Raw genomic sequence first — 57,671 nt, 5'->3', positions numbered from 1 at the left:
GAGGGTTTAATTGTGCTTTCAGTAGTTTTAATTCGGCTTCCTTTTCTTGTTGTCTTCGTAAAAAACTATCTCTTGCAAATTTTAAAGATGAAGCAAAAACTAAAACCAAAACCATTATTCCAAAGAAATTAATAAACATTCCAATTTTAAAATCTTGATGTGTAGCCTCTTTAATTAATAAGACAGATATAATGGTGAAAAACACTGTGTTTAAAATAAAAAACAAGAAAAAAAGATGTTTTTTTTCTCTAAAATAAGGCAGAACCAATAAGTTATTTATATAAACAGAAGGTGCTATTAATAGTATAGTAAATATTGCAGAAATTATTACATTCTCTGTATTTATTGAAGTTAACAGAATGATAAAAAAGAAAAACCAAATAAAGAGGTTTTGCACAATTTTATTATCTATCCAAGAATCTAATTTTGACATTTATGTTATTTAATGAACTACTCAAAAATAGTACTTCATCTCTAAATTTCTCTTTTTTAATGACAAAAGTTAACTAACAGTATCTATACTGCTCCTTTTTAATGATAACCGTAGTTTTCTTGTCTTATCATATCAGATATACCGTTTGTCACTATTTATTTTTAATGGCAGTTTATTAGATGAATTTTGATGTATAAATTAAAATATATACATATGAAAACTTTACAAAAACTAACATTATTAATATTTATACTTATCCAAGTCATTGGAAATAGCCAAACAAAAGACATTAATATTTTTGCAGAAAAATATAATTCTATATTAAAAAAGCAAAACAAGGGAATTGCAATTTTAGTTAGAAAAAATAATAAAACAGAACATATAAGTCTTGGCAACTTTAACTTAACAGAACATAGCGTTTTTAATATAGGTAGTGCTACCAAAACCTTTACTGCTATTCTTATTTTACAAGAAATGGAGAAAGGAAATATTAAACTTACAGATAGTATTGGCAAATACCTTTCACCTATAAAAAATGTAGACCCTTCTTTAACTATTAAAAGTCTATTAACACACGAGAGCGGATTGGATGAAGTTATAGGAGAAAACATAGAAAAAATTTTCTATGCTAAAAAAGATTCACTTTATAACATAAATTTATTAAATGAGGTAGAAAAAAGTAACCCCAAACTTAAAGGTAAATTTAATTATTGCAATACTAATTATTTTCTTCTTGGAAAAATCATAGAAAAGGTAACAGATCAAAACTATTTTGATTTGCTAAGAGAACGCATTTTTATACCTATTAATATGAAAGAAACCTACCCGTATGTTCACAAAAACATTAACAATTTAGCAACTCCTTTCTATAAAAATAAAGACGTTACATCCTACATCGATTATAGATATTTTGCAAATATTGCATATGCAGCAGGTAGTATTGCTTCTACATTATCTGATATGGAAATATTTTATACCTCTCTCTTTGAAACCGAGAAACTATTACAAAAAGAAACATTAAAACTAATGTTAGAGTCTGGTAATAAAACTTACGGTTACGGCATATTTAAATTCAATTTTAATAATAAAAACTATTACGGTCACGGAGGAAATAATATAGGATACGCTTTTAGAAATGAATACAACCCAACAACTAAAAATTTGTATTTAATATTTTCTAACTCAAAAAGCATTACTTCTAAGAAAGCAATTACTAGCGATTTATTGGCTTATGTAAATGACAATTCAATATCTAACTTTAAAAAAATAGACTTAAAAAAATTTAAAAAATACACAGGAACTTATTTACTTAAAGAAGCTAATTTAACTTTAAAAATAATACAAGAAAATAATAAAATGTATCTAGTAGTTGATGCTCAAAAGGTTAAGAGTGAACTAATTCAAAAAAATGATAAAGCTCTTTATGATACTACTGTAGGGGTTATTTTAACTCAAATAGAAGGAGATAGTAATAGTCTAGAGTTTAATCAAAATGGGTTTAAAACTGTAATTAGTAAAATAAACTCTAAAAATTAATACTATGACACTAGAAATACAAAATGTATCTAAAAAATACAATAAAAACCAATATGGTGTAAAGGATTTTTCTATTAGTATAGAAAAAGGAATATTAGGCTTATTAGGTCCAAATGGGGCAGGAAAATCTACTTTATTAAAAATGATAGCTACAGTTAATAAACCAACTAAAGGCTGCATTATATTAAACAAAAACAATATTATTAAAGATGCTAATTATATGCGAAAACAATTGGGTTTTTTACCTCAGGATTTTGGTGTATACCCAAATTTAAATGCATACGAATTTTTAGAGTACATAGCAGCTATGAAAGGAGTTGGTGGAAATAATCTAAAATCTAGAATATCAAAATTACTAGAAGGTTTAAACTTAATTGATGCTGCTAAAAAACCAATAGGCAGCTATTCAGGAGGAATGAAACAAAGAGTTGGTATTGCACAGGCTTTACTTAACAATCCTAAAATTGTAATTTTTGATGAACCTACGGTTGGTTTAGACCCAGAAGAACGTGTACGCTTTAGAAATTTAATATCTGACTTAGCAAACGATTGTATAGTTATTTTATCTTCTCATATTGTTTCTGACATTGATACTATTGCAGATAAGGTTGCAATTATGAAAAAAGGCACTCTACTTTCTTACGGAACTCAAGAAAATATATTACAACACGTAACAAATAAAGTATTTGAGACAACTATTGATAAAGAGAGTTTAACAGCTTTTAAAGCTGATAAAATTATAGTTAGTGCATCAAGAAAAAATAACCAATTATTAGTACGCTATATAACAAATACACCTATTGAAAATTCTATAAAAAAAACAGCAAATTTAGAAGATGCTTATCTCTACTTAACCAAAACAAAATAAGGCTATGAATTCATTTTTTAGTATTGTAAAATTAGATTATATACAACGTACAAGAAGTTATGCTTTTTTAATAACTCTTTGTGCTAGTTTAGCAATTGCGTATACTTTTGTACCAGAGCCTAATGCTAACTATTCTACAATTAGAATAGCAGATTATATTGGCGTTTATAATTCTGCTTGGTTTGGCTATGTTACCGCTATAATGACAAGTATTTTTTTATCATTAATAGGTTTTTATCTTGTTAATAGTGCTATAAAAACGGATATAAATACTAAAGTTGGACAAATTATAGCTACTACAAGAATTAAAAATTTTAGTTATTTACTTAGTAAAGTATTAAGTAACTTTTTAGTTCTTTTAACTATAGCTCTTGTAGTTTTTATAATGAGCATCATACTTTTCTTTTTATATAATGATAATTATTCTTTTAACCTTTTACAGTTTATAAAACCATACGCTCTTATTACGGCTCCTGCATTATTTTGCATTGCTGTTATTGCTGTTGTTTTTGAATTAGTATTAAGTAAATATTCTGTTTTACAAAATGTCTTATTCTTTATTATTTATTCTACTCTAATTTTGTTTTCTCCTAAAACAGAAAACAGTTACACATTAGACATTTTAGGAAGCAATGTTGTAATACATCAATTAGAGAAACAAGTTAAAACCATTACAAAATCTACAACAGATACAAATTTAGCAATAGGATATATAGTAGGAAATACAAGTAACTTAAACAAATTTGAATTTAACGGTATAGATTTCCCTACTTCTTTTGTTGTAAGTCGTTTTCTATTGGTGGTTTTAGGTCTTATTATAATACTTGTTTTGTCCAAATTTTTTCATCGATTTAATATAACTAAGTATTCTACATCTAAGGAACAAGAAAAGAGCATAAATAAGCCTAATACAACACACCAAATTAATTTAAAAGAACTATCTAATGCGCAAATAAATTATAGTATTTATCCATTATTAAAAGCAGAAATGCTACTTATACTTCGTAAAGGAAAAAAGTGGTTATGGATTATTAACATATTGGGAATGTTACTTTTACTATTTCTTCCAATAGCTGTTTCTTTCAAATTTATTTTACCTATTTTATGGTTTTTACAAGTACACAGGATTTCAGATTTATCGGTAAAAGAAACAACATATAATGTAGACTATTTTTCTTACTCTGCTTACAAGCCTATTTCTAGAGTTCTGTTTTCTCAACTATTAGCGGGTGTTTGCTTATTCATTTTTTTAGCTTTACCATTAATATTACGTTTGGCCATTAACTTAAATTTTTCATCTGTAGTTTCTATATTGTTGGGAAGTATATTTATAGTATTATTAGTAGTTACGCTTGGTATATTATCTAAAGGAAAAAAACTTTTTGAGGTCTTGTTTTTTATGATAACCTACGCAAACATTAACAATATTAATTATGCAGATTATTTTGGAGCCTTAGGAAGTACTAATTTGTTTAACTGTAAGATGATGTTGTTATTAGTGAGTTTAAGTACATTCTGTATTATAGCAAGAAAAAGAGAACTTAAAAAATAACAGAAAATTATGATTTTATCTCGTTGTTATACTTTAGTTTTACGCACTTAATTATCAAGAATCTCAAAAAAGAGATAGCAACCTGCATTAACAAGCAAGGTGCTAAAAAAGGATAAGCCAATACTTTGGAAAAAATGTTAATTCAGATCCACTTATTTGTCCTTTTCTTTTTGGTTCTGCAAAACTAAAAAAATGACATCTATTAAAAACAACAAGCCTAGGTTTATTGCTTTACTCCCATTATTTGTATTTGTATTTACATTTTTAGGTGTAGGTATTTATCAAAATGATTTTTATGCTTTACCTGCACCTATAGCAGTTATAGCCGGTATTATTGTAGCTTTTTTAATTTTTAAACAAAGCATAAAATCTAAAATAGAAACACTTTTAGCTGGTTGCGGAGATAGTAAAATACTAACAATGTGTTTAATATATTTGTTAGCTGGTGCTTTTGCTACAATTACAAAAGAAACTGGTAGTGTAGATGCTATTGTAAACCTTGGTTTAGATTTTATAGCCATACAATATATCTACTTTGGAGTATTTATAATTGCTGCATTTTTATCTATATCTACAGGCACATCTGTTGGTGCAATAGTTGCACTAACTCCTATTGTTATTGGCTTTGCAGATAAAGGAGGTGTGTCATTAGCTATACTTTGCGGCGCTCTATTAGGTGGTTCTATGTTTGGAGATAACCTTTCGGTAATATCAGATACTACAATTGCAGCAACACAATCCTTAGGCGTAAAAATGAGTGATAAATTTAAGCAAAACATAAAAATTGCTTTACCAGCAGCACTCTTTACAATTGCTATTTTAATAGTTAAAGGCGCTGCTTTAGAGTCTAACAATTTAGAAGATGTTACATACAATTATTCATTACTAAAAATAGTTCCTTACATATTAGTAATTGCGCTATCTGTAATTGGCGTAAACGTATTTGTTACACTATTGTTAGGTGTATTAATAGCTGCCGCAATTGGTATTTTTTATGGTGATTTTACACTTATTGAATCTACCAAAATTGCTTACAATGGATTTACAAGTATGACAGAGATTTTTCTACTATCATTACTATCTGGTGGATTAGCTGCATTAGTAGCTAAAAATGGCGGTATAGATTATATTTTAAATAAGATTAAAACCCTTATAAAGAGTAAAAAATCTGCTCAATTTGGTATTGCAACCTTAGTTAGTACAGTAAATATGGCTATAGCAAACAATACAGTTTCTATTATTATTTCTGGTTCTATTGCAAAAACCATTAATGATGAGTATAAATTAGATAATAAAAATACAGCTTCAATTTTAGATATTTTTGCCTGTATTACACAAGGTTTACTACCTTATGGAGCACAAGTATTAATGATTTTGAGTTTTTCTGATGGAAACCTAACTTACACAGAACTTATTGGTAATACTTGGTATTTACTTTTGTTATTTATCTACACCATTATTTACATTAGCTTATATCCTTTTAAATTGAAGAAAACTAGTATAAATTAAGATATAGTTCTATTAAAATTTATCTAAAAAGTTATCTTCGCGGCTATGTGGATGTATTTAGGTCTTTTATCGGCTTTATTTTTAGGGTTACATAATTTATGTAAAAAGCACGCTGTACAAGGTAATGAAGTGTTTCCTGTACTTTTAGGGACTATAACAGCAGGTTTTTTGCTGTTATTACCTTTTTATTTAGGTTCTAAATTTTATCCTGAATACACTAAAGAAGTAGGTTTTTACATTACAGATATTCATTGGAAAAAACACGGTTATATTGTTGTAAAATCTATGCTAATGGCTGGCTCTTGGGTTTTAGCATACCAAGCGCTAAAGCATTTACCCATTACTATTGTAACACCCATACGCTCTGCAGGACCTTTTTTTACATTTATAGGTGCTATTTTTATTTACCAAGAACAACCTAATCACTGGCAATGGATAGGCTTTTTTTTAATTATATTTTCTGTTTTTTTATATTCTAGAATTGGAAAAAAAGAAGGTATCAATTTTAAAAATAACAAATGGATTTTTGCTATAATTGGTGCCACATTTTTAGGTTCGTCTAGCGGATTATATGATAAATTTTTAATACAAAACGTAAATTTAAATCCCCAAACATTACAATTTTGGTTTTGCTGGTATACAATTTTAATTTTATTGGTAATACTTGCTATAACTTGGTTTCCTAAGGCAGAAAAAAGAAATGCTTTTAAATGGAGATGGTCTATACCAGCTGTTGGTATTTTATTGCAAACAGCAGATTATTTTTACTTTAAAGCATTACAAGATCCTGATGCTTTAATTATGTTATTATCTGCAATAAAAAGAAGCCAAATATTAATTGCTGTTGTCTTAGGCGGAATTTTATTTAAAGAGAAAAATAAGCGTAAAAAACTAATTCCGCTTGCAGGTATACTTTTAGGCGTAGCATTAATACTCTACTCTAACTAGCTTATATAATATATTTTAAAAGCTCTCTTTTAAAGTTTTAATATCTTTTATTAATTGCTGTATAGCTGTTTTGTTTAATCCATTATAAATACCTCGTATACGTTGGTTTTTATCAATTAACACAAAATTTTCTGTATGTAAAAAATCGTTTTCAGTTTTTAATTCACCCAAATCTTCTTCAATAAAGTAGGCATTTCTACCTAAATCATAAATATTACTTCTATCTCCTGTAACCAAGTGCCACTTATTAGATACTATACCTCTATTCTCTGCATATTCTTTTAAAATAGCTACAGTGTCAATATCTGGTGTAACGCTATGTGATACTAATAAAACATCGTCATCATCTTTAAAAGTTTCTTGTAAAACACTCATATTTGAAGTCATTTTAGGACAAATACCAGAACAAGTAGTAAAGAAAAAATCTGCTATGTATATTTTATCTCTAAAAGTATTACGTGTTACTATGTTACCGTCCTGATTTAGTAAACTAAAATTAGGTATTGTATGTATTTCTTTAAGTTCTTTACTATCTTCTGCTAGCCATTTTGGAGTAAAACTAGATTCATTATAAAACGGCAAAGCACTTACGCTTTGGTTTTCTAGATTTTGCTTACAGCCAACAAAAAGAGTCGTAACTAAAAAGATAACAACCACATTACTTAATTTGTACAATCTCGTCTTCCAACTGAAAACAAAGGTTTGCTCTTTTAAGTCCAAAAATTCTTCCGTCTTTAGCTTCATAATTATTATAAATTTTTCCGTTTTTTCTCCAAGCTTTTTGTATGCCTTCTTCTCTACCGTTTACAATATTCATTTCTTTAAACTTTGCCCCTGTATTGTACCACTGTTGTTGCAACCCATTTACAACTCCTTCTTTAAAAACAGATTTAGACCTAAGTTTACCATTACGCCACCAAGAATTTACAACACCTTGTTTTTTTCCGTTTTTATAATATGCTTTATAACTAAGTAAACCTGTGTAAAACCACTTTTTATAGTCGCCCTCTTTTTTACCGTTTTTATAGCTAATACTTTCAGATTTTCCTCCGTGTTTATAAAAACTAACGGCCAAACCAGTAAAAGGCTTGCTTTTGTAATACACAAGCCCTTCATTACTTTTTACTTCTAATTTTTTCTTAGACACAGCAATACTAGGTGTGCAACTACTAACAAAAAAGAGTATTGCAACTAATACTAATTTATAAAATAGTATTTGGCGTTCCTTGGTAGTCTCCTGGAAATAAGATGTAAAATTGATTAAGATATAATTCATTTTGTATATGATAATGGTATTCTTCCTCTGTTGTATGTTGTGTGGTACTTATGTGTCCGCCAGAAGCATCTAAATCTGTAGGGTAATCACTTGTAGCATTACATTTTCTTCCATACAGAAAAAAACCATCTGCCATAATACCAATTAAATTTTGATCATCATTAGACCACGCTTTAGTTTCTAAATGATAATGATAACTTTGCGGACCTGTATGAGCTGCTGTAAAATCTAAAGATCCTATTGCATCATCTAAAGGCACATTTGGCCCCTCTTCATCATTATAAATCATTGCACCACTAATTGCAATGCCAATTGCTCCTAGTCCTGTAGATATACTTGTTGTTGCTTTAATGGGGTTTTGGGGAACAGTCAGCGAGTATGAACCATTAAAGTCATCTATATTTCCAGGAGCCATTTTATCATAACTTGTAACCGTAGGTTCTACAAATAAAGCGTGATTTGTATCTGCGGCTTCAGTTGTAAGTGTGTTTCCCATTGGGTCTACAGCACTACGTCCTGTAGTATTAGACCAATAAGGAGATGTATGGTTTGGCATTCCGTTAGTTTCTATTTCTACATCAGAGCCGTTTAACAAAATAGTTACATTATCTGTATCAAATTCAGCAAATGCTGTATGTAATTCTCCTGTTAACTCAGAGTCGTCTGTATCATTTTCAATAGAATTACTATCATTACTACAGGCTAAAAATGCTACTGTAGTAATGATAGCAAGTACTAATATGTTTATATGTATTAATTTAATCTTCTTCATATTTTTACATTAAATAATTCCTATTTAGATGGCCTTTCTCTTTTTTCTGGTTTAGGCATTTTTTCTATTTCTTTTTTAGTTAAAAAGCCATCTTCATTAGTGTCAATTTTTTTAAAATCTTTTAATAAAGGCCCTTTTACTTCTTTTTTTGAAAGTTTACCATCTTTATTAGCATCCATTTGCTTAAAAATTTCTTCAATTGTTGGTCTTTTTCGTTGCTCTCCTTTTGGTGGTTGGGCTTTTAAACCAATTGCAAAAAATGCTATTAACACCACTCCTAAAACTCCCTTTTTTACTCTTGTACACTTCATAATATTTGTTTTTAAAATTCAACTATTTAGATGTCAAAGATGTATATTAGTTTACTACAGATGTTTTGTTTTAAGTAAAATTACTGCGGTTTTAAGTAGAAGCAGGTACACATTCTGTGAAACCCTATTATGTGTAGATGAATGATGCTGTTTTAGACGTTGAATTGATTTTTTATTTTATTTATTTGCAATATGAATGCAACTATTAGATTTATTTTTCAGTCCATATTATGGCTAGTACTTTGGTTTATTTTATGGTCACAACAAGGCTATGACACTATTTTTTTAGAAAGAAATAGTTTTTCTGCTATAGGTCAAATAATTCTAATAGCACTACTTATATACTATACTGCACCAAAATTTTTGTTTACTAAAAAGCACTTTAAATTTGTTTGTATTTCTATTATAGCGCTTACTATATTTATTATAATACCATCTACTTTACTGCCACTAGACCAAGCGCAACATATCCCCAGAATGCCACAAATAAGGAATGTAAACAGACCATTACCTATGCCACCATCTAGGCATCTAACACAGGTATTATTACTTTTAATAGCATATATTTTAGCAACCGTAGTAGAATTTGTGGTTTATACTAAAAAGAAAGAAGAGGAAATAATTATTAGTAAAAATGAAAATTTAGAAACAGAATTAAAGCTGCTAAAATCACAGATAAATCCTCATTTTTTATTTAATGCATTAAATAATATTTACGCATTATCTGCTATTGATACTGCAAAAACCCAACAAAGTATAAGTTATTTATCTACAATGCTTAGGTATGTATTATATGAGTGCGAAAGACCTTTTGTTTTACTATCTAAAGAAGTAGAATATATAGAAAACTACATAAAGTTATTTACGCTAAAAAGCAGTAAAAAATATCCTATTACAATGACATTTAACACGCTAGACAATAACATACAAATAGCCCCTATGTTATTAATACCATTTGTAGAAAATGCAATAAAACATAGCAATATAGAGCAAAGAAAAGATACCTTTATAACTATAAATTTATCAGCAGATAAAGAAAACATAAACTTTAAAGTAGAAAATAGTATTGCAGATAAAGATATTTTAAAAGATGAAGTTGGTGGTATTGGCCTAGATAATGTTAAAAAACGATTAGAAATACTATATCCCAACAAACATACTTTATCTATTTCTAAAACCAGTGGTATTTTTAAAGTTGAATTAAACCTACAAAAAAATGTATAAGTGTATTGTTATAGATGATGAGGAGCTAGCAAGAGCTTTGTTAATTAGTTATATTGATAAATTAGACTACCTGGAACTTGTAGCTGATTTTGAAAATCCTGTTGAGGCTATAAGTACAATTAAGTCTGAAGCTATAGACCTACTCTTTTTAGATATACAAATGCCTAACTTAAAAGGAACAGATTTTGCCAAAATGATACCTTCATCAACCAAAATAATATTTACCACAGCTTACTCTGAGTATGCTTTACAAGGCTATGAACTTAATGCGTTAGACTACTTATTAAAACCTATAACTTTTGAGCGTTTTTTACAAGCCGTAAATAAGTTAGAAACCAAAAATACAATTGCTAAACCTGTAAACAATACCATAACTATTAAATCTGGTTACGACTTACACAAAATACAACTAAAAAATATTACGCATATAGAGAGTGATAGTGAGTACGTAAATTTTTATATGGTAGATGGCAAAAAAATAATGAGTCACCAAACATTAAAATCACTAGAAAAATCTTTAGACCCTAATTTATTTATGAGGGTACACAGGTCCTTTATCGTAAACAAAACCAAGGTTACAAGCTTAAAAGGCAGAGACTTACTGCTATCTACTTTAAACATACCTGTAAGTGATAGTTATTATGAAAAAGTGAAACAACAGTTATTTTAATTAAAAGTAAAAGCCTAGCTATACAAACATTAACTAGGCTTTAATTTACAAATTTAACAGTCTAATTAAAACTCTCTTTTTCCAAATTCACTATCAATAAATTTAGATTTATTTTTGTTTGCATTAAATGTATAAGACAGATTTAAAGAAACCATATCTACCTCATACTTATAATTTGTTGTTGTATAAAATTGGTCTGGTCTAGATGTAGTAATACGTTGCTCATTTGTATTTAAAAGTCCCATATCTATATTTTGCCATTGCAACGTTGCTGTTAATTTATTATCTAAAAACGATTTTCTAAAAGTCAAATTTGGCGAATAAAATCTGGAGTCCTCTCCCATTGCCGTGTTTCTCTCTGATAAATAATTAAACGAAAACTGTGCGCTAGCATTTTGCCAAAAATTATAAGTAGAGTTTAAGTTTATAGAGTAAATAGTTGCTTTACTATTTATACCGTATGTGCGTGCAATACCATCTCTGTGATTAAAGTTTAAAGCACCTTTAATATCATAACTATATACATTTGCACCTATAAAGTTAGACCAGTTTTTAGTAGGCTTAATAGTTGCACCTACCTCTAAACCATAAGAATTACTTTTACCTACATTAGAAAAAACACGATTAATAATGGTATCTATAACAGCACCATTTTCTTGATAAGCAAGCACATTAACACGGTTAATTACATTTTCTACGTGCCTGTAATATGCAGTAGCAAAAAAGGAGTTTCCACCTTTTAATTTTTGTATTATACCTACTTCTACCAAATCAATAAACTCTGGTTCTAGTTTATTATCACCCTGCTCAAATACTTCAGAGTGCTCACGCTCTGCAAAACTATTCATTTTTAAAGTAGTTGTACGCTCTACTCTTTTACTGTAAGCTGTTTTTAGTTTTGTTTTATCACTTAACTTATATTGTAATGATGCAGACGGAAAAAGCTTTACAAAATCATAGGTATAAGTATTAGGAGATATTTCACTCTTTAAAGATTCTGTATATTCCCTATCCATAGACTCCAACCGCACACCAGCAGCATAATCCCACTTGTTTTTTGCTCCTGTAAGTTGTGTGTATCCAGAGTTTATGGTTCTATCTAAAGACACATCACTAGAAAACTCTGGCACTAAAATACCATCTCTTTGATAAACAAATTCTCCTGTATGATCTAAATTACGAAACTGATAACCAAGCTCTAAAGTACCAAAAGAAAAAGGTTTAAACTTATAATCTAAATTTACACGTGTACCATACAACGGGTTATCATTTGTATTGTATTCTTGCTGATAAATAATAGTATTATCAGGATTTCCTAAATTATCGTTTACTGTTGGTCCGCCTAAAAATGTATATTCATATAAAAACGATGCAGATAAATTAGAGTCATCATCAAACTTATGCTCATAATCAAAACTACCCAAAGCAAAATCTCCTTTTCTAATTCTTAAGTTGTGATTGTAATATGTAAATGTATATAACCTATTATCACTATTTGATGGTGACACTGCATGATTGTCATAATAAACAATATCTGCTAGCCTATCTTTTGTATGTTTTCCTGCAAAAAAACCAACAGAATAACTATCTCTCTTATTAGGAGTATAATCTGCATTAAACCTACCATTATAACTAATTTCGTCAAAACTACGTTCACCATCAGAAGGTAAAAAAGTAGTTTTATTTTCGGCTTGGTTTACAATAAACATATCTCCTTCTCTTCTACCTGTTTTATCATTACGTTGGTAACTAGCTCCTAAAGAAAAGTTCCATTTATCCGTGCGTTTATTTAGCGTTGCATCTATACCGTAACGCTGTGCAGCTTCTTTTGTATCATATTCTTCTATAGACGGAAAACCGCCACGTACATTTACCTGTGTGTACGTACCGTTTGTAGCTCCTTTTTTAGTTATAATATTTAAAATTCCGCCTTTGCCCTCAGGGTCATACTTTGCAGATGGCGCTGTAATTAGTTCTACAGACTCTAAAGCATTAGCTGGTAATTGTGCTAAAATTGCACTAGCATCTCCTTGCGTTGGTTTACCGTTGACTAATACAGAGAAACCTTGGCTACCTCTAACACTTATTTCTCCCTGACCATCTACAGTAACAGATGGCAAATTTTTAACTACATCTACAGCAGAACCTCCTTCACTACTTTGATATTTTTTAGTATCAAAAACCTGACGATCTATTTTATGCACAACAGCAACCCGTTCTGCTTGTACAACTACTTCATTTAACTGGTTTCCTAAAGATAGTTGTATGGTTCCTAAATCTATACTAGCACCTTTTTTAGATACAATAACGTCTACTCTTTTTGTAGTATAACCTAAAAAAGAAGCTTCTAAAAAGTAGGCTCCTGCTTTTACATTAGGTATCACAAAGGAGCCATTTAATTCTGTTATAACACCAGTAACTAAACTAGAGTCTTTCTTTTTATAAAGTGCAGCTGTAGCATATTCTAAAGCTAAGCCATTGCCAACGTCTGTAATTTTACCTGTAATTTGTGCTGCTGCATTCTGTCCTAAAAAGTATAAGACAAAAAGAGATAATAGTATTTTAAGTTTCATATTTGTAGTAAATTTTAGTTGCTAATTTACTTGCATTAACAACGTAAGAATGGTGTATATAACTAAATAATGGTCTAATTTATAAGCTAAAAGATTTTTTGTACTGTAAAGGTGTTTGCAATACATATCGTTTAAAATATTTTGTAAAGTGCGATGTATCTTTAAACTCTAAATCATATGCAATTTCACTAACAGATTTGTTAGTATACAATAGCTGCCTTTTTACTTCTTTTATAATATGTTCTGCTATAACATCTGATGCTGTTTTACCAAAAACCTTATTACATAATGTATTTAAGTTTTGAGAAGTTACACCCAATTTATCTGCATAAAAAGTCACGTTATTTTTAAGGTTTAATGATAATAGTTCTAAAAAATTAGAAGTAACATTTGTAGTACCCAAAGTAGATTCTTCATTTAAAAAGCCAACCAACTTAGCTAGAATTGACTTTAAACCACCTTCAATAACCTCCTGATTAACAAATTCTTGTTTAATTTCTAAACTCATCGCTTTAAACAAGTATTCTAAAGAACTATTAACTTCTTTAATTCTAACCTTAGAACTATTTTTTAACTTGTGTAGTTGGGTATTTATAAACTTATCTAAGGTCTTCTTTAAAAAGTTTTCTTTAATAATTATGACATAACCTTTTGGTTCTGTATCTATTTCCCAATTGTGAACCTGGTTCTTTTTTACTAAAAAAAATACAGGAGGTTTAATCTCATAACTTTTAAAATCTATGTGATGATAGCCACATCCTTTGGTAAAGTAAACAATCTCTAAATACTTGTTGTGCTTGTGTGGTTTTGTATAACGTTTACGTGTATCAAATGGTTCTATTTTTATATCTAAACTAGAAGAAATTTTATTATATGTTTTAATAGAACTTTGCAAGTTAATTTAAATTTGGTTTTAGTAAATGTAAAAAATATAAGAGGTAATTGATAAAAGGAGTATCTATAAAATTTGTTAAAACCACGAAAAGGATTTCGCTAAATACTAACTTTATAATGTTTATACAACACTTAAAATAAAGCTAAAATTTAGCGTACTAAAAACAAAAAGGAGCCATATAGGCTCCTTTTTAAATTTGTATAATCACGTTTATTTTAATCCACGTGCTTTTAGCATTGGTTCAATTTTTGGGTCACTACCTCTCCAATTTTTATACATAGCTTCTAAATCTACTGTATTTCCTCTAGAGAGTACCATATCTCTAAAACGTTGGCCATTTTCACGAGTTAAACCTCCATTGTTTTCAAACCAGTTGTAAGCATCGTGGTGTAACATTTCTGTCCATAAATAAGAGTAGTATCCAGCAGCATAACCACTACCAAAAATATGTGCAAAATAAGTAGACCTGTAACGTGGTGGCACAGCACTAACAACATCTAACTTAGTTTTATGCAATGCATCTTTTTCAAAAGCATTGGCACTACTTACATTAGCATCTGCAGCAATTGTATGCCATTGCATATCTAAATTAGAAGCAGCTAAATTTTCTGTTAAACTATATCCTTGATTAAATGTACCTGCTTTTTTAATTTTATCTATTAAAGCTTGTGGTATCTGCTCTCCTGTTTTATAATGTAATGCGTAATTTTTTAATATTTCTGGATACAAGGCCCAATTTTCATTAAACTGAGAAGGAAACTCTACAAAGTCTCTTGCAACAGCAGTACCAGATAAAGAAGGATATTCTTGATTTGCAAAAAAGCCGTGTAATGCGTGTCCAAATTCATGAAACATTGTACTAACTTCATCATACGTAATTAAAGCAGCATCACCTTCTGCAGGTTTAGGGTAATTACACACATTGTAAATTACAGGTTTTTTGTTGTATAAGTGAGACTGAGTTACAAAATTACTCATCCAAGCACCACCTCTTTTACTTGGTCTAGCAAAATAATCTGCATAAAATAGACCTAATTTATCTCCATTTTCTTCAAACAACTCATACACCATAACATCTTTATGGTAGGTAGGAATGTCTTTTCGTTCTTTAAAAGTAATACCGTATAGTTTTTCAGCAGCATAAAAAACGCCCTTTTCTAAAACAGTTTTTATTTCAAAATATGGTTTAATAGCGTTTTCATCTAAGTCATATTTTTCTTTTTTAACCATTTCTGCATAGCGGTTCCAATCCCAAGCGGCTAAAGTAAAATCTTCTCCGTTTTTGGTAATCATTTTTTGTATTTCTTCTGCTTCATTTTTTGCTTTAGTAGTAGCCGCTGGTATTAAACCATTAAACATCTTAAATACATTCTCAGGTTTTTCTGCCATAGTACCTTGTAAACTCCATTCTGCATAATTAGTAAAACCTAATAACGCTCCTTTTTTAGCTCTTAAATTTGCAATTTGCAGAATTATATCTTTAGTATCATTTTTAGTACCGTCTGCTCTATTAAAAGCTGCTTTAAATATTTTTTCTCTGGCTGCTCTGCTTTCTAAGCTTTGTAATAATGGTTGCTGCGTTGTGTTAAGCAATGGAATTTTCCAACCTTCACCATCTTTATTTTCTAATGATTTTAATTGAGACTCTGTTAAACCAGCTAAATCTTCCTTATTTGTAAAAACTATAGCTCCGTTATTATTGGCAGACAACAAAGTTTTATTAAAACTATTAATAAGCGTTGCTAGCTTTGTGTTGTATTTTTTTAATGTTTCTTTATCTTCAAAACTTAGGTTTGCTCCTGCTTTTTCAAAAGCTTCAAAGTAAGTTTCTAATAACTTATAAGACTCTGGATCTAAAACTAAACTATCTCTTTTTACATACAATTCTTTTACGCGCTCAAACAAATTTTCATTTAAATAAATACCATCTTGTAGCTCAGAGAATTTAGGTGCCATTTCTTCTTGTACAGCTTGTAGCTCATCATTGGTATGTGCACCAGTTAATCCAGAAAAAATGTTTTGTACATTTTGCAATAGTGTACCACTCTTTTCTAATTCTAGTATTGTATTATCAAAAGTAGCTGGTTCTGTATTATTTGCAATTTTAGCTACAGCTTTATTCTGTGCAGCAATACCTTGTTGCAAAGCAGGTTTAAAATGTTCATTTTTAATTAATGTAAAGTCAGGCGCACCATAAGGTAGCTTACTTTCTACTAGTAAAGGGTTGTCTTTTGTACTCATAGCTTCTGGTTTAGTTGTTTCATCTTTAGTTTTACTGTCTTTACAAGAGGCAAACAAAATAATAACAAGGGCTACTGTGTATATATTTTTCATTAATATTAGTTTTTTTTAATTGGATATAAAGATACTTTTGTTACTAAGGTAACTCTCTTAAAATTGTCTTAATATTTATAGCATATACAGCAAGTTATCAAGTCTATCTCTCTTTTATTCTTATTATTTTTGTGTTTAAATTGATTTTTTATGTCTAGTTGTCATCATACTCACTACAAAATGTACAAACCTTACGGAGTACTTAGCCAGTTGTCTAGTAATGACAATAATCAAATTAAGAAAAAATTTTTATCTGAATTTTATAATTTCCCAAAAGGAATTATGCCTGTTGGTCGTTTGGATGAAAAATCTGAAGGATTACTACTTTTAACCACTAACGGCAAATTAAGTGATAAAATAAACAGATCTGGAATTGAAAAGGAATACTACGCGCAATTAGATGGTTTAATTACTGATGAAGCTATAACTAAGCTAGAAAAAGGTATAGAAATTGGACTAAACGGAACTACATACGTTACTAAAAGCAGTACTGTAAAACGCATTGAAGAACCATTACAGTTACCAAAACCAAATACTAAAATAAGATTAGGCAGACACAGGCCTAATAGCTGGGTTAGCATTTGTATAACCGAAGGTAAGTTTAGACAAGTGCGTAAAATGACTGCTGCCGTAGGCTTCCCTACCCTACGTTTGATACGTGTACGCATAGACAACATAATGCTAGATAACCTCACTGCAGGAGAAGTAACTCCTGTTTTATTATAACCTTATGATTTAACGAATTTGTTAATTTGATATTAAATAACGTTAAAAAAAAGAATGAACATTCATTTTTATATATCTTTGTACTTTCAAAACAAGGATATGAAATTAATTTGGAACATTTTAAAAGTGCTTCTTGCTATATTTATGATATATGCAGGACTGCAACATTTTATGAATCCGGAGTTTTTTAATCCCTATGTACCAGATGTATTGGTTTTTAAAACCTTTATAATTTATGCATCGGGAGTTTTAGAAGTTGGTTTAGGAATATTGTTACTAGTTCCAAAATTTGCTAGTAAAGCAGCTTTCTTCATATTTATATTAATGTTACTTTTTTTACCAATACATATTTGGGATGTGTTTTCAGAAACACCAGCAATTGGTAATCACCAAGCAGCATTAATAAGGTTACCAATACAATTAGTATTAATTGCATTGTCTTACAAATTATATAAAACTAACGCATAATGGCAAAATTACAGAAAAGCATAGACAAACGTAATGCCCTTGTTAAAGCAACTATAGAGTTGGTGAATAACAATGGTTTCCACGCTACTCCTATGTCTAAAATTGCTAAAATGGCAAATGTATCGCCCGCTACAATTTACTTGTATTTTGAAAACAAGCAAGATTTAGTAAATAAAACATACATAGAGGTTAAAGAAAAGTTTACAAGCTATGCTTTTGCTACCTATAAAAAAGAAATGTCTGTAGAAGAAGGTTTTAAACTCATATGGAACAGAATTGCAGAATTTAAATTTAATAATACAGAAGAAGCTTTGTTTTTAGCTCAGTGTGATAATACACCAATGGTAGATGAACCAAGCCGTGAGGAAGGAATTAAACATTTTCAGACATTATTAGATATATGGGAACGCGGAAGAAAAGAGAGTATACTTAAACAATCGTCTGATTATTTAATGTATGCATATACAATTATTCCTCTATCGTTTTTAATTATATCACAAAAAAGAGACACAATTAAATTAACCGAAGAACATATACAAGAAGCATATTTATCTGCTTGGAATAGTATAAAAGCAATATAAAACACAAATTAACATACATATACAATATGGAATTATTAGATAAATTAAATTGGAGATACGCTGCCAAAGCAATGAATGGAGAAATAGTTGCAGAGGATAAAATAGAACGTATTTTAGAAGCTGCACGTTTAGCACCAACATCTAGCGGTTTACAGCCTTTTGAAATTTTTGTAGTAAAAAATAAAGATATAAAAGAACAAATTAGACCAATAGCTTGGAACCAATCTGTAATTACAGACTGCTCTCATCTATTAGTTTTTGCTGCTTGGGACACATATACACCAGAGCGTATTAACTATATGTTTGATCTAACAAATGAAATTCGTGGTTTTGAAAATGAAGGTTGGGAAAACTACCGTCAAATGTTATTAGGTATGTACCCACAAAAAGACCCTGAAGAAAATTTTACACACGCTGCTAAACAAGCATATATTGCTTTTTCTCACGCAATTATGGCTGCTGCTTATGAAAAAGTAGATGCTACACCTTTAGAAGGTTTTGAGCCAGATGCTGTAGATAAAATTTTAGGTTTAAGAGAAAAAGGATTGCGAAGTGCAGTTTTACTACCATTAGGATACAGAAAAACAGAAGAAGATTGGTTGGTAAATTTAGTTAAGGTTAGAAAACCTATGACGGATTTAGTAACTGTAATAGAATAAATACAATATTATGATTCAGACAATTTTATTAAAAAACAGACCTGCTGGGAAACCTTCAGTATCAGATTTCGAATATGTAACAGATGAATCTGATTTAAAAATTAAAGATGGTGAGTTGCTTTTAGAAACAGCTTACGTATCTGTAGATCCTTACTTAAGAGGTAGAATGAGCGATGCTAAATCTTACGTCCCTCCTTTTGAACTAAACAAACCTGTACATTCTGGTGTAATAGCAAAAGTACTTGCTTCTAAAAATGAAAACTTTGCAGAAGGCGATTTTGTTTCCGGTATGTTAGACTGGAAAACACAACAAGTATCTACAGGAGAAATCCTTTTAAAAGTAGATAAATCTAAAGCTCCATTAAGTGCTTATTTAGGTATTTTAGGTATGACAGGTTTAACGGCCTACCTTGGGTTAACAGAAATAGGAAAACCAAAAGCAGGTGAAACACTTGTTGTTTCTGGTGCTGCAGGAGCAGTTGGTAGTGTGGTTGGCCAAATTGGTAAACTTTTAGGACTACGTGTAATCGGTATTGCCGGTACAGATGAAAAAGTAGAAATGCTAAAATCTAAATTTGGTTTTGATGCTGGTATTAATTACAACACTACTGAAAATATGACTGCTGCAATTGCAGATGCTGCGCCAAATGGTGTAGATGTTTATTTTGATAACGTAGGCGGACCAATATCTGATGCTGTACTTTTTAATATTAACAAATTTGCTAGAATGATTATTTGTGGTGCAATATCTGTTTATAATAATACAGAGTTACCACAAAGTGTAAGCGTGCAGCCATTTCTAGTAAAAAACAGTGCTTTAATGCAAGGTTTTATTGTTTCTAATTACGCAGAGAAGTTTCCAGAAGCAATGAAAGAACTATCAACCTGGTTAGCACAAGACAAACTAACTTATACAGAAACTATAGTAGAAGGTTTTGAGAACATTCCGTCTGCTTTTATAGACCTGTTTGATGGTAAAAACAAAGGTAAAATGATTGTAAAAATCTAAAAGATAGATTTTATCAACTTAAAAACTAAAGAAAATGAACAATTTTGAATACAAAAACCCAACTAAAATAATTTTTGGGAAAGATACAATTGAAAAATTAACTTCAGAAATACCAGTAGATGCTAAAGTTTTAATGCTTTATGGTGGTGGTAGTATAAAGAAAAACGGAATATACGACCAAGTTAAAACTGCTTTGGCAAAAGTAGATATGATTGAGTTTGGTGGTATCCCAGCAAATCCTGAGTATGAAACTCTAATGGATGCATTAAAAGTTATTAAAGACGAAAAAGTAACGTATTTATTAGCTGTTGGTGGTGGTTCTGTAATAGATGGTACTAAGTTTTTATCTGCTGCTGCATTATATGAAGGTGCAGAACCTTGGCAAATGCTAAAAAACAAAGAACGTCCTAGTAAAGGATTACCATTTGGAACAGTATTAACATTGCCAGCTACAGGCTCTGAAATGAATTCTGGTTTGGTAGTTTCTAGAAAAGAAACCAAAGAAAAACTTTCTATGGGCGGACCAGCATTATTCCCAACTTTTTCTATTCTAGATCCACAAGTAATTACATCTATTCCTAAGCGCCAATTAGCAAACGGTATTACAGATGCTTTTACTCACGTTTTAGAACAGTATATGACATACCCAGCAGGCGGTCTTTTACAAGATCGTTTTGCAGAAAGCATTTTACAAACATTAGTAGAGGTTGCTCCTACTGTAGTAGAAGACCCAACAAATTACGAAGCTGCATCTAACTTTATGTGGAGTTGTACTATGGCTTTAAATGGCTTAATACAACAAGGAGTTCCTGGAGATTGGGCTATACATATGATGGGACACGAGTTAACAGCCTTGTTTGGTATAGACCACGCACGTACGTTAGCTGTAGTTACTCCTAGTCACTACAAATACAATTTTGAAGCTAAAAAAGAAAAATTGGCACAATACGCAGAACGTGTTTGGAATGTAACAGAAGGTAGTATAGACGATAAAGCTTATGCGGCTATAGAAAAAACTGAAGCTTTCTTTCACCAATTAGGCATAGACACTAAATTATCTGACTATACTAAAGATTACGAAGGTACAGCAGAAGAAATAGCAAAGCGTTTTACAGAGCGTGGATGGAAATTAGGCGAACACCAAGCCCTGTTACCAGAAGATGCTGAGAAAATTGTAAAAATGGCATACTAAGTAATAAATATGAATTTAATTAAATCTGCAATTGTAGCATTAACTATAGTTATGGCTACAGCTTGCAACACTAAAAAAAACAATCAAGTTTCTGAAAAAGCTTTAGAGACAGTAAAAACTAAAAAAGAAAATAAAATGAAAGTATTATTTGTATTAACATCACACGATAAATTAGGTGAAACTGGTAAAAAAACTGGTTTCTGGGTAGAGGAATTTGCAAACCCATACTACACATTATTAGACAAAGGTGCAGAAATTACAATTGCAACACCAAAAGGTGGAGCTGCACCAATAGATCCTAGTAGTGATTCTCCAGATGCTGCTACAGAAGACACAGAGCGTTTTAACAAGGATGCAGAAGCAAAAGATAAAATTGCTAATACTAAAGTTTTGGCAGATATAAATGCTGATGATTTTGATGCTGTATTTTACCCAGGTGGTCACGGTCCTTTATGGGATTTAGCAAACGATGAAAAATCTATTGCTTTAATTGAAAAATTTAATGAGCAGAAAAAACCTGTAGCATTTGTATGTCACGCTCCTGCTGCCTTAAAAGGTGTTAAAGGAACAGATGGTAACCCATTAGTTAAAGGTAAAAAAGTAACAGGATTTACAAATTCTGAAGAAGAAGCTGTGCAACTTACAAATGTAGTGCCATTTTTAGTTGAAGATATGCTAAAAGAAAATGGAGGTATCTACTCTAAAAAAGAAGATTGGGCTGCTTACGCAATACAAGACGGTAACTTAATTACAGGTCAAAACCCAGCTTCGTCTGAGTTAGTTGCTGATAAATTAGTTGCTGAATTAAATAAATAATTGTAGTTGTTTGTTTATAATAAAACGCCTGTAAAGTAGATCTTTACAGGCGTTTTTATTTAATTTAAAAAAAATTGTATTACAAAATATAATTATCTGTAAAACAAGTTTTTAACACCAACAACTTAAATAAATAAGTTACTATGCTTCTTGCGTGTTTTTCTTAGACTTACGGTACATATAAGACTCAAAAATATTACGTTTTGCAAAACGATAAATCTTATCAGAATTAATCATTTTTACATATATTTTTTTAGGAACTCCAAAATACTCATAAGTAGTACCGTCTAAAAATGTTACTTCTAAAAGCTGACCATTATGCTGAAAATCTAAAATACCAGAAGTAGTTGTTAATGCTTTATATTCTTCTGCATTAGCCACTTTAGTTTCTGGAGCTATACTTACAAGAAAATGGTAACCATCTATAATTTCTCTACTTTTAATTTCTGCTTCTTCACGCTTAGCGTCACCTTCTTGAAACTTATCTGGATGCCACTCTTTAACTAATTTTCTATAACTAGTTTTTAATGACTTAAGTTCTATGTTATTCTCAACAGAGAACATTTTCTTATATTGATTTATTCGTTTCATTCAGGTACTTTTTTAAAACCAGCCGCGAAATTACGTCTTTTAAATTGATTATCAACCTATATAACAATAATAGCGTATTATTTTCTTTTGCTAAACGGTCTAATAATTAACCCCAAGGGTCTATCATAGGTAAAATAGTTCGTCATCCATCCTATAAAAGCAGATAATTTATTTTTAAACCCTACTAGAGACATAATATGTATAAACATCCAAACCAACCAAGCAAAGGTTCCCTGGAATTTAAATTTAGGCAAATCTACAACTGCTTTTTTACGACCTATAGTTGCCATTACCCCTTTGTTCTTGTACACAAAAGGTTCTAACTCTTTATTATTAACTAATCTAATTATATTTTTTGCCAAGTGAGTACCTTGCTGTTGTGCCACTGGTGCTAACATTGGTAAACCTTTGGGATCTTCTTCAGAAATATGCGCAGCCACATCACCAATAGCAAAAATATCTTTAGTCTGCACTACTTGGTTGTATGCATCAATTGCAATACGGTTACCTCCTATTATAGCTTGTTTTGGCAAACCTTCTATTGGAGCTGCTTTTACACCTGCTGTCCAAATTACGGTATCAGTATAAAAACTATTATCACCTATCTGCAGCTTATTATTCTCATAAGAGCTTACTCTAGAGTTTAAGTGCACATTAACACCTAATTTGGTTAAATACAATAAACTCTTTGCAGAGGCCTGTTTAGACATAGCATTTAATAAATTAGAAGAAGCCTCATAAAGATTTATACTCATTTTAGAAATATCTAAATCTGGAAAATCTTTAGGCAACACGTGTTTTTTCATTTCTGCTAAAGCTCCTGCTAATTCTAAACCTGCAGGTCCTCCACCAACAATAGCAATATTTAAAATCTCGTCTAATGGCTCTTTATCTTTTTTTGCTAAAGCTTTTTCTAAATTCTGAAAAATATAGCTTCTTAAATTTAAAGCATCAGGAATAGATTTTAAAGTTAGCAGTTCATCTTTTATTGGTGCAAAATTGAAGAAATTATTTTGACTCCCAGTTGCTATTACTAAATAGTCATAACTAATAGTACCAATAGTTGTGTTTAGCTCTTTGGTTTTAGGATTAACAGCAATAACATTTGCCATTCTAAAAGTAACATTCTCATATCCTCTAAAAATACGCCTTACAGGGTATGCAATACTATCTGGCTCTAAACCTCCAGTGGCAATTTGGTACATTAGAGGCTGAAAATTATGGTAATTATTTTGATCTATTAGACGTACATCTACATTTTTGTTTTTAAAAGCTTTTGCTATAGTTATACCGCCAAAACCAGCACCTATAACTACTACTTTTTTTCTGTCTCCCATAAGTTTAAATTGTACTATAAAGATACAAAATAAGGATGTTTTTATAGGTTGATTTAGACCTTGTTTTACGTTAATAATAAGACAAAAAAAAGAGTCTATTCTTGCGAATAGACTCTTAGCTTAAAGCTTTTACTAGTATATGTTATAAAACTCTTACGTTTGCTGCGTTTAAACCTTTTTTACCTTCTGTAACCTCGTATTCAACTTCATCGCCTTCACGAATTTCGTCTACTAAACCAGAGATGTGTACAAAGATATCCTTACCTGAACCTTCTTCAGTGATAAAACCAAAACCTTTTTCATCGTTGAAGAATTTTACTGTTCCTTTACTCATTGTATTGTATTTATAATAAATTAATTTAAAACAAAAATACTACTAATAATCATATCTCCAAAATTTATTTAAAGACTTTATAATCAGTTAACTTAAACTTAATATTACAAATTATTTTTTTAATCAACTGTCAACTACTATTTTAGATAAATAAATACAAAATTATACTTCTCCTCTAGCAGGGTAGTCAGCTTTTAAAATATAATCTATTCCACCTAAAACATCTCTAAATTCTGGACGTCCAAAAGGCATAGATTGTATAGACTCCCAGTAAACTGTTTGGTCTGGTGTAATTAAAAACAGCCCTGGTTCTGCAAAAAACTCAGGCTCTTGCTTTATTCCACTAGAAATAAATAATCCCCATTTTCTTGCTTCATCAATAGAAAAGCTGTGTCCAAGCGGAATATCATTAATATCCCATTCTTTGTGTGTTGCTTTTGCTACCTCTTCTGTATCTGTGCTAATGGCAATAACATTAACGCCACGCTCTGTAAATTTAGGAAGCGATTTTTGTAATTGCTCTAATTGTTTTTGACAAACAGGACAATGTTTACCTCTATAAAAAAGAATTAAAGTAAAGTTTTCTGGTGATTGTTCACTCAACTTCCAAGTGGTATCATTTACTAACTCTATACTTAATTCTGGGGCTTTTTCTCTAGGTTTTATCATTCTATATTATTTTTTATTAAACTTAATTTATTGATGTTACCATCAACTAATGTTAAGTTACAAAAAATGAAAATCAATATAGAGCGTTTAACAAAGCCTAACACAAGTTTAACGTCTCCTTAAATTTAAGTACTACCAATCTATAGGTCTGTAATCTTTTAAGAATTTACCACTCCAATGTTTTCCTGTATTAATACCATCAATTAACGGATCCATAACACGTGCAGCACCATCTACAATGTCTAATGGAGGCTGAAAATCGTGTAATTCTGCTTTTCTTTTAGATAATTCTGCCGGATCTTCATCTGTAACCCAACCAGTATCTACAGCATTAATATAAATACCATCTTTTGCTAAACTACCAGCGGCAGTGTGTGTAAGCATATTTAAGGCTGCTTTAGCCATATTGGTATGCGGGTGCCTATCTTCTTTAAAGAATCTATGAAATTTACCTTCCATAGCAGAAACATTTATAATGTGCTTTTTACCTGTGTTTTCTTTCTTCATAACTTCAGAAAGTCGGTTACATAGTACAAACGGAGCAACAGAGTTTACCAATTGCACCTCTATCATTTCTGTAGTTTCAATTTCTCCAAGCTTTAAACGCCAGCTGTTTGTTTTACGTAAATCTACCTGTTGCAAATCTGCATCTAACTCTCCCTCTGGAAAAACTTCTGAAGTTTGTAATGAATTATCAAAACTATATGGTATTTGAGACAACTTTGCAGAAGCTCTAATTCCTATGCCTGGTTCTGGTCCGTGCCAAGTAACTGGCATATTTTTATTAGGAGATGCTCCAGAGGTTAACGCCTTTAACTCTTGCATACAACCCACGTGATCTTGTAATAAATCTGCAGCATACTTTGGTAAATCTGAAATTGGTTTTTCTTCATTAGCCATTAAGTGCGTGTAAAAACCTGCAGGCCTACGTACTGTTTGCGCTGCATTATTAATAAGAATATCTAAATTCTCGTACTTTTGTTCTATAAAATTACAGAAGATTTCTACACTAGGTATGTGTCTTAAATCTAAACCGTGAATTTTTAAACGATGTCCCCATTGTGTAAAATCTTCTTCTTTAGAAAAACGCAGAGCAGAATCTACCGGAAACCTTGTTGTTGCAACTACAGTAGCACCTGCACGCAATAACATTAATGTAATATGATAACCAATTTTTAATCTAGAACCCGTTATTACTGCAACCTGCCCTTTTAATTCTGTTGTTTGAAAACGCTTGGCATAGTTAAAATCTCCACAACTAGTACACATTTGGTCATAAAAATGATGTAACTTAGTAAACAAATCTTTACAAACGTAACAGTTTCTTGGCGACTCTAACTCCAACTCTTTTTGGTTAGATAAATCTGCCTCTGGTAACAATTTAGGAGCAACAAAAACTACAGCTTCACGGGCACTACGTATACCAGTTTCTTTACGAGCATTACGGTCCCTAGCATCTTGTTTACGTTTTTGTGCTTTTTTAGCATCTTTTTTTCTACGAGAAAACTCTTCTCTACTTGGTCTAGAAAGTTGACCAGCAGCTTTAATTAAAGTTGTTCTTTTTTCTTTAGAAATTTCAAAAATTTCATCGGTATTAGAAATTAAGTGTTCTAAAACAGAAATACACTTATCTATTTCTTCTTGTGATAATGCATTATCTGCATTAGTATTCTCTTCTTTCATACATTAAATAATGCTAATTCTAACTTTCTTCTTCTTTAACCTTGTATTATTTAGTTTTTCTACAAGTTTAGGGGCAATAACTGCAGGTACAGATACAAAAGTACAGTCTTGTTTAAGTTCTATAACTCCTAATTCATCCTTATTAATATTACCTTGTTTAAAAAATAAACCAGCAATATCACCTTTAGATATTTTATCTTTTCTACCCCCAGAAATAAATAAAGTTGTCCAATATGGTGGTTTTCTTGTGCCTGTTTTACTAATTTTTGCAACTGGTGCATTTTTAATGAAATCTGGTAAATCTTCTTCTTCCCACTTTAAAACATAGGCAGTTCCTTTAGCGTTTACACGCGCGGTTCTACCGTTTCTGTGTATAAATTCTTCATTTTTATAAGGCAACTCATAATGTATAATATATTTCATCTCTGGAATATCTATACCACGTGCAGCCAAATCTGTAGCTACAATAACATCATAAGTTCCGTTTCTAAATTTTAGTAAAGAACGTTCTCTATCTTTCTGTTCCATATCACCATGAAAACAGCCATGCGTAATATTATTTTTTTCTAAAAACCGACTAACTCCCTTTATACTTTCTCTTAAATTACAAAATATGATACCCGGGTTATTCCCTTCATTATTAAGTAAATTTAGTAACGTTCTTAACTTATCTCTATTAGGAGAAACTACAGTTTTAACTGCTAGTTTATTTTTATTTTCCTTTAAAAAATTAATAGTTACAGCTTTATCTAAACGTACAAATTTTGGAATAGTAACACCCTGTGTAGCAGAAGTTAAAATACGTCTATTTAAAGCAGGTAATAAACTAATAATATATTTCATTTCTTCTTCAAAACCTGTTTCTAAAGACTTATCAAACTCATCTAAAACAAGTGTCTTTATATATTTTGTAGAAAAACGTTCATTATCAAAATGGTCTGCAATTCTTCCTGGTGTACCAATTAATATTGCAGGTATGTGCTTAAGCTCTATTTTATCTTTAGACATTGCTCTACCACCATACACTGCATTAACTTTATAACCAGAACCCATAGAACGTATAACCTGTTCTATTTGTATGGCTAATTCTCTAGATGGCACTAAAATTAAAGCCTGTATTTCCTCTAAATCTGGATCTAACCTATCTATTAATGGCAACAAAAAGGCAAGTGTTTTACCTGTTCCTGTTGGCGATAATAATACTGTGTTAGTTGTATTTTCTATTACAGAAAGAGCCTCTTGCTGCATAGGGTTTAATTGATGAATATTTAATTTTTGTAAAATATCCTTTCTATTTTTAATTGTATTTGCCATACTATTTTATGCTATTAAAGCGTAAAGTTGTTATCTTCTAATGAGCTAGAACCAAGTTTTTTAGTTTGCCCTAAATGATGTGCTAAAATTTTATCTACCAATTCTTCTTTTGTTAAATGATGAAAAACGGTATGTACCTTTTCTTTAAATTCAGCAGATATAGTGTGATTAGGTTTTGTTTTAAAAATCTTTTTAGCCCAAAGTAATGTATTGTTTTCTTCAATACTACTAGCATCTGCTTTTTTAAACTTTTTAAAACTTAATCCTAATTCGTTTTCAAAATCTGTAATGTCTTTTTCTTCTTCTTTCTGCAAAATAGTTAAAGAAAACCCTTCTGCTCCTGCCCTTGCTGTACGTCCACTTCTATGCACGTAAGTTTCATAAACATCTGGTAAATGATAATTTACAACATAAGATATTTCTTTTACATCTAACCCACGAGCAGCCAAATCTGTAGCCACTAATATTTTTATGTGCCCTTCTCTAAACTGACCCATAATACGGTCTCTAATTGGTTGTGTTAAACTACCATGTAATGCGCCAGAAGAGAACTTATTTATAGCCAAGTTTTTTGCAAGTTTGTTAACTGCGGCTTTGGTTTTACAAAATATAATTCCTCTTTGCCCATCTCTAGAGTTTAAAAAGTGCATTAAAACCTCTAATTTTTCAATAGGTTCTACAACAACATATTGGTGATCTATACTAGTATTACCAACGGTTTCCATATTTACACTAACCTGTGTAACATGTTTAGATAAATAGTTTTGTACCATTTGCTTAATAGCGCCAGGCATTGTTGCTGTAAATAATATAGTTCTTTTATCTTTAGGTAATGCAGCTACAATAGTATCTAAACCATCTTTTAAGGAAGTTACCATTTCATCTGCCTCATCTAAAACAAGGTATTTAGAATTTTTTAGACTGATAGCGTTACGTTTTAACAAATCTATTAACCTACCAGGAGTAGCAATAACTATATGAGTGTTTTCTTTTAAACGTTCTATTTGCGGCTTTATAGGTGTACCACCACATATTGATGCTATTGAAACAGCAGGCATATGTGAAGCAAAAGAAACTAAATTGCTGTAAATTTGCTGACCTAATTCTCTTGTAGGTACAACTATTACAGCCTGTATATTGGCATTATCTTTATCTATTAATTGTATAAGTGGCAAACCAAAAGCTGCGGTTTTACCAGTACCTGTTTTTGCTAAACCAACAAAATCTTTGTTAGCCACTAGTAAAACCGGAATAGATTTTACTTGTATTTCTGTAGGAGTCGTAATTTCTAATTCGGCTAAACTTTTAAGAAGAGGAGCAGAAACTCCTAGTTTAGAAAACTTTTTTGACATAATATAATTTTGGGCAAAGATAGTCACTCTTTTCACTAGAATCCACAAAAAAATAGGGGATCTCTTTAGATATCATCTTACATTTGTAAAAAACAGTTGCTGTGCATCGAAAAAACCTACATAATACGCCTTATCAATTTAAAAAATTAATAGAAATACATATTTCTTTAGCTCCTTTTGTACACACTAATGAGTTTGATAACAGCACTATAGATTTTTTTAATCCTAATGCCATTTTAGAATTAAATAAAGCGCTATTAAAGCTACACTATAATGTTACTAATTGGAGTATACCTGAAAATTACCTTTGTGCGCCAATTCCAGGACGTGCAGACTACATACACCATATAGCAGACATACTTAACAAAGTAAATATAAATACACCTGTTAAGGGTTTAGATATTGGTGTGGGTGCCAATTGCATTTATCCAATACTAGGCAGCCAAATATACAATTGGAAAATGGTAGGTTCAGATATTAATGAAGTGGCTGTAGCATCTGCAAAACAAAATGTAACTGCAAATACTAATTTAGTTGATGCTATTGAAATTAGACATCAAAAAAACAATGCTAATATTTTTACAGGAATAATTAAATCTAATGAAAAGTTTGACTTTACAATGTGTAATCCGCCTTTTCATTCATCAGAAAAAGAAGCAAAAAAAGGCACACAACGCAAACTTAAAAATTTAAGAAAACAAGCTAATGAGCTAGAGCTTAACTTTGGTGGTATGGCTAATGAGCTTTGGTGTAATGGTGGCGAAGCTCTATTTTTAAAACGATTAATAAAAGAAAGTGTTTTATTTAAAGACCAGGTTACTGTTTTTACCAGCTTGGTATCTAAAAGCAATAACTTACCTAAATTACAAAAACAACTTACTAAACTAAAAGCTAGTTATTTTATAGTGCCTATGGAACAAGGCAATAAAAAAAGTAGAATTTTGGCTTGGAAATTTAATGACTAAATTCAAAATTACAAACTTCTAGTTTCATCACTTATCTTTACCTTTGCAAGGTTTAAAATTATACAATGCATAAAATTCACCCTAAAACATTACAAGACCTAGAATTTAACACCGTATTAGAGCACATTAACTTGCGCTGTAGTACAGAATTAGGGAAAGAATTAGCACTACACGTTACTCCTTTTAGTAGTAAAGAAGAAATTTTAGAAAATCTAGGAAAAACTAGTGAATACGTAGCATCTTACGATAATGAAAACCGTATACCAAATCACGGTTTTGATGCGATTACTAAAGAATTACATTTATTAAAAATAGAAAACGCAACATTAGAAATAGGAGGTTTTAAAAAAATTAGCAGTATTTGCAATACTATTGTTGTACATACTAAGTTTTTTAAAAAGTTTAAAGAATATTACCCATTATTAAGTAACTATTCTGAAACACTAAATGTGCTACCAGAAATACCAAACGCTATAGATGCTGTTATAGATAAGTTTGGCGAGGTTAAAGATAAAGCATCAAGCAAATTATACGATTTACGTAGAGAAATTAATTCTGTAAAAGGTAAAATTAACTCTAGTTTTTTATCTGCTTTAAACTCTTATAATTCTGCAGATTATTTAGACGAAATTAGAGAATCTGTAGTAGACAACAGGCGTGTTTTAGCTGTAAAAGCAATGTACAGAAAAAAGGTGAAAGGTGCCGTTATGGGGGCTTCTAAAACTGGTAGCATTGTTTATATAGAACCTGAAGCTACGTTACGCCATAGTAGAGAGTTAAACAATTTAGAATATGATGAAAAAGAAGAAGTAAATCTTATTTTAAAAGAATTAACAGCAGCAATTAGACCTTTTGATTATATTTTAGCTAGTTACCAAGAGTATTTAGCAGAAACAGACGTTACTGCTGCAAAAGCAAAGTATGCACAAGATACAAACTCTCTCTTACCAAAAATTAGTGAAGAAAGAACTATGTTTTTACGTGATGCCTACCACCCACTCTTGTACTTAACTAATACAAGGAAAAATGAAAAAACCTGGCCACAAACTATAGAACTAAAACAGGACAACAGAATTATTGTAATTTCTGGTCCTAATGCTGGTGGTAAAAGTATTACCTTAAAAACAATTGGTTTGCTACAGGTGATGTTACAAAGTGGTATGCTAATTCCTGTTCATGAACGTAGTACGGTTTGTTTGTTTGAAAAAATATTAACAGACATAGGAGATAATCAATCTATAGAAAACCACTTAAGCACCTATAGTTATCGCCTTAAAAATATGAATAGCTTTTTAAAGAAGTGTAATGATAAAACACTTTTTTTAATTGATGAATTTGGTACTGGTAGTGATCCTGAACTTGGTGGTGCATTGGCAGAAACTTTTTTAGAAGTTTTTTATGAGCGCGGTGCTTATGGTGTAATTACTACGCATTACGCCAATTTAAAAATGCTAGCTAATGAATTACCGCACGCTACAAATGCCAATATGTTGTTTGATGCTAAAAGTTTAGAGCCAACTTTTAAACTTGTATTAGGGCAAGCTGGTAGTTCTTTTACTTTTGAAGTTGCTCAAAAAAATGGTATTCCGTATAGCCTAATTAACAAAGCCAAAAAGAAAATAGAACGTGGTAAAGTCCGTTTTGATGCTACCATTGCTAAAATGCAAAAAGAGCGTAGTAAAATGGAAAAAACAGGTTCTAGACTACAAGAAGAAGAAACTAAAGCAAGGCAAGAATCTAGACGTTTAGAAGAGCTTAACACAAAAATAAAATCTAAGCTAGAAAACTACCAAGAATTGTACGACCATAACCAACGTATGATTTATTTAGGTAACAAGGTAAATGATGCTGCTGAAAAATATTTTCAGGATAACAAAAAGCGTGTGTTAGTCTCAGAACTAATACGTGTTGTAGAAACTGAAAATAGCAAACGTAAAAAGAAATCTGCAAAAGAAGTTAAAGCACAAAAAGCCAAAAAGAAACAAGTAGAGCAAGAAGTTGCTAAAAAGGTAGAGGTAATACGTGAAAAGAAAAAAGTAGAAAAGAAAAAAGCTATTGTTAAAGAAAAACTTAAACCTAAGTATATTTTTAAAATTGGTGATAGAGTCCGTATGCTAGATGGAAAAGCTGTTGGTAGTATAGATTCTTTAGAAAAAAACAAAGCTATTGTTAACTACGGATTATTTACTACAAATGTAAATGTAGATCAGTTAGAACTGGTACAGGCCAAAAAAAAATAAACAGCCAGCATTAAGCATTATGAAGTTTACAAAGACTACTTAAGAGGCCGACTGTTCCCCATTTTTAAAAAACTAATTTAAATTGTGATTGTAAGCCTTAAAACTTACGTTAAAGTAAATTTGTTTTATTTATAAATTGTATACCACTAATAAATATTAGTAGCGTTTATATACTAAATAAAAATAAACAGCCAGCATTAAGTTTAATGAAGTTACAAACCACTTAAGAGGCCGACTGTTCCCCAATTTTTAAACTAAATAATTTTTGTATTCAATTATTTAATTTTTAATATTTTCTTACACTGCAAAAGTAAGCCTAAACCAAATGTTTTTAAAGAAAACACCATGGACAAAGCATGGACAAGTGTTAATTTTTTCTTATAAAACACAAAAAAAATACAATTACAACTAGACTTCTACAAGTAACACACTATATACGTGCATTTATTAAAAATAGTTGTCAAAAAAATATATTTAGATTCAATTAACTGAAAAACAGTGTTTTAAAAATTAATTATATTCATTTTTTTACAGTTTTAATTACAAAAAACGAAAAATAATCGGTTTATTTTACTAACTAACAAATTAACATATTAATTTATTCTTTTATGAAGTTAATATATAGCCTATGTAAGTAAAAAGGGAAGGTTTAGATAGCTTACAAAGACATACAGCTGTTATTATGCTGTAAAATACTAAGTATATTCTGCCTGTTTCGTATACTAATTCTTTAATTTAGGGTATAAACAACAAGTATACTTTTAATAAATTAAAAAGTAAAACACCATTAACCAACAATCAAATAAAAAACAATACTAATGGACTTAGCATAGATTGGTTAAAAAACTATTATTTTAAACTTGAGTAAAAAAAAACTGGGCAATAATTAAATTGCCCAGTTAAACTAACTCAATTCTGTATAATTATTAACAGTTATTAAGACCATTACATAATTAAATGTAATCATAAGTAGGAAGCAAAATTTGAGAATAATTTAGAGCTAGTTATTTAGATGTATTTTATTGAATACTTAGAGACTAAAAATTGGAGAATAATCACCCGTATTATTACCAGAAACAGTGTATTTGGTACCAGTTATATCAAAAACTACAGTTCTTAATTTGTTACCTACATAAAAATTAAATGATGCACCTACAGTCTCTAAGGGTATATTTTTGATTAAAAGGTTATTAGAATTTTTAATGGTATATAAATTTAACGGCAATGCAATTCCTATGTTACCATCTCCATCTCCTGTTAGAAAGTACATAATTCTTTTACCAGATTTATCAAAGGCAATTGTTAAACTTTCGTATAGATCTTCTTCTTCATTTGATAAAACATATTCTTTATTTAACAAAGCTCCTATACCTTCTGTACCAAAACCTTGACTACTCCCTGCTCTTCCTAATCTCTCTATAGAAAGGTCTTCTAAAGAGGTGAAATTTTCCCAGGAATTTGAACTAACATATTTAAATTGTAACCCGTTTTTTGATATTGCTAGAAACTGTTTTTCATTATCTACACTGCTGTATTCTTCATTTTTTCTAAGATTTACAATAGCTCCTATACCATCAAACTCTCCACTGTCTTTATCACCAGTAAAGAATGGGTATTCACCAGCAAACAAATCAGTTACAGAAAAAGGACCTTCTAAAGCACCGTTAAAACTACGCATATATTTATCTCCAGAAGTATTTACAAGTATAAACTCTCCTTTATTGCGCTCAAAAGCTGCACCAACGCCTCCCATTTTATTTAAAATATTGCCTCTCCAATGCTTTGTTTGTATTGGTTCTCCATTATCAAAAAGAGGTTCGCAATTAGTTTCGTTATACTTTGTAGCAAGCTGTACACCAACTATTTGATTTGTATTTACACTACGTACCACATAACTTATAGGTAATCCAGAACCTATGTTAGCACTCTTGGACAGTAAGCTAACTAGAGAGCTTAAATTTGTTTCACCTATAGTAGATATAGTAGATTCTGTATCACCACCAAAAGCAATAACTTTTATATTAACATTTTTTAGCTCTTTTAAATGGTTAACCTCTAACTCTGCTTTAACTTTAGTGCTAAACACACCAAAACTAGCATTAGCAGCTACGTTTAGTTCTTGGTAAGATGAGCTTGTTTCTATCAACATATAATAAACTCTACCATAGGTAACATCACTAATATATGTAGCAGGATTATCTTCTTGTATATATTTAGCTAAATCTTCTGGTGTTACCGTGTCTGCAAATAAATCATCCTTACTAGTTGGCAAATTCATAGACATAGTGTAAAACGTTTGTTTTAACTTTACCAAGATTCTATTTTTATTGTCTCCGTTTTTAAAGTCAAAACTAGCACCTGCTTTTACAAAGGCAGATTTTATATCTAACCCCATACTAATAGCTAAAGCTTCTCTACTTTGCACTTGTTCATACTCAAAAGTAAAATTTGCTGGCGTTACATCTGGTGATGCTGCTATTATCTGGTTCATAGCATCTTGTATACTACTTTTAGACACCACATCTACAGTTACATTACTAGATATGTTACCATTTACCAAATCATAAGACACTGTTCCTCCGGCTCTATCAACTGCTATTACGTCTGGAGTTGTATTTTTAAGTGTTTTTCCCTGTAACAAGCTACCTGGATAAATTATTTTAGCATTTGGACTAAATAATGGAAATCCATCTTCTCCACCAGATTCCCTTTTTAAATCATAAGTAGTTGTTGTGCAACTCCAGTTTTCTATAGTTGAGTTACCCTGATCGTCTGTTGTAGTAATTGCTTGCTCACTTTGTGTAGAAGAAACCTCTATCTGTTGTTGTATTGGATCTTCTAAATCTTCACCAACAGCAAGAACAGCATTAAAACTACTCTTTTCGGATTCGTTATCTTTTTGCGAAGAATCATCTTCCTTACTACAAGACAACAATGATGTAAATAGTATTAAAAACATTAGTAGGTTTGTTTTAATACTATATGAATGCATTTGCTTCATAATATATTATTTTAAGATTTGAGAGGACAAAAATAATTTTTTACAAGCTCTTAAACATCAAATATACAATGGACAAAGTATGGACACGTATATTAAAAACTATACAAAACAAAGGACGTACAATATGATTTTATAAGAGCCAAAACTAACTCGTATCCCATAAAAATCAATAGGTTAAGTCAAAAATAAAAGTTTAAAAACCTCTTAATAAAAATCAAAAAATATATGGACAAATGAAGAATAATAGATTTTTATATATTTAAATTTTTAAAAAAATTAATATCTTAGATGCAAAGAAAGAAGGTAAAGTCCCCAATTATTTTATTCTTTATATAATTAACTTTATCAGAATTAACTTATGAAAACCATATTAATTACCTTTTTGGTAATAAGTGTTACAACTTTTTCTTTTAGTCAAAATAATCAAAAAATAGATAGCTTAAAAAATGTTTTACAAACTGAAGTATCAATAACTCAAAAATTAAAAATACTAGACAGTTTACATTCAAATCTTAAGTATAGTAATCCAAAGTTATCTTTAAAATACTCCTTAGAGGCATATAATTCTGCTAAATTAATATCAGATAAACCCAAAATAGTTTCTAGCGCATACAATAGTGCACTGGTATATAAAGTAATTCACAAATTAGATTCTTCTGTCTATTATCATAAAATTGCTATGTCACTAGCAAAGGAACTTAATGATGATGTAAGCTATGCTAAAGGCCTTAATGAGTTAGCTGATATTGAAAGGCAAAACTCTAATTTAGATAGGTCTTTAAAAATGTTTAACAAGGCCAAAGATATTTTTAAAAAGAATAATAAAACAACACTTTACAGCAATTGTATTGGTAATATAGCTAGTGTTTACCTAAGTAAAGGTCAGTATAGATTATCTCAAAAAATGTATATGGAGTCTTTAGGTATTTTAGACTCTATAGGAGAAAATAGCGTATCTAAAGCAGATATTACTGCCAAAATTGGTGAAATACAAAATCGTATTGGTAATTATAATGAAGCCATCACATATTACAATAAAGCTCTTGAAGTATATAAGTTAAAAGATGATAGTAATTGGATGTGTAATATGTACCTGCAAATAGGAACTGCTTTTGTTAATTTAAAAAGGTTTGATAAAGCTATTATAAATTTTACAAAGAGTTTAAAAATAGCAGAAGATCAAGGATTAGTATCTAATCAAGGTTTACTATATACCAACATTGGATCTGTATACAGAGAGTCTAAACAATTTGAAGAATCTAAAGTATACTTAGAAGAAAGCTTAAGGTTTCATGAAAGAGAAGGCTTTTTATATAACTATATAGATGTTTTAAAAGAACTAGGAAAGTTATATATAGATTTAGATGAACCAAAACAAGCAATTATATACCTAAACAAAGCTATAGAAAAATCTAAACCTATTAAAAGGCTAGACTATTTAATGGAGAATTACAAGTTACGCGCATTGGCTAATGAACAGCTTGGTAAAAGCAATTTAGCTCTGAGTGATTTAAAAAAGCATCAAAAATTTAAGGATAGTATTTACAACTTAAAAAAAATACAACAGATTGAAGAATTAAAAACTATATACGAAACTGAAAAAAAACAAACTCTACTAGCTCTTAACGAAGAAGAAATTAAAAACTTACAACAAAAAGATAAACTAAATGCCTTAACTATAAGTCTTTACGCTGCTGGTATGGTAGCTGTAATTTCTATTTCAATTATGCTGTTTTTTATATTTAAACACAGAATGAAGAAAAATATAAATAAACAGAAAAAACAAGATGAACTATATAGAAAAGAAATAGAGCACAAACAAAAAGAATTAGCTAGTTTAACAGTGCACTTAGTACAAAAGAACACGTTTACACAAGAACTTATAGATAATTTAAAGGAACTTAAAAATAACCCAGATAAATTTAAATTAGAATTTAGACGTATATTAATGCTATTAAAAAAACAAACTGCAGACGACAAAGATTGGGAATTATTTAAGTCTTACTTTGCAGATGTTCATAATGATTTTGATAATAAACTAAAAAAAATATACGCGGACATATCTGATAAAGAAATTAGACTCGCTGCTTTTTTAAGGATGAATTTATCTACTAAAGAAATCGCCGCTATCTTTAACGTACTACCAGACAGTATTTTAAAGTCTAAATATAGATTAAAAAAGAAGCTAAGTCTTAAACGAGAAGTAGATCTAAGTGATTTCTTAAATTCATTATAAAAACACTTTTATTTGTTTAAGGTATTTTATCTTTGCCTTGTGGTAGTAGATAAAAAAATTATTCTTTTTGATGGCGTTTGCAACTTATGCAACAACGCTATACAGTTTATTATTAAACATGATAAAAAAGACCAGTTTAGGTTTGCAACATTGCAAGGAGAAACTGGCAAAAAACTTATTACAGAACGCAATATAAACACATCTAAAATAGACTCTATTATTTTAATAGAACCTAACATTGCCTATTACATAAAATCTACTGCTGCACTAAAAATTGGTCGTAATTTTGGAGGTTTTTGGATATTTTTATGGGTTTTAGAACAAATTCCTGTTGATTTTAGAGATTGGGTATATAGTTATATTGCTAAAAACAGGTATAACTGGTTTGGAAAAAAAGATAATTGTATGATTCCTACTCCGGAATTAAAAGCTAAATTTTTAGATTAATTAGCATCTAATTAATATTATTAATCAATTACTTAACTTAATTTCACCTAAATATATTAATCTTTTTTTATGTACAGTTTAAATCAAATTTCATATTCACTGCACGACTATTTAGTTGACTTTGGTTTAGATGATATTTACGCTAAATACCTAAACACACTAATACTTTTAGTTCTTTTAGTTATTGTTCTCTATATTTTTGATTTTGTTTTAAGAAAGATTTTTATTTCTGTCTTTGCAAAATTTACAAGCATATCTAAAACCAATTTTGATGACTTTTTGGTTAAAAATAAGGTACCAAGAAATGTTGCTCACATAGTTCCTATTATTATTGCTTACAACGCTGTTCCATTGGTTTTTAACGGTTTTATAAAAGCACAAGGTGTAATTTTAAAAGGGTTAGAAGTTTTTGGTATTGTATTAACTCTTTGGGTAGTTAGGAGTTTGCTTAACACTTTAAAAGATTTCTTTAAAACATTACCAAATCTAAAAGACAAACCTATAGATAGTTACATACAAGTATTTATGATATTTTTATGGTCTATTGGTATTTTGTTAGCTATATCTATACTTACAGACATAGAACTTTGGAAATTTTTAACTGGTTTAGGTACGGCCTCTGCTGTAATATTATTAATTTTTAAAGACACCATACTTGGTTTTGTTGCCAGTATACAAGTATCTATAAATGATATGGTGCGTATTGGTGATTGGATTTCTTTTAATAATTACGGTGCAGATGGTGATGTTATAGAAATTAACCTTGCTACAGTTAAAGTACAAAACTTTGATAATACAATTACAACTATACCAACATACGCCTTAATTTCTGATTCTTTTAAAAACTGGAGAGGAATGACAAATTCTCCTGGACGTAGAATTAAACGTGCTTTAATAATTAAGCAAGAGAGTATTAAATTTTTAGCTCCAAAAGATATTCAAAAACTAAAAAAAATAAGTCTTATAACAGAGTATATTGTTGGCAGGCAAGAAACAATTACAGAGTACAACCAAAGTAACAACATAGATAAATCTATCTTAATAAACGGAAGAAACCTTACTAACATTGGTCTTTTTAGAAAGTATGCAGATACCTATTTAAAAAATCATTCTGCTATAAATAAAGATATGATGGTTATGGTTAGGCAGTTAGCCCCTACTGCACAAGGTATACCTTTAGAGGTTTATGCTTTTAGTAGTGATAAAAGATGGGAAAACTACGAGTATATAATGTCTGATATTTTTGATCATTTACTTGCTGCTATTCCATTTTTTGAATTAGAATTGTTTGAGCTTCCTAGCAGCACAAACTTTAAAAGTACTTCTAAACCGTAAACTAGCTCAAAAGTTAACTTTACTCACTCTAAAGACCACTTTACAAACTATTAGTTTTTTTCAAGTATTGCTATTCTTAGGTTTACGCAACCTTAAAAACTAATATTTATGAAAAAGCTACTTTATCTATTATTACTAATTCCCCTAGCAATAACTGCAAACGACAAAAAAACTCCTTCTACCATAAAAGAGGTTACAGTTTACTTAAATGGAGCACAAATTACACGCACAAGTAATTTTACGCTTAAAGAAGGTACAACCGAGTTAAAGTTTACTGGTTTATCTTCTAAAATTGATGAAAATAGCATTCAAATATCAGGGTTACAATCTGTTTCTATTTTAGCAATGGATTACGGTATTAACTATTTAGATAAGTTTATGGTAACTCCTGAAGCTACAAAATTACAAAATGAAGCCAAATTACTATCTAAAAAAATTCAACTATTAAAAAATAGAATATCTGGTTTACAAGAAGAAGAATTATTAATTACCAAAAACAGACAAGTAAGCGCAACTACAGAAAATTTAGACCTAGAGAAGCTTAAACAAATAAGTACTTACTACAGAAAACGCATTACTGAAATTAGAGATGAGATATTTACTATAAATAATGAAATAGAAAAAATAAGCACAACAATTAGAGATCTAAATTTACAAGTAAAAGAGCTTACAACTGGGCCTGCTATAGCGCAAGGAGAATTAGTTGTTAAGTTTGATGCCCCTGTAGACATTAACATAAACTTAATTTTGTCTTATGTTGTTTCAGATGCTGGTTGGGTGCCAACTTATGATATAAAATCTAAAAATACAGCCAGTAATCTTCAACTTAAATACAAAGCTAATGTGTACCAAAACACAGGTAATGAGTGGAAGAATGTAAAAATTAATTTATCAACCGGAAACCCTATAAAACAAACAACTAAACCGGTTATAGACACTAAATATCTAAACTTTACAAACGGGTACAATTACCAATCTAAAGCTATAAAAAAGAGTAAATATTATTACAATCCTTCAGTAAAAAAAGTAACAGGGGTGGTTACAGACGCATCCGGACAACCTTTACCTGGCTGTACTGTTTTAATAAAAGGCACTAACATAGGTACACAAACAGATTTTGATGGAAACTACACCATAGCAACCCATACTGGGCGAGAATTACAGTTTTCTTACATAGGAATGCAAACAACAGAACTACCAATTTATGCATCTATAATAAACACAAAATTAGATGAAGATAATGAAGCCTTAGATGAAGTTGTAGTTACAGGTTACTCTAGTTCTTTACAAGGTAAGGTAGCGGGCGTAAAAGTTAGAGGAACATCTACCCTAACTACAAATAAACCAGAATTGCCTTTGTATATTGTAGACGGCGTGCCAATGGAAAATTTTATAGAAGGTGATATTGATGCCAACGATATACAATCTTTAGAAAAATTAAATGGAGTTTCTGCAACTGCTGTTTACGGTTCTAGAGCTACTAATGGTGTGATTGTAATTACTACTAAAAAGAGTACTACAGAAGACGATGTTACCAATACAACTTTTGCAATTAAAAAACCGTATTCTATTAAGTCTGATGGAGATATAATAGCCATAGAAATTAATACCTTTAATTTAGATGCTACATACGAGTACCTTTCTATACCCGTATTAAATGAAAATGTTTTTTTAACTGCATCGTTTAAAAACTGGGAACAATACAATTTATTACCTGGTGAGGCTAACATATACTTTAAAGGTGGTTTTGCTGGTAAAACGGTAATAGATCCATACAAAACAACAAAAGAAATGGTAGTTTCTTTAGGTGTAGATGCAGGTATTACAGTTACAAGAAAGCAAGATCGAAACTTTAAAGGTAAATCTCTATTTGGTAATAATCGTGTGTTAAACAGAGCGTATGATTTAGAAATTAAGAATAATAAAAGCACAGCGATTACCGTAAAGTTAATAGACAGGATTCCGTTATCTGAAAATAAAGAGATTAAAGTAAGTGAAATAGAAACATACAATGCAAATTATAATGACGCTAAAGGTTTGCTAACGTGGAAAATAGATTTAAATAGTAAAGAAACACAAAAAGAACGTTTTTCTTACCAAGTTAAATATCCTAAAAACAAACATATCTCTTTATAATTTACAAACTTATTTAACATACAATTATGATCATATTAATAATCCTATTTATAGCTATCGTCTTATTTTTCATTTTTAATTGGGCTTTAAAAAAAAGCAATAGAATTGCTTTAAAATATAAAAAAATTACTGCAATAGGACTATCTATTGTTTTTGCTCCATTAACATACATCTTTAGCATATATTGTTTTGTAGCAATAATTTCCTACTATCCTAAACATCAGTTTAATCAACAAAAATGGAACAACAATCCTGAGCAACGTTATGAGTTATCTACTGATATAATTGAGAGTAATATGCTAATTGGTAAAACTAGAACAGAAGTTATACAATTATTAGGTGAAGATTTTTATGAATACAACCCAGAACATATTGCTTATATATTGGGGTTTAAACCTGGTATTTTTAGTATTGATACAGACGCATTAGATATTATTTTTAAAGACAATATAGTTATAAAAGTAAAACAGCATCAAACTTAATTGTTTGATGCTGCTTTTATATATTAAAAGTAGTTATGCTACTTTACTTCGTCATAATTATCATCCCAATTTTTAGCCTTAGGATTATCATGTAATTTACCAGCAGATTTAGCAACAATCATAGATACTGTAGCATCTCCTGTAACATTTACTACGGTTCTACACATATCTAATGGTCTGTCTACAGCAAAAATTAACGCCAATGCAACAGGGTATAAATCTGCCGGAAAACCAATAGCTTCCAACACTATAACCAACATTACCATACCTGCTCCTGGTACTGCTGCAGAACCTATAGAAGCCAATAATGCGGTTAATACAATAGATAGTTGGTTTCCAAAAGTTAAACCTTCTGGCCAAAGTACCTGCATAATAAATACAGCAGCTACAGCTTGGTATAAACTTGTACCATCCATATTAATTGTAGCTCCAACTGGTAAAACAAAGCTTGATACCTCCTTATCTACCCCAATGTGCTCTTCTACCCTTTCCATAGTTACTGGCAAAGTTGCCGCACTAGAACTAGTAGAAAAAGCTAATAATTGAGCTGGACTCATTTGTTTTAAAAACCAAATAGGATTCTTTTTTGTATAAAAATATACTAGAGAACAGTAAAAAGCTATCATTAGTATCAACCCTAAAACAACTACTCCTGCATAAGATAGTAACTTCTGTAAAATTTCTGGATCATCTGCAGTAACTACAACCTGACTTAATAATGCAAATACAGCAAAAGGAGCGGCAAGCATAATTAAATCTACCATTTTAAGAATAACATCATTTAGTGAGTCAAAAAAATCTTTTAAAGGTTTAGATCTTTTTTCACCAACTAACAACATAGATATTCCCATAAAAATAGTAAAGAATATAACTTGTAACATTAGTTTATTATTACTCATAGCTGCCAAGGCATTGCTAGGTACCATATCTACTAAAAACTGCAATGGGCCACTTTCTTTTTGTGTTGTAGCTTCCGCAATTTTACCTTGCAAACCACTATCGTTAGCATAGGTATTAGTTAATTTTGTTATAGTTTCTTGAGAAATACCTTCACCTGGCTGCAATACATTTACTAGTACAAGGCCTATGGTAATAGCTATTACTGTTGTAAACATATAAATACCAATAGTTTTAAAACCGATATTTCTAAATTTGGAAATATCTTTTAAGTCTGATATTCCTTTAATTAATGATGCAAGTATTAACGGAACCGCAATTAACTTTAGGAGGTTCACAAATATTTGTCCAAATGGTCCAATCCAGTCTAGTATAAAATCTTTGCCCCATGTAAGTTGTGCCATGCCAAAACCAAAGAGGATACCAAAAACCATCCCTATCATAATCTGCCAGTGCAGCTCCAATTTCTTCATACTTCTATTTTATAAAAATTTTTGTGAGTAATATACCATTTTGGTCTGTTACGTTCCAAATAAAATTGAATCAATAATTTTTAACATCAATTATTACTAATAATTCAATGTAAAAATATCTGTCAATTATTTAATACTGTTGTTTATTAAGGTGTAATCTGCTAAAACTAAAGCTGCCATTGCCTCAACAATTGGTACGGCTCTTGGCACAACACAAGGGTCATGACGACCTTTACCTTGAGTTTTCACCATATTACCATCCTTATCTATTGTTTCATAAGGCTGTATAATAGTAGCAACAGGTTTAAACGCTACGTTAAAATAAATATCCATACCATTGCTTATACCACCTTGTATACCACCACTAAAGTTGGTTTTTGTTGTGCCATCTGTATTAAATTGGTCGTTATGCTCACTACCTTTCATAGCTACACCGCTAAAACCACTACCATATTCAAAACCTTTTACAGCATTAATACTAAGCATTGCTTTTCCTAATTCTGCGTGCAATTTATCAAAAGCTGGCTCACCTAAACCAATTGGCACATTTTGTAGAACACAAGTAATAACACCACCAATAGTATCTCCTTGTTTTTTAATATCCTTAATGTATGTTTCCATTTTAGCAGCCATATCTTGGTCTGGACAACGTACAGGGTTTAACTCTGTATCTGCTAAATTTAAATCGGTGTAGTTTTTATTTAATTTTAATTCTCCTACCTGAGAAACATAAGCATTAATTTTTATGTTAGATAAAAATTGCTTTGCAATTGCACCAGCTACTACTCTACTAGCAGTTTCACGAGCAGAACTACGTCCGCCACCACGGTAATCTCTAAATCCATATTTTTTATCATACACATAATCTGCATGTGACGGCCTGTAAGAGTCTTTTATATGTGAGTAATCATGAGATTTTTGGTTAGTATTGCGTATGGCAAACCCAATTGGAGTCCCTGTAGTTTTACCTTCAAAAATACCAGAAAAAAATTCTACCTCGTCTGGCTCTTTACGCTGTGTAACTATTTTAGATTGTCCAGGTTTTCTTCGGTTTAATTCTGTTTGTATAGCATCTAGATCTATTTCTATGCCTGCTGGGCAACCATCTAATACTCCGCCTATTGCTACTCCGTGTGATTCTCCAAAGGTTGCTACCTTAAAAAGGTTACCAAAAGTGTTTCCTGCCATCTAATTATTTTATTGGTATGTATAAGTTCCAAAGATAATTTATAAGCATCAGAATATAAAATTTAGATATGTCTTAATGTACACTTAACACAATCATCACAAAATTTTCATTAGTTGTTTATATTCAGTTCATATATAAAGGGTTAGTTTGTATAAACTGGTAAAGATGAAGAAAAGAAAAATTGAGGTTGCTGTTATTTCTGACGTTCACTTGGGTACTTATGGTTGTCATGCAGACGAAATACTAATTTATTTAAATAGTATTGACCCAAAAATTTTAATATTAAATGGAGATATTGTAGATGTTTGGCAATTTAGCAAGCGGTACTTTCCATCTTCACATATGAAAGTTTTAAAAAAAATTATTGGTATGGCCTCTAAGGGCGTACGAGTATATTACATTACTGGTAACCATGATGAAATGCTACGTAAATTTAGCGGTACAATTATGGGTAATGTGCATATTGTAGATAAACTTGTTTTAGATTTAGACGGAAAAAAAGGGTGGTTTTTTCATGGTGATGTTTTTGATGCTTCTATTACAAATGCTAAATGGTTAGCTAAATTAGGTGGTAAAGGATATGATTTATTAATATTAATAAATAGAGCCTTAAATTGGGGATTATCTAAAATGGGAAGAGAAAAGTATTCTTTATCTAAACGAATTAAAAACAGTGTAAAAGGTGCTGTAAAATATATTAGTAATTTTGAAGAAACTGCTGTTAATTTAGCCATTGAAAAAGGATATGATTATGTTGCTTGCGGACACATACACCAGCCTAAAAAAGAGTTAAAAGAAAACAAATATGGCCGCTGCGTATATTTAAACTCTGGAGATTGGATAGAAAATCTAACTGCTTTAGAATATTCTTTTAAGCGTTGGAAACTATACCAATACAATCATGATAAATTATCCCCTTTTTTTGCTGACGAAGAAATAAAAAATATGGATATGCAAGAGCTTATAAACTCTATTACCAGCAATAATCCTATTAAAAATGGTAATAAAATTGAAGATAACACTACAGAATAGAAACACTTGCTATTTAAACAAGTGCTTCTTTTAAAATTGTTATTGGATGTAATGCTTTACGTTTTGTACCGTCATAAATTTGGTGTCTACAACTAGTGCCATTTGCAGAAATAATGACATCATTATTACTCTTATTAATTGCCGGAAATAATTTTAAATTACCTACAGCCATACTAGTTTTATAATGTTCTTTTTCATAACCAAAAGAACCTGCCATACCACAGCAACCAGAGCTTATTATAGATACTTTATAATTTTCTATTACATTAAGCACATCAAAAGTTACTTTTTGGTTGCTTAAAGATTTTTGATGACAGTGATTATGAATTTTTACAGTTTTAGCTTCTTTGGTAAATTGGTTTTTTGAAATGTTTCCTTTTTCTATTTCACCAGCTAAAAACTCTTCAACAATAAACGCATTTTTAGCAACAGCATTTACCAATTCCTTATCACTCACTAATTTTTTATATTCATCTCTAAAAGTTAAAATAGCAGAAGGCTCTAAACCAACTACAACTACACCTTTATCTGTAAATTCTTTTAATTTAACTACATTCTTTAAAGCAAGTTCTTTAGCTTGTTTTAAAAATCCTTTTGATATAAATGTGCGTCCACTCTCTGCATAAAACAACTCTACATTGTACCCTAACTTAGTTAATACTTGTATAGCATCTATACCAATGTTAACATCTAAATATTTTGTAAATTCATCTATATACAAAATAACTTTGCCAATACTTTTTTTACCATTAGTATCTATTTGGCTTAAGTATTTATCAAAATTAAATTTGTAAACATTTGGTAAGCTACGCTCTGGAGCAACACCACTTATATTTTTAATTACACCTCCAAAAAGTGATGAATTAAACATAAAATTAGTCATTTTGGGCATTTTACTACCTAAAGCGTTGTATTTTGTATTAAAAGCAAACAATTTATTTCTAAAAGAATATCCGTTAACTTCTTGGTATTGGTAACTAAACTCTGCCTTTAAAGTAGCTATATCTACATTACTAGGGCACTCACTAGAACAAGCTTTACAACTTAAACAAAGATCAAAAACCTCTTTAAGCTCTTTTTGGTTAAACTTGTTAGCTTCCTCTGTATTAGTTAGCATTTCTCTTAGCGCATTTGCCCTACCTCTAGTAGTATCTTTTTCATTACGAGTAACGTGGTAACTAGGACACATTGCACCAGAAGACTTTTCTGTTTTTCTACAATCGCCACTACCGTTACATTTTTCGGCAGCTTTTAATATTCCTTCACTTTCTGTAAAATCTAATAATGTTTCTATTTCAGGTTCTTTCCTGTCAATTTCATACCTAAAAGACTCATCCATTGGGTAGGAGTCTACAATTTTACCTGGATTAAAAATTCCTTTAGGATCAAAGTAAGATTTTATTCTGCGTAGCAATTGGTAATTTTTATCACCAATCATTAACGGTATAAACTCTGCTCGTACAATACCATCTCCGTGCTCACCACTAAAAGAGCCATTGTATTTTTTAGTTAATTTGGCAACATCAGTAGTTATATCTCTAAATAATTTAACATCATCTCCTTTTTTTAAATTTAATATAGGACGCAAATGTAACTCGCCAGCTCCTGCGTGTGCGTAATACACAGCACTCTGGTTATGACCTTTCATTATTGTTGTAAACTCACCAATAAATTCTTTTAAATCTTCAATAGCAACGGCAGTATCTTCTATACAAGCAACTGCTTTTTTATCGCCAACCATATTACCCAAAAGCCCTAAACCAGCTTTACGTAGTTCTACAGCCTTTTTTATATCATCTCCAAATAAAATAGGATTAGCATAACTAAGACCAGATTTTTTTATGGTATTTAGTAAACTATCTATAAAATAATTTAAGTCTGCTTTAGTGTTTGCTTTTAACTCTAGCATTAATAATGCAGCAGGGTCTTCTTCTACAAAAAATCTATTTGCTAGTTGTGCTCTGTTATTTTTTGTACAATCTAAAATAACCTTATCCATCATTTCACATAAATGCAGTTGGTGCTCCATAACAGGGACTACATCTGCCAAACAATCTTCTAAAGAATTGTAATGAGTAACAACCATTGCCGCATACTTTGGCGGAATAGGATCTAAGCTTAGTGTAATTTCTGTAGTAAAAGCTAAAGTACCTTCACTACCACTTAACAGTTTACACATATTAAACTTACCATCTTTACCAAAAACACTATTATGCAATAATTCATCTACTGCATACCCTGTATTTCTTCGATGAATAGATGATTTTGGAAATTCTTTTATAATTTCTTCTTGGGTTTCTTTTATACTTAATTCATCAAAAATAGAATTGTAAATTTTACCCTCTAGCGTATCCTCTTCTCTTTTTTTATGAAACTCATCTTTAGTCAAATCTCCAAAGTTAGCCTCTGTACCATCAGACAATATAGCTTTTAAAGAAACCGTTTTTTCTCTTGTAATACCATACTGAATAGATGTTGTACCAGATGAATTATTACCAACCATACCACCAATCATACATCTATTAGAAGTAGATGTATTTGGTCCAAAAAACAACCCATAAGGTTCTAGAAAAAGGTTTAACTCATCTCTAATTACACCAGGCTGTACTGTAACTTGCCTTTTATCTTTATCTACACTAATTATTTTAGTAAAATGTTTAGATACATCTACAACAATACCATCACCAACACATTGACCCGCTAAAGATGTACCTGCAGTTCTTGGTATTAACCCAATGTTGTTTTCTGATGCAAAATTAATTAGCTTTTTTAGATCACTAGTAGTTTTTGGTAGAGCAACAGCTAAAGGCATTTTTCGGTATACAGATGCATCAGTAGCATACAAAGTTGTAGAAAGTTTATCTACAAATAAATCTCCTTCTAAATTCTGTTCTAGTGAGTTAAGTAGTTTGGTATTCAATTTGGTATAATTTTTGGGAACTAAAATAAGTTTTTATTCACTTAAATATGATTTAAACGTCATATTTTTACATCAAAAATATATAGTATTATGAAAATCTTAAAAGTAATTCCATTTTTTGTTTTTTTGATAACCGCCACTTTAAGTGCACAAGATATTGCAGAACATACTGCCGGTTTAAGACTTGGAGATAGTAAGGGGTTTGGTGCAGAATTATCATACCAAAAAAGTTTAACAAGGTACACTCGTTTAGAAGCTAATTTAGGCTGGAGAGATAGTAAAAATTATGATGCTTTTAAGCTTTCTGGTATACACCAATGGGTTTTTGCTATAGATAATGGCTTTAATTGGTACTATGGTGCTGGTGCTGGTTTTGGTAGTGTAGATTTTGAACCAATTGCAAACCCTAATGACCCAACTGATATTAGAGAACCAGATGGAGGCTTATTTATTTTTGCTGCCGGAGATGTTGGTATAGAATATAATTTTGACTTTCCATTATTAATTTCTTTAGATATAAGACCAGAAATAGGCTTAACAGGATACAAGCACTTTAGTGATAATTTTGATTTTGATATAGCTTTAGGTTTACGTTATAAATTTTAAACTGTAAACTAGCCAATAACAAGCCCTTACATGCAAAATGTTAAGGGCTTTTTTTATGACTTTTAGTTTCCCTACATTTGTAACACTAAATTATAAAAACAAATAATGAAAAAATTACTAGTTATTCTTACTATTGCTGTATTAGCAGTGTCTTGTGGAGAAAAGACCGATTCATTTGTATTAAACGGAACCTTAAGAGGAGATGTTGCAGATGGTACACAAGTGTTTTTAAAAACAGCAGGAGAAAACAACTCTATTAAAGAAGTAGATACTGTTACAGTTAAAGAAGGAAAGTTTGTATTTAATACACCTACGCCAAAAATTTTAGATCCTTACTACGTATTTATTGATAAGGTTAGGGGTAATATGATGTTTTTTCCTGAAAACGGAACAATAGAAATGTCTGCTCACAGAGATAGTCTAAGAAATGTAGTTATTAGTGGAACACCACAAAATGATATGTTTTCAGATTTTATTGAAGGTTCTAAACTTATAGGAGAAAAAGTACAATCTATACAGCAAGATTACCAAAAAGCTGCTATGGCTAAGGATACCGCTACAGTAAAAGCATTACAGGACGAAATTAAAGAAATACAAGAAGAAGGTAAAGATTACGAGATTAACTTTACTAAAGCAAATCCTAATGCTGTTATATCTGCAATGATTATTAACAGACTGTTAATGAACAAAATTTTAACAGAAGATGAGATTAGTGAATTAGTTAGCGGTTTATCTGAAGAGGTTAAGCAAACTGCTGCAGCCAAATCTGTTTTAGAAATAATAAATAAAAACAAAGCAACTTCTATTGGTGCTAAAGCTCCAGAGTTTACAGCTCCTAGTTTAGATGGTACACCTTTAGCATTAAATAAAGCATTGGGTAAAGTAACTATAGTAGATTTTTGGGCTGCCTGGTGTGTACCTTGTAGAAGAGAAAATCCTAATGTTGTAAATGTATATAATAAATACCACGACAAGGGTTTAAATATTGTTGGTGTTTCTTTAGATAAAAATGCAACTGAATGGAAAAAAGCTATTGAAGAAGATGGCTTACCTTGGAGTCACGTTTACAATGAAAAAGACGTACAAGAAATTGCTAAATTATACAATGTAACTTCTATACCTTCTACTTTTATTTTAGATGAAAAAGGAGTTATTATTGCTAAAAACCTAAGAGGAGACGACTTAGAAAATAAAATAGCAGAGTTATTACAATAATATATTGTAATTTTAATTGCATAAAAAAGTCCGAAACTAAAATTAGTTTCGGACTTTTTTTATAGTAATTATTCTTTTTTAAAACTTGTTTCTAACATCTCTGTATGTACCAATAACTTTGGCTGTTGGCGCTTTAGTTACTGTTCCAAAAACGTTTACTACAGAGTCTTCTCCTAAAAACTCTAAAGTTGCACCTTCTTCTAAAATAACATTACCATAAACATACAAATTGCCTTCTACTCTAAAAGTAGCATCTTTTTTAATTGTTAAAGAAGATCTACTACTATTTGTTGCCATATAGTAAGAACCTCTCATCTCTAACAAAGCAGCTTCCTCCACAACTGTATTGTATCTAGTAGACCAAGAACCACATAATAATAATTCTCCGCTAGTAGTAACAGAATTAAATCTTGTATACCCTGTATACTGAGCAATTTCACCTTTATTAACTGTTAAGTTAGATGATCCTCTGTACCATTCTAAACCTGTACATTTAGACTCTAAACTTGTAGTAGGTCTGTTTAATTTTATAATTTGCAATCCTTCTGTACCAGTAGCAGCAAATACGTAATCATCTTTAGTAGTTACATAATTTACAGATCCATCAATATCAATAACTCCAAAAATACTTAATTCTCCATCTTTTTCTTCTGCTAACGATAAACCAGCCGCACCATTTGCAATCATTACAACATTCTCATTTTTAGAAATTGCGTTGGTTACATTATCTCCGTTAGCGTCTGCGTCTGGATGAGCAGAAATTGGAATATATTTAATACGTTCTCCTGATGCAAAGTTGTATACTCCTACTCCTTTATTAGCTTCAGGTACAAGAATTTTAGTAGACGTAAAGTCCATATTTTTTTTAGTACCAATACCTAAATCTGTATTGATAGCAATTGTACTAATCTTTTCTAAATTAGAGTTATAAACAGTAACTCCAAAATCTCCGTCTAAAACAGCTATTTTATTATCGTGCGTAGCAATAGAAAGTAAGTCGTTAGCCTCAAACTGACTTTCAATTGTCATATTTGCAGCACTATAAACTGTTAAAGTACCTTCTTTACCACTAGTTGCGTATATTTTATTATTAAACGATAATACGTCTGTACCAGCTTTTCCTTGTTGAAAACCGTATGTTATATCATTTAAATTAAAAGAACCATTACTTGTACTTATTTTTGCAACAAAAGAATTGTCTGTTGCTGTTGCAGATAGTTCTGCGTCAACACTACCAGCAGCATACACATAACCGTTAGATACGGTAACAGAATTAATGTCTGCATTTGTATAATTTAACCTTGCAGTTACTTCAGGATTGTGAGGGTCACTAATGCGCACAATATCTATAGCACCACCATAAGTGTCAAACTGAGTGTTATAAGATACATAAGCATAATCACCATCTACAGCAATATGAGTGGCAGCTAAGTTTGCGTTTCCATTATAAGTAGGCGCTTTTACCTGTGCAACTAAAGTTAGCGGGTAATCACCAGCTTGGCCATCTTCTTCTTTTGAAAATTTACCAGTTGATTTATCTTCTTCAAAAACACCAAGTACTCCGGCTTTTTCAAAATCGATACTATTTGTAAGAGTTTCTTGATTTACTTCTAACTCAGCTAATTTTTCTGCTTCATTAAACACGGTAGTCTCATCACTACACGCTACAAATCCTAAGGCAATAGCCATAGAAAATACTAAAGATCTAAACTTCATAATAAGTAGGTTATTAATTATTTGGGATAATTATAACGCAAAAATACACCAAATAGTATATAATTTATATTATGAGTAATATTTTAGCTGTATTAGGCATTTATACCGATAAAAGTCTATAGTTTACCTAATTTATCAAGTATAAATAATACTATAATTGGTATTGCCATTAAAATTACCACAAGTGTATCTGTAAAAATTAAACTTGGCATAAAAAACAAAGTAGTTACATAACCACCTATTGCACCACCAAAATGTGCTGTATGCCCAATATTACCTATACGTTTTTTCATCCCATAAATAGAATATAATAAATACCCTATACCAAAAACGTAAGCTGGCATTGGTAATGGTATAAACATTAACCCTAAACGCATATTTGGCTCCAATAAAATTGCAGCATATAAAATACCTGTTACAGCACCACTTGCACCTACTGCACTGTAGTATGGTTCATCTTTATGAAAAAACAAAGCAAGTAAACTACCTGCCAATAAACTAATTACATATATAAGTACAAAATATAAAGCACCTAAATATGCTATTACTACGTTAGCAAAAAAGTACAACGTAAACATATTAAAGAAAATATGAGAAATATCTACGTGTAAAAAACCAGAAGTAAACATACGTTCTTTTTGTCCTGCCTTTATACCACCTATACTAAACTTGTAACGTTCAAAAAAAGAAGTGTCTTTTAACCCTTTTAAGGTAAAAATTATATTTAAAGCAATAATAACTATTGTAACTGGGTGTAATTTCATTTTTTAACTGCTATAGTTTAGCCTCAAATATAGTTATATTTGCATAATTTTATTATTAATGCAGCTACTAGTTTTTATTTTAGTTTACCCTATACTTTGGGTTATTTCTATATTACCACACACTCTATTTTATGGAGTTTCTAACGTAATGTACTTTATTGTTTTTCGGATAGTTGGGTATCGAAAAAAAGTGGTCTTAGATAACCTAAGACTTGCTTTTCCTAATAAGTCTAATGATGAATTAAAGTCTATTTGTGTTAATTTCTACAAACATATGTGTGATGTGTTTATGGAGATGGTTAAAACGATGAACTTATCTAAAGCGGCTGTAAAAAAAAGATTTAAAATTGTAAATCTTGAAGATTTAAAACAAATAGAGAAAAATAAAAGCGTTCTAATTGTATGTGCACATTATGCTAACTGGGAGTGGCTAGTTAGTATTAATAATTTAATAGATACAAAAGGTTATGCTGTTTATCAAAAAATTGCTAATAAGTATTTTGATAAATGGATTAGAAACCTAAGAGCACGCTGGAACACTACTCCTATATCACAAAGAGATACTGTAAAAACAGTTATTAGAAATGAAAAAAAGGGAGTTAGAGCTATTTACGGAATGGTTAGCGACCAGTCTCCTCAATATTCTAAAGCTCAACATTGGAGCAATTTTATGGGATTAAACGTACCTATACATAACGGGCCAGAAACTTTGGCTAAAAAGTTAGATTTAGCAGTAGTTTACGCAAAGGTTTCTAAAGTAAAGAGAGGTTATTACCAAGTTGAATTTATACCTATTACACTAGCAGGTAAAGAAACTGAAAAAAATTATATAACAGAACAGTTTTTACGCTTAACAGAAGAGCAAATAAAAGAAAAACCAGAGTATTATTTATGGACTCACAGGCGTTGGAAGCACGCAGGAAAAAAACCTAAGTTTAATAAATAAAAAAAACTCATTGCTATTAAAAAGCAATGAGTTTTTTTTTGTTTAAGCCAACTTGTATATTACAAACCTGCTACTTCTTTTATTTCTCCAATTACACGATCTGCAAGTAAATCAGCTTCAGTCTGGCTCTTTGCTTCTGTGTATATTCTAATAATTGGCTCTGTGTTAGATTTACGTAAGTGTACCCAATTTTCTGCAAAATCTATTTTAACACCGTCAATAGTAGATATTTCTTCATCTTTATATTTATCTGCCATAGCAACTAGTATACCATCAACATCTAAACCAGGTGTTAATTGTATTTTCTTTTTGCTCATAAAATAACTTGGGTAACTAGCTCTTAATTCTGCTACTGTACCTCCTTTTTCGGCCATTAACATTAAAAATAAAGCGGAACCTACTAAAGAGTCTCTTCCATAATGACTTTCTGGGTAAATTATACCTCCATTACCTTCACCACCAATAACTGCGTTATTAGCTTTCATTTTAGTAACTACGTTTACTTCACCAACTGCAGCAGCTTCATACGTACCACCGTGTTTTTCTGTAATATCTCTTAGTGCTCTAGAAGAAGATAAATTAGACACCGTATTTCCTTTAGTTTTACTTAGTACATAATCTGCACAAGCTACTAAAGTATACTCTTCTCCAAACATTTCACCATCATTACTAATAAATGCCAAACGGTCTACATCTGGATCTACAACAATACCAAAATCTGCTTTTTCCTTAACAACCAAATCACAAATATCTGCTAAATGCTCTTTTAATGGTTCTGGGTTATGAGGAAAATGACCTGTAGGATCACAATATAATTTTACAACTTCTACTCCTAATTCTTCTAACAATTTAGGAATTGCAATACCACCTGTAGAGTTTACACCATCTACAACTACTTTAAATTTAGCTGCTTTAATTACTTCTTTATCTACTAATGATAGGTTTAATACTTCATCAATATGAATATCTATATAAGAATCGTTTCTTAAAATAGAGCCTAAATCATCTACATCTGCAAACGTAAAATCTTCTTTTTCTGCTATGGCTAATATTTTTGCTCCTTGTGCTGCATCTAAAAACTCTCCTTTTTCATTTAAAAGCTTTAAAGCGTTCCATTGTTTTGGATTGTGACTAGCTGTTAAAATAATACCACCATCTGCTGCTTCTAAAGGAACAGCAATTTCTACTGTTGGTGTTGTAGACAAGTCTAAATCTATTACATCTATTCCTAAACCTACTAATGTAGATACTACTAAATTCTGAATCATTTCTCCAGACAATCTAGCATCACGACCAATAACTACCTTTAATTTTTCTTTTTTAGCATACTCCTTTAACCAAATACCATAAGCTGCGGCAAATTTTACTGCGTCTAATGGTGTTAAGTTATCTGAAGGTTTACCTCCTATTGTTCCTCGTATTCCCGAAATAGATTTGATTAGTGTCATATTTATTATAAAAGTTTTTACAAATATACATGTACAAAAGCAATTCTTAGGTTTTGAATTTGTAAATTCGATTTTAACAATGCTAATATCGATTTATGAATTTTTTGGCACATATTTACCTTTCTTTTGAAAACGATGAAATTACTATAGGAAATTTTATAGCCGATAGTATTAGAGGCAATAAGTTTAAACACTTGCCAAAAAACATACAAAAAGGAATTACACTGCATAGGCACATAGATACTTTTACAGATGCGCACAAGACAGTACGTAAAAGCACAAAAAAGCTACACGAAAATTACGGACATTACAGTGGTGTAATTGTAGATATTTTTTACGATCACTTTTTAGCTAAAAACTGGAGTACCTACTCTAACACACCTTTAGCTGAGTTTGTAGATAATTTTTATGACCTTTTAGAAGATAATTATTTGATATTACCAGAAAACACTAAGCGCATGATGCCTTATATGATTGCTGATAACTGGATACTTAGTTATGCTAGTTTAACAGGTATTTCTAAGGTTTTAGACGGAATGAATAGACGTACTAAAAACAAATCTAAAATGAATTTTGCCATTATAGATTTAAAAGAGCATTATGAGGAGTTTGAGAAAGAGTTTACATCTTTTTTTGAAGAATTAACAACCTTTGCTAAACGAAAATATACGTCTTTACTTGAAGAAGAGTAGAAACTACTTCTTCTTATTACGTTTATTATAGTTTTTATCCCCTCTAGTTTTTGGCTTTTTATATTTTCTTGCTATTTCAAACTTATAAGAACCACCTTTGTTAACCTTTTGGTTTTTCTCTTTTTTCTCATGAAAACTAGCACCTCTTTCTTCCGCATTAAGATTAATAGGATTATGGTGCTCTAAAATTTTTGGTCGTTCTTCTGGTATTAACTCTTTAGATATCTCAACTGTTTCAGGAATATCTATGGCCGGAATATTATAATCCATTAATTCCTCAATAGCATCCTTATATTGCTCTTCCTTTTCTGTGTAAAATAAAATAGAATTTCCTTGTTCTTCAGCTCTACCTGTTCTACCAATACGGTGCATGTAGTTTTCAGGAAAAGTAGGTGTATCAAAATTAATTACGTGAGATATTTTATCTAAATCTAAACCACGAGCCATTACGTCTGTAGTTACAAGAATCCTATTAACACCTTCATCAAATTGGTTTATAGATCGTATTCTATAATTCTGTGTTTTATTAGAGTGTATTACACACAACTCATCAGAAAATATTTCATCTAAAGATTTAAATAAACGGTCTGCAAAACGTTTGTTTGCTACAAAGACTAATACTTTTTTATACGTTTCTTTATCCTTTAACAAGTCTACCAATAAATTAGCTTTTGTATAAAAGTTAGGGACTGCATAGCTAGTTTGTGATATATTATCTAACGGAGTACCACTAACAGCAATAGAAACCTTTTCTGGATTTATAAAAAAGTCATTTATTAACACCTCTACATCATCTGTCATTGTAGCAGAAAACATAATGTTTTGTCTACGACTAGGCATCAACTCAAAAATATTTGTGATCTGAAAACGGAAACCTAAATCTAACATTACATCTACTTCATCTATCACTAATTTTTTAATAGATTTTAGTTGCAATGCCCTAGCCAATACAAGATCGTATAAACGGCCTGGTGTTGCCACAATAATATCCGATCCTTGAGATACTGCTTGTGCTTGTGTATTCATATTTGTACCTCCATAAACACCCATTACACGTACATTTATGTACTTAGCAAAACTGTTTATTTGTTCTACAACTTGTAAAACTAATTCTCTTGTTGGTACTAGAATTAATACTCTTGGATTTTTTTGCTTAGAAAAAGCCAAATCTTGTAAAATTGGCAACATATAAGCAAAGGTTTTCCCTGTACCTGTTTGCGCAATACCTATCATATCTTTACCAGACATAACTACCGGAAAAGCTTCTTTTTGTATAGGTGTTGGAGTTGTAAACCCTAA

The 57,671-nt window shown here is 30.5% G+C and carries 49 protein-coding genes and 1 riboswitch (2 of these 50 running past the window's edge); of the genes, 26 read left to right on the top strand and 23 right to left on the bottom strand.

Annotated features, from left to right (window positions below; genetic code table 11):
* Positions 1-433, bottom strand: partial view of a sensor histidine kinase gene (locus Q4487_RS02325; protein ID WP_100896024.1) — the start only. Its footprint begins 545 nt before the window's first position; only the first 433 of its 978 coding nucleotides appear in the window; it begins with the start codon at positions 431-433; its stop codon lies beyond the left edge, outside the window.
* 213 nt (positions 434-646) lie between these two features.
* Between Q4487_RS02325 and Q4487_RS02320 the strand changes: the two genes are divergently transcribed.
* The 5 genes from Q4487_RS02320 (at position 647) to Q4487_RS02300 (ending at position 6,846) form a co-directional block, all read left to right on the top strand.
* Positions 647-1,969, top strand: coding sequence for a serine hydrolase (locus Q4487_RS02320; RefSeq protein ID WP_303544358.1), 1,323 nt, complete (start codon positions 647-649; stop codon positions 1,967-1,969).
* Between the two features lie 4 nt (positions 1,970-1,973).
* The gene (locus Q4487_RS02315; protein ID WP_303544355.1) at positions 1,974-2,837 is read left to right on the top strand and encodes an ABC transporter ATP-binding protein; all 864 of its coding nucleotides are present in this window, start codon (positions 1,974-1,976) and stop codon (positions 2,835-2,837) included.
* 4 nt (positions 2,838-2,841) lie between these two features.
* Positions 2,842-4,389 carry a hypothetical protein gene (locus Q4487_RS02310; protein ID WP_303544352.1) on the top strand — a complete coding sequence of 516 codons (1,548 nt, stop codon included), beginning with the start codon at positions 2,842-2,844 and terminating at the stop codon, positions 4,387-4,389.
* A 46-nt stretch (positions 4,390-4,435) separates the two neighbouring features.
* Positions 4,436-4,534: riboswitch (SAM-I-IV-variant riboswitch) on the top strand.
* Between the two features lie 47 nt (positions 4,535-4,581).
* Positions 4,582-5,898 carry a Na+/H+ antiporter NhaC family protein gene (locus Q4487_RS02305; protein ID WP_303544349.1) on the top strand — a complete coding sequence of 439 codons (1,317 nt, stop codon included), beginning with the start codon at positions 4,582-4,584 and terminating at the stop codon, positions 5,896-5,898.
* A gap of 45 nt (positions 5,899-5,943) precedes the next feature.
* Positions 5,944-6,846 carry a DMT family transporter gene (locus tag Q4487_RS02300; RefSeq protein ID WP_303544346.1) on the top strand — a complete coding sequence of 301 codons (903 nt, stop codon included), beginning with the start codon at positions 5,944-5,946 and terminating at the stop codon, positions 6,844-6,846.
* Positions 6,847-6,861: 15 nt separating this feature from the next.
* Here Q4487_RS02300 and Q4487_RS02295 read toward each other — a convergent pair whose 3' ends face one another.
* The 4 genes from Q4487_RS02295 to Q4487_RS02280 are packed head-to-tail and all read right to left on the bottom strand — an operon-like array spanning position 6,862 to position 9,205.
* Entirely contained in the window at positions 6,862-7,590 is a 729-nt protein-coding gene (locus tag Q4487_RS02295; RefSeq protein ID WP_303544343.1) for an SCO family protein, read from the bottom strand.
* Positions 7,505-7,993: a toxin-antitoxin system YwqK family antitoxin gene (locus Q4487_RS02290; protein WP_232732628.1), complete on the bottom strand. Its 489-nt coding sequence runs from the start codon at positions 7,991-7,993 to the stop codon at positions 7,505-7,507. Before Q4487_RS02290 ends, Q4487_RS02295 begins: the two co-directional genes overlap by 86 nt.
* Positions 7,994-8,048: 55 nt before the next feature.
* Positions 8,049-8,894: a YHYH protein gene (locus Q4487_RS02285; RefSeq protein WP_303544339.1), complete on the bottom strand. Its 846-nt coding sequence runs from the start codon at positions 8,892-8,894 to the stop codon at positions 8,049-8,051.
* A 20-nt stretch (positions 8,895-8,914) separates the two neighbouring features.
* Positions 8,915-9,205, bottom strand: coding sequence for an EF-hand domain-containing protein (locus Q4487_RS02280; protein WP_303544336.1), 291 nt, complete (start codon positions 9,203-9,205; stop codon positions 8,915-8,917).
* 192 nt (positions 9,206-9,397) lie between these two features.
* Between Q4487_RS02280 and Q4487_RS02275 the strand changes: the two genes are divergently transcribed.
* Positions 9,398-10,429 (top strand): sensor histidine kinase, encoded by a 1,032-nt coding sequence (locus Q4487_RS02275; RefSeq protein WP_303544334.1) that lies wholly within the window; start codon positions 9,398-9,400, stop codon positions 10,427-10,429.
* Complete coding sequence (locus Q4487_RS02270; RefSeq protein WP_303544331.1) at positions 10,422-11,099, top strand: LytTR family DNA-binding domain-containing protein; 678 nt, start codon at positions 10,422-10,424, stop codon at positions 11,097-11,099. The genes Q4487_RS02275 and Q4487_RS02270 overlap by 8 nt, the downstream gene beginning before the upstream one ends.
* A 65-nt stretch (positions 11,100-11,164) precedes the next feature.
* On the opposite strand, the gene Q4487_RS02265 is transcribed toward Q4487_RS02270, so the two are convergent.
* The 3 genes from Q4487_RS02265 to Q4487_RS02255 all read right to left on the bottom strand — a co-directional run bounded on the left by Q4487_RS02265 (position 11,165) and on the right by Q4487_RS02255 (position 16,901).
* A complete protein-coding gene (locus Q4487_RS02265) occupies positions 11,165-13,672 on the bottom strand; it encodes an outer membrane beta-barrel protein (protein ID WP_303544328.1) in 2,508 nt (835 codons plus the stop codon).
* Positions 13,673-13,751: 79 nt separating this feature from the next.
* Positions 13,752-14,567, bottom strand: coding sequence for a helix-turn-helix transcriptional regulator (locus Q4487_RS02260; RefSeq protein WP_303544325.1), 816 nt, complete (start codon positions 14,565-14,567; stop codon positions 13,752-13,754).
* A 210-nt stretch (positions 14,568-14,777) separates the two neighbouring features.
* The gene (locus tag Q4487_RS02255) at positions 14,778-16,901 is read right to left on the bottom strand and encodes a M3 family metallopeptidase (RefSeq protein WP_303544322.1); all 2,124 of its coding nucleotides are present in this window, start codon (positions 16,899-16,901) and stop codon (positions 14,778-14,780) included.
* 150 nt (positions 16,902-17,051) lie between these two features.
* Between Q4487_RS02255 and Q4487_RS02250 the strand changes: the two genes are divergently transcribed.
* The 7 genes from Q4487_RS02250 to Q4487_RS02220 all read left to right on the top strand — a co-directional run bounded on the left by Q4487_RS02250 (position 17,052) and on the right by Q4487_RS02220 (position 22,352).
* Positions 17,052-17,627, top strand: a complete 576-nt coding sequence (locus Q4487_RS02250; protein ID WP_303544319.1) for a pseudouridine synthase — start codon at positions 17,052-17,054, stop codon at positions 17,625-17,627.
* Between the two features lie 99 nt (positions 17,628-17,726).
* Positions 17,727-18,095 (top strand): MauE/DoxX family redox-associated membrane protein, encoded by a 369-nt coding sequence (locus tag Q4487_RS02245; RefSeq protein WP_303544316.1) that lies wholly within the window; start codon positions 17,727-17,729, stop codon positions 18,093-18,095.
* The gene (locus Q4487_RS02240) at positions 18,095-18,676 is read left to right on the top strand and encodes a TetR/AcrR family transcriptional regulator (protein ID WP_303544313.1); all 582 of its coding nucleotides are present in this window, start codon (positions 18,095-18,097) and stop codon (positions 18,674-18,676) included. The genes Q4487_RS02245 and Q4487_RS02240 overlap by 1 nt, the downstream gene beginning before the upstream one ends.
* 26 nt (positions 18,677-18,702) lie before the next feature.
* Positions 18,703-19,335: an NAD(P)H-dependent oxidoreductase gene (locus Q4487_RS02235; protein ID WP_303544309.1), complete on the top strand. Its 633-nt coding sequence runs from the start codon at positions 18,703-18,705 to the stop codon at positions 19,333-19,335.
* 10 nt (positions 19,336-19,345) lie between these two features.
* Positions 19,346-20,344 (top strand): NADP-dependent oxidoreductase, encoded by a 999-nt coding sequence (locus tag Q4487_RS02230; RefSeq protein WP_303544307.1) that lies wholly within the window; start codon positions 19,346-19,348, stop codon positions 20,342-20,344.
* 34 nt (positions 20,345-20,378) lie between these two features.
* Positions 20,379-21,536, top strand: coding sequence for an iron-containing alcohol dehydrogenase (locus tag Q4487_RS02225; protein WP_303544303.1), 1,158 nt, complete (start codon positions 20,379-20,381; stop codon positions 21,534-21,536).
* A gap of 9 nt (positions 21,537-21,545) precedes the next feature.
* Positions 21,546-22,352, top strand: coding sequence for a type 1 glutamine amidotransferase domain-containing protein (locus tag Q4487_RS02220; protein WP_303544300.1), 807 nt, complete (start codon positions 21,546-21,548; stop codon positions 22,350-22,352).
* Between the two features lie 141 nt (positions 22,353-22,493).
* Here the strand turns inward: Q4487_RS02220 and Q4487_RS02215 are convergent, their stop codons facing one another.
* From Q4487_RS02215 to Q4487_RS02185, 7 genes are all read right to left on the bottom strand, one after another.
* A complete protein-coding gene (locus Q4487_RS02215) occupies positions 22,494-22,943 on the bottom strand; it encodes a KTSC domain-containing protein (protein ID WP_303544297.1) in 450 nt (149 codons plus the stop codon).
* A 77-nt stretch (positions 22,944-23,020) separates the two neighbouring features.
* A complete protein-coding gene (locus tag Q4487_RS02210) occupies positions 23,021-24,280 on the bottom strand; it encodes an NAD(P)/FAD-dependent oxidoreductase (protein WP_303544294.1) in 1,260 nt (419 codons plus the stop codon).
* Between the two features lie 142 nt (positions 24,281-24,422).
* Entirely contained in the window at positions 24,423-24,614 is a 192-nt protein-coding gene (locus Q4487_RS02205) for a cold-shock protein (protein WP_013622397.1), read from the bottom strand.
* A 162-nt stretch (positions 24,615-24,776) separates the two neighbouring features.
* Positions 24,777-25,283 carry a peroxiredoxin-like family protein gene (locus Q4487_RS02200; protein ID WP_303571873.1) on the bottom strand — a complete coding sequence of 169 codons (507 nt, stop codon included), beginning with the start codon at positions 25,281-25,283 and terminating at the stop codon, positions 24,777-24,779.
* Between the two features lie 132 nt (positions 25,284-25,415).
* On the bottom strand, positions 25,416-26,966 hold the full coding sequence (locus Q4487_RS02195) for an SDR family oxidoreductase (protein ID WP_303542826.1): 1,551 nt from the start codon (positions 26,964-26,966) through the stop codon (positions 25,416-25,418).
* A gap of 3 nt (positions 26,967-26,969) precedes the next feature.
* Positions 26,970-28,280 (bottom strand): DEAD/DEAH box helicase, encoded by a 1,311-nt coding sequence (locus Q4487_RS02190; RefSeq protein ID WP_303542825.1) that lies wholly within the window; start codon positions 28,278-28,280, stop codon positions 26,970-26,972.
* 14 nt (positions 28,281-28,294) lie between these two features.
* The gene (locus Q4487_RS02185; RefSeq protein WP_303542824.1) at positions 28,295-29,632 is read right to left on the bottom strand and encodes a DEAD/DEAH box helicase; all 1,338 of its coding nucleotides are present in this window, start codon (positions 29,630-29,632) and stop codon (positions 28,295-28,297) included.
* Between the two features lie 101 nt (positions 29,633-29,733).
* On the opposite strand from Q4487_RS02185, the gene rlmF reads away from it, so the two are divergent.
* Together rlmF and Q4487_RS02175 are read left to right on the top strand one after the other, a co-directional pair.
* Positions 29,734-30,597, top strand: a complete 864-nt coding sequence (gene rlmF / locus Q4487_RS02180; protein ID WP_303542823.1) for a 23S rRNA (adenine(1618)-N(6))-methyltransferase RlmF — start codon at positions 29,734-29,736, stop codon at positions 30,595-30,597.
* A gap of 65 nt (positions 30,598-30,662) precedes the next feature.
* Complete coding sequence (locus tag Q4487_RS02175) at positions 30,663-32,837, top strand: DNA mismatch repair protein MutS (protein ID WP_303542822.1); 2,175 nt, start codon at positions 30,663-30,665, stop codon at positions 32,835-32,837.
* Between the two features lie 1,030 nt (positions 32,838-33,867).
* Here the strand turns inward: Q4487_RS02175 and Q4487_RS02170 are convergent.
* Positions 33,868-35,838 (bottom strand): thiol-activated cytolysin family protein, encoded by a 1,971-nt coding sequence (locus Q4487_RS02170; RefSeq protein WP_303542821.1) that lies wholly within the window; start codon positions 35,836-35,838, stop codon positions 33,868-33,870.
* Positions 35,839-36,196: 358 nt separating this feature from the next.
* Here Q4487_RS02170 and Q4487_RS02165 point away from each other — a divergent pair, with 358 nt between their 5' ends.
* The 5 genes from Q4487_RS02165 (at position 36,197) to Q4487_RS02145 (ending at position 42,474) form a co-directional block, all read left to right on the top strand.
* A complete protein-coding gene (locus tag Q4487_RS02165; RefSeq protein WP_303542819.1) occupies positions 36,197-38,074 on the top strand; it encodes a tetratricopeptide repeat protein in 1,878 nt (625 codons plus the stop codon).
* Between the two features lie 39 nt (positions 38,075-38,113).
* Positions 38,114-38,521 carry a thiol-disulfide oxidoreductase DCC family protein gene (locus tag Q4487_RS02160; protein ID WP_303542817.1) on the top strand — a complete coding sequence of 136 codons (408 nt, stop codon included), beginning with the start codon at positions 38,114-38,116 and terminating at the stop codon, positions 38,519-38,521.
* A gap of 69 nt (positions 38,522-38,590) precedes the next feature.
* The gene (locus Q4487_RS02155; protein WP_100896054.1) at positions 38,591-39,856 is read left to right on the top strand and encodes a mechanosensitive ion channel family protein; all 1,266 of its coding nucleotides are present in this window, start codon (positions 38,591-38,593) and stop codon (positions 39,854-39,856) included.
* 108 nt (positions 39,857-39,964) lie between these two features.
* Positions 39,965-41,992, top strand: coding sequence for a DUF4139 domain-containing protein (locus Q4487_RS02150; protein ID WP_303542815.1), 2,028 nt, complete (start codon positions 39,965-39,967; stop codon positions 41,990-41,992).
* 26 nt (positions 41,993-42,018) lie between these two features.
* Complete coding sequence (locus tag Q4487_RS02145; protein ID WP_303542813.1) at positions 42,019-42,474, top strand: hypothetical protein; 456 nt, start codon at positions 42,019-42,021, stop codon at positions 42,472-42,474.
* Between the two features lie 38 nt (positions 42,475-42,512).
* On the opposite strand, the gene Q4487_RS02140 is transcribed toward Q4487_RS02145, so the two are convergent.
* Together Q4487_RS02140 and aroC are read right to left on the bottom strand one after the other, a co-directional pair.
* On the bottom strand, positions 42,513-43,844 hold the full coding sequence (locus Q4487_RS02140) for a dicarboxylate/amino acid:cation symporter (protein WP_303542811.1): 1,332 nt from the start codon (positions 43,842-43,844) through the stop codon (positions 42,513-42,515).
* 126 nt (positions 43,845-43,970) lie between these two features.
* Complete coding sequence (gene aroC, locus Q4487_RS02135) at positions 43,971-45,032, bottom strand: chorismate synthase (RefSeq protein WP_303542809.1); 1,062 nt, start codon at positions 45,030-45,032, stop codon at positions 43,971-43,973.
* 166 nt (positions 45,033-45,198) lie between these two features.
* Here aroC and Q4487_RS02130 point away from each other — a divergent pair, with 166 nt between their 5' ends.
* Positions 45,199-46,065, top strand: a complete 867-nt coding sequence (locus Q4487_RS02130; protein ID WP_100896059.1) for a UDP-2,3-diacylglucosamine diphosphatase — start codon at positions 45,199-45,201, stop codon at positions 46,063-46,065.
* A 13-nt stretch (positions 46,066-46,078) separates the two neighbouring features.
* Here Q4487_RS02130 and Q4487_RS02125 read toward each other — a convergent pair whose 3' ends face one another.
* The gene (locus tag Q4487_RS02125) at positions 46,079-48,985 is read right to left on the bottom strand and encodes an FAD-binding and (Fe-S)-binding domain-containing protein (RefSeq protein WP_303542807.1); all 2,907 of its coding nucleotides are present in this window, start codon (positions 48,983-48,985) and stop codon (positions 46,079-46,081) included.
* A 90-nt stretch (positions 48,986-49,075) separates the two neighbouring features.
* On the opposite strand from Q4487_RS02125, the gene Q4487_RS02120 reads away from it, so the two are divergent.
* Entirely contained in the window at positions 49,076-49,591 is a 516-nt protein-coding gene (locus Q4487_RS02120) for a hypothetical protein (RefSeq protein ID WP_100896061.1), read from the top strand.
* Positions 49,592-49,696: 105 nt separating this feature from the next.
* Positions 49,697-50,806 (top strand): TlpA disulfide reductase family protein, encoded by a 1,110-nt coding sequence (locus tag Q4487_RS02115; protein WP_303542804.1) that lies wholly within the window; start codon positions 49,697-49,699, stop codon positions 50,804-50,806.
* 78 nt (positions 50,807-50,884) lie between these two features.
* Here the strand turns inward: Q4487_RS02115 and Q4487_RS02110 are convergent, their stop codons facing one another.
* Positions 50,885-52,522: a hypothetical protein gene (locus tag Q4487_RS02110; RefSeq protein ID WP_303542802.1), complete on the bottom strand. Its 1,638-nt coding sequence runs from the start codon at positions 52,520-52,522 to the stop codon at positions 50,885-50,887.
* Between the two features lie 116 nt (positions 52,523-52,638).
* Positions 52,639-53,286, bottom strand: a complete 648-nt coding sequence (locus Q4487_RS02105) for a rhomboid family intramembrane serine protease (RefSeq protein WP_100896064.1) — start codon at positions 53,284-53,286, stop codon at positions 52,639-52,641.
* A 58-nt stretch (positions 53,287-53,344) separates the two neighbouring features.
* Between Q4487_RS02105 and Q4487_RS02100 the strand changes: the two genes are divergently transcribed.
* Positions 53,345-54,232 (top strand): lysophospholipid acyltransferase family protein, encoded by an 888-nt coding sequence (locus Q4487_RS02100; protein ID WP_303542801.1) that lies wholly within the window; start codon positions 53,345-53,347, stop codon positions 54,230-54,232.
* Between the two features lie 59 nt (positions 54,233-54,291).
* Here Q4487_RS02100 and glmM read toward each other — a convergent pair whose 3' ends face one another.
* Positions 54,292-55,680: a phosphoglucosamine mutase gene (gene glmM, locus Q4487_RS02095; RefSeq protein WP_303542800.1), complete on the bottom strand. Its 1,389-nt coding sequence runs from the start codon at positions 55,678-55,680 to the stop codon at positions 54,292-54,294.
* A gap of 95 nt (positions 55,681-55,775) precedes the next feature.
* Between glmM and Q4487_RS02090 the strand changes: the two genes are divergently transcribed.
* Entirely contained in the window at positions 55,776-56,372 is a 597-nt protein-coding gene (locus Q4487_RS02090; RefSeq protein WP_303542798.1) for an acyl carrier protein phosphodiesterase, read from the top strand.
* Between the two features lie 3 nt (positions 56,373-56,375).
* On the opposite strand, the gene Q4487_RS02085 is transcribed toward Q4487_RS02090, so the two are convergent.
* Positions 56,376-57,671 carry the 3' portion of a DEAD/DEAH box helicase gene (locus Q4487_RS02085; protein WP_100896069.1) on the bottom strand. The gene runs 57 nt beyond the window's last position, so the window shows 1,296 of its 1,353 coding nt (coding positions 58-1,353); the start codon falls outside the window, past its right edge — the gene reads right to left on this strand; the stop codon is at positions 56,376-56,378.

The sequence above is a fragment of the Cellulophaga sp. 3_MG-2023 genome (assembly GCF_030546975.1).
Lineage (GTDB): Bacteria > Bacteroidota > Bacteroidia > Flavobacteriales > Flavobacteriaceae > Cellulophaga.
This window is presented reverse-complemented; position numbering and strand designations above follow the sequence as displayed.

Excerpts from the sequence above, each read along its gene's own strand:
- Q4487_RS02230 (WP_303544307.1), top strand. The coding sequence starts at position 19,346 with ATGATTCAGACAATTTTATTAAAAAACAGACCTGCTGGGAAACCTTCA.
- Q4487_RS02280 (WP_303544336.1), bottom strand. The coding sequence starts at position 9,205 with ATGAAGTGTACAAGAGTAAAAAAGGGAGTTTTAGGAGTGGTGTTAATA.
- Q4487_RS02315 (WP_303544355.1), top strand. The coding sequence starts at position 1,974 with ATGACACTAGAAATACAAAATGTATCTAAAAAATACAATAAAAACCAA.
- Q4487_RS02140 (WP_303542811.1), bottom strand. The coding sequence starts at position 43,844 with ATGAAGAAATTGGAGCTGCACTGGCAGATTATGATAGGGATGGTTTTT.
- Q4487_RS02205 (WP_013622397.1), bottom strand. The coding sequence starts at position 24,614 with ATGAGTAAAGGAACAGTAAAATTCTTCAACGATGAAAAAGGTTTTGGT.
- Q4487_RS02255 (WP_303544322.1), bottom strand. The coding sequence starts at position 16,901 with ATGAAAAATATATACACAGTAGCCCTTGTTATTATTTTGTTTGCCTCT.
- Q4487_RS02310 (WP_303544352.1), top strand. The coding sequence starts at position 2,842 with ATGAATTCATTTTTTAGTATTGTAAAATTAGATTATATACAACGTACA.
- Q4487_RS02225 (WP_303544303.1), top strand. The coding sequence starts at position 20,379 with ATGAACAATTTTGAATACAAAAACCCAACTAAAATAATTTTTGGGAAA.
- Q4487_RS02300 (WP_303544346.1), top strand. The coding sequence starts at position 5,944 with ATGTGGATGTATTTAGGTCTTTTATCGGCTTTATTTTTAGGGTTACAT.
- Q4487_RS02100 (WP_303542801.1), top strand. The coding sequence starts at position 53,345 with ATGCAGCTACTAGTTTTTATTTTAGTTTACCCTATACTTTGGGTTATT.
- Q4487_RS02215 (WP_303544297.1), bottom strand. The coding sequence starts at position 22,943 with ATGAAACGAATAAATCAATATAAGAAAATGTTCTCTGTTGAGAATAAC.
- glmM (WP_303542800.1), bottom strand. The coding sequence starts at position 55,680 with ATGACACTAATCAAATCTATTTCGGGAATACGAGGAACAATAGGAGGT.
- Q4487_RS02115 (WP_303542804.1), top strand. The coding sequence starts at position 49,697 with ATGAAAAAATTACTAGTTATTCTTACTATTGCTGTATTAGCAGTGTCT.
- Q4487_RS02275 (WP_303544334.1), top strand. The coding sequence starts at position 9,398 with ATGAATGCAACTATTAGATTTATTTTTCAGTCCATATTATGGCTAGTA.
- Q4487_RS02145 (WP_303542813.1), top strand. The coding sequence starts at position 42,019 with ATGATCATATTAATAATCCTATTTATAGCTATCGTCTTATTTTTCATT.
- Q4487_RS02245 (WP_303544316.1), top strand. The coding sequence starts at position 17,727 with ATGAAATTAATTTGGAACATTTTAAAAGTGCTTCTTGCTATATTTATG.
- Q4487_RS02170 (WP_303542821.1), bottom strand. The coding sequence starts at position 35,838 with ATGAAGCAAATGCATTCATATAGTATTAAAACAAACCTACTAATGTTT.
- Q4487_RS02200 (WP_303571873.1), bottom strand. The coding sequence starts at position 25,283 with ATGATAAAACCTAGAGAAAAAGCCCCAGAATTAAGTATAGAGTTAGTA.
- Q4487_RS02185 (WP_303542824.1), bottom strand. The coding sequence starts at position 29,632 with ATGTCAAAAAAGTTTTCTAAACTAGGAGTTTCTGCTCCTCTTCTTAAA.
- Q4487_RS02265 (WP_303544328.1), bottom strand. The coding sequence starts at position 13,672 with ATGAAACTTAAAATACTATTATCTCTTTTTGTCTTATACTTTTTAGGA.
- Q4487_RS02195 (WP_303542826.1), bottom strand. The coding sequence starts at position 26,966 with ATGAAAGAAGAGAATACTAATGCAGATAATGCATTATCACAAGAAGAA.
- Q4487_RS02220 (WP_303544300.1), top strand. The coding sequence starts at position 21,546 with ATGAATTTAATTAAATCTGCAATTGTAGCATTAACTATAGTTATGGCT.
- aroC (WP_303542809.1), bottom strand. The coding sequence starts at position 45,032 with ATGGCAGGAAACACTTTTGGTAACCTTTTTAAGGTAGCAACCTTTGGA.
- Q4487_RS02105 (WP_100896064.1), bottom strand. The coding sequence starts at position 53,286 with ATGAAATTACACCCAGTTACAATAGTTATTATTGCTTTAAATATAATT.
- Q4487_RS02175 (WP_303542822.1), top strand. The coding sequence starts at position 30,663 with ATGCATAAAATTCACCCTAAAACATTACAAGACCTAGAATTTAACACC.
- Q4487_RS02240 (WP_303544313.1), top strand. The coding sequence starts at position 18,095 with ATGGCAAAATTACAGAAAAGCATAGACAAACGTAATGCCCTTGTTAAA.
- Q4487_RS02150 (WP_303542815.1), top strand. The coding sequence starts at position 39,965 with ATGAAAAAGCTACTTTATCTATTATTACTAATTCCCCTAGCAATAACT.
- Q4487_RS02305 (WP_303544349.1), top strand. The coding sequence starts at position 4,582 with ATGACATCTATTAAAAACAACAAGCCTAGGTTTATTGCTTTACTCCCA.
- Q4487_RS02285 (WP_303544339.1), bottom strand. The coding sequence starts at position 8,894 with ATGAAGAAGATTAAATTAATACATATAAACATATTAGTACTTGCTATC.
- Q4487_RS02130 (WP_100896059.1), top strand. The coding sequence starts at position 45,199 with ATGAAGAAAAGAAAAATTGAGGTTGCTGTTATTTCTGACGTTCACTTG.
- Q4487_RS02320 (WP_303544358.1), top strand. The coding sequence starts at position 647 with ATGAAAACTTTACAAAAACTAACATTATTAATATTTATACTTATCCAA.
- Q4487_RS02155 (WP_100896054.1), top strand. The coding sequence starts at position 38,591 with ATGTACAGTTTAAATCAAATTTCATATTCACTGCACGACTATTTAGTT.
- Q4487_RS02165 (WP_303542819.1), top strand. The coding sequence starts at position 36,197 with ATGAAAACCATATTAATTACCTTTTTGGTAATAAGTGTTACAACTTTT.
- Q4487_RS02190 (WP_303542825.1), bottom strand. The coding sequence starts at position 28,280 with ATGGCAAATACAATTAAAAATAGAAAGGATATTTTACAAAAATTAAAT.
- Q4487_RS02120 (WP_100896061.1), top strand. The coding sequence starts at position 49,076 with ATGAAAATCTTAAAAGTAATTCCATTTTTTGTTTTTTTGATAACCGCC.
- Q4487_RS02235 (WP_303544309.1), top strand. The coding sequence starts at position 18,703 with ATGGAATTATTAGATAAATTAAATTGGAGATACGCTGCCAAAGCAATG.
- Q4487_RS02110 (WP_303542802.1), bottom strand. The coding sequence starts at position 52,522 with ATGAAGTTTAGATCTTTAGTATTTTCTATGGCTATTGCCTTAGGATTT.
- Q4487_RS02090 (WP_303542798.1), top strand. The coding sequence starts at position 55,776 with ATGAATTTTTTGGCACATATTTACCTTTCTTTTGAAAACGATGAAATT.
- Q4487_RS02270 (WP_303544331.1), top strand. The coding sequence starts at position 10,422 with ATGTATAAGTGTATTGTTATAGATGATGAGGAGCTAGCAAGAGCTTTG.
- Q4487_RS02250 (WP_303544319.1), top strand. The coding sequence starts at position 17,052 with ATGTCTAGTTGTCATCATACTCACTACAAAATGTACAAACCTTACGGA.
- Q4487_RS02295 (WP_303544343.1), bottom strand. The coding sequence starts at position 7,590 with ATGAAGCTAAAGACGGAAGAATTTTTGGACTTAAAAGAGCAAACCTTT.
- Q4487_RS02210 (WP_303544294.1), bottom strand. The coding sequence starts at position 24,280 with ATGGGAGACAGAAAAAAAGTAGTAGTTATAGGTGCTGGTTTTGGCGGT.